Origin of the sequence: Nocardioides sp. TRM66260-LWL, from assembly GCF_020075545.1 — a bacterium.
GTDB lineage: Bacteria > Actinomycetota > Actinomycetes > Propionibacteriales > Nocardioidaceae > Nocardioides.
Genome location: NZ_JAIQZK010000003.1, coordinates 57,672 through 112,629, shown reverse-complemented (window position 1 = coordinate 112,629; position 54,958 = coordinate 57,672). Strand labels below are relative to the sequence as shown.

Here is a 54,958-nt window from a genome sequence, read left to right as displayed (position 1 = left end):
AGGCGTGCACCACGTGCACCGGTCCGGGCATCGTCGACGTCCCGCGCTGGCTCGCCCAGGGCGCCCAGCAGGCGGCCGACGCCCTCGGCGCCCTCGTGCCCGAGCCGCGCACCTCGACCACGCCGGTCGACGCCCCGCCCGCGCGTCCGAGCCGGCCGGCGTCGTCGACGCCCGCACGTCCGGAGTCCGGGTCCAGCACCGGCGGCGGCCTCAGCCTGCCGACCAGCGGGGCCGAGGCTCCGACGTCCCCCGGACTGCCGACGTCGGCGCCGACGCGCGACCCGATCCGCGAGGGCCTCGGCCAGCTGCTCGGAGTCAAGCCGTCCAGCACGACCGGCTCCACCCCGCGGCCCAGCGCCACCAGCAAGCCGCTGCAGGGCGTGGTCGACGGGGTCAACGAGCTGCTCGACCCCGACGCCGACGGCACCCTCGGCGGGCTCCCGACCCGACGCTGAGGTCGGGCGCGACGCTCAGCGGAAGACCGACTCGCGCTGCATCAGCAGCGAGTACAGGGTCTGCTGGATCGTCTCGCGCACCTGGTCGGTGACGTTGAAGACCAGCATGGGGTCGTCGGCGGCGCCGGCGTCGTACTCGTCGGTGCGGATCGGCTCGCCGAACTCCATCAGCCACTTCGACGGCAGCGGCACCAGGCCCAGCGGGCCGAGCAGCGGGAACGTCGGGGTGATCGGGATGTACGGGACGCCGAGCAGCCGCGCGAGCGAGGGGATGTTGCCGACCAGCGGGTAGATCTCCTCGGCGCCGACGACGCTCAGCGGGACGATCGGGACGCCGGTGCGCAGCGCCGCCGAGACGAAGCCGCCACGGCCGAAGCGCTGCAGCTTGTACCGCTGCGAGTAGGGCTTGCCGATGCCCTTGAAGCCCTCGGGCCACACGCCGACGAGCTCGCCGCCCGACAGCATGCGCTCGGCGTCCTCGGCGCACGCCAGCGTCGCGCCGCCCTTGCGGGCCAGGGCGCTGACGACGGGCATCCGGAAGACGAGGTCGGCGCCCAGGGGTCGCAGGAACCGCCCGGTGTGGTCGTGGATCGAGACCATCGTCATCAGGCCGTCGATCGGCACCGTGCCGGAGTGGTTCGAGACCACCAGCGCGCCGCCGGTGGTGGGGATGTTCTCGACGCCGCGCACGTCGATGCGGAACCAGCGCTGCGCGATCGGCCGCAGGGCGGTCATGAACAGCTGCTGGGTCATCTCGGCGTCGAAGCCGTACTCGTCGACGGCGTACTCGCCGGTGAGCCGGCGGCGCAGGAAGGCGAGGAACCGGGCGAGCTGGATCTCCCACTCCTCGCCGAAGAGCTCGCGGGCCGCGCCCTGGAGGGCGGCGAGCAGCTCGGCGGCCGGGATGTGGGCGTAGGGCCCGCGGTCGTGGGTGCGGACCGCCGGACGCTCGGCGGGCTCGGGCGCGGCCGGACCGGCGACCGGCGAGCCGACCGCTCCGAGCAGGGGTGCGGCAGGCTCGGGGGCCGCCGCCTCGGGGGCGGCGTCGTCCGGGGTCTCGGCCGCAGCGGCCTTGGGCTCGACGGGCTCCGGCTCGGCGGCGCGCGGCTTGCGGCGCGCGCCGGGCGCCAGGCTGCGGGCCGCCGACGACGGCTGGGTGCCGGCGCCGCGGCCGGGACGACCGCGCGTGCCGATCGGGATGATCTCGGCGTCACCCATGGCGTGCCTCCGCGAGGGACGGGGTCGAGGGATCGGGCAGGGCCTCGGCGACCCGCGCGAGCGCCCGCTCGGTGCGACCGCCGGTGACCGGCAGCAGGCGGGCGAAGTCGGCGAAGGCGGCCGCGGTGTCGAAGCGCGGCTCGTAGCCGAGCACCGTGCGCATGCGCGTGGTGTCGACGCCGCGTCCGTAGGTGAGGAAGGCGAGCTGCTCGGGGCTGAAGTCGGCCAGCCGCGCCGACTTCAGGACGCTGCCGAGGCGCCCGACGGCCGGGCCGGGCAGCGAGACGCTGGGCCGCTGGAGCCGGCGCAGGGCCTGGCTGAGCATGAGGACGCCGCCGCCGGCCACGTTGAAGGTGCCGGCCACGTCGTGCTGCACGGCGTGCTGGAGGACGCCGTGCAGGTCGTCCTCGTGCAGGAACTGCAGGCGCGCGTCGTAGCCGAGCACCGTCGGCACCACCGGCAGCCGGAAGTAGGAGGTGATCGGGCTGTCGACGTGCGGGCCGATCACGTTGGCGCAGCGCAGCATCGTGACCCGCACGTCGGGGCGGCGCCGGCCGAAGCCGCGCACGTAGCCCTCGATCTCGGCGACGTCCTTGGCGTACCCGGTGCGCGGGGCGCGGCGGGGCTCCATGTCCTCGGTGAACATGGCGGGGTCGCGGTTGCTCGCGCCGTAGACGGTGGTCGTCGACTTCACGACGAGGTGCCGCACGGACTCCGCGCGCTGGCAGGCCGCCAGCAGCTGCATCGTCCCGATGACGTTGAGCTCCTTCATCGCGTTGCGGTTGCTCCCGGGGCCGGGGGTCGCGATGACGCTCATGTGGACGACGGTGTCGACGTCCTCCTTGGCGATGATCTTCGCGATCACCGGGGTGCGGATGTCGGCCCGCACGAAGGAGACGTCGCCGACGTCGCCGCGCGGCGGGACGACGTCGACGCCGATGACCCGGCCGATGCCGGGGGCGCCGGCGAGCGAGCGCGCGACCGAGCGTCCGAGGTCACGGGAGACCCCGGTGACGAGGACGACCCTGCCCATGCGCGCTCCGCTCGGGGACGAAGGAGATGCCGCTGCGGCTTACTTGCCGAGCTTGCGACGCTGGACGCGCGTCTTCTTCAGCAGCTTGCGGTGCTTCTTCTTCGCCATGCGCTTGCGGCGCTTCTTGATGACAGAACCCACGAAATGTGCCTTTCACAGCGGTTGCCGCGCGACGAGGACCCGAATGGTCGGGTCGGCGGACCGAGACAGCCTATCCGGCGCGCCGGGGGGCGCAGAATCGGGCCGCGAACGGCGGACGCCCCCGTCGACCTGCGCGAGGTCGGCGGGGGCGTCCGGCGGGCGTGCGGCGGCTCAGCCCGCGTCGTAGAAGCTCTTGCGGATGTACTCGTCGACGTCCTTCTCGAGCACGCGGAACGAACGACCGACGCGCACCGCCGGGAGGTCTCCGTTGTGCACGAGGCGGTAGACGGTCATCTTCGAGACGCGGACACGGGCAGCGACCTCGGCGATGGTCAGGAACTGGCCGTCGCCGATGTCAGAGGGAGGGGTCACCATGGGGCACCGTCTTTCTTGTGCGGCACGTGCGCCGGCTTCCCCACCGGCGCGGCAGCGGCCACGTAGGCGTGAGAATAGGGCCTGGTGTGACTGGTGGGGAAGAGTTGAACAACTTCCCCACCCCCTGAGCGGCGTGTCGGCTTGCATCTGTCCAGACCACCCTCCCGCGACGGGTCGTCGGCGCAGGGCGTCCGCCCGCCCTCAGGAGCCGCCGGCGAGCTCCCGCGACCGGTCGCGCGCGGCCTCCATCGCCCCCAGGAACGCCGCCCGGACGCCGTGTGCCTCGAGCTCGCGCAGGGCGGCCGCGGTGGTGCCGGCCGGACTGGTCACCTGCTCGCGCAGGACGGTGGGGTGCGTGCCGGTTTCGCGCAGCATCTTCGCCGAGCCCACGAGCGTCTGGACGACCAGCTCGCTGGCCGTGGTGCGCGGCAGGCCCAGGTGCACGCCCGCCTCGATCATCGACTCCACCACGTAGAAGAGGTACGCCGGCCCCGAGCCGGACACCGCGGTGACCGCGTCCTGCTGACGCTCCGGCACGCGTACGACGCGGCCCACGCTGGAGAGCAGGCCCTCGGCCTCCGCGAGCTGCTCCTCGCTGACGTGCGAGCCGGGCGAGACCGCCGCCATGCCCTCGTCGACCAGGGCCGGCGTGTTCGGCATGACCCGCACGACCGCGACGCCCTCGGGCACCCGCTCCTCGATCCAGGCGGTGGTGATGCCGGCCGCGAGCGAGACCAGCAGCCGGCCCGGGCCGAGCGCGGGCGCGATCTCGGCGAGCAGCTCGGCCATGTCCTGCGGCTTGACGACCAGGGCGATCGTCGTGGCCCGCTCGGCGGCGGCGCGGTTGCCGAGCACCGCCACCCCGTAGCGCTCCTCGAGCTCGGCGGCGCGCTCGGCGCGCTTCTCGCCGACCAGCAGGCGGTCGACGCGACGGCCGGCGCGGACGAGACCCGACAGCAGGGTCTCGCCCATCACCCCGGCGCCGAGGATGGCGGTCTGGGCGTCAGCACTCACGGCGGGTCTCGCTCCCTGTCGGGGTTCCGGGGACGAGGCGAAGGATGTCAGGTCGCGGGCGTCCACCGCGAGGCGGAGCCCCACGGCACGTGCACCCGCACGCGCTCCCCCGCGGCGGCCAGCCGCTCCTGCTCGGCCTGGCCCACGCCGTGCCGCAGCTGCAGCTCGTAGGTGCCGGGGGCACGATCGGCGCGTCCGGCCAGCGAGCGCGCGATCGCGAGCAGCCGGTCGTCCCGGGTGGCGACGACGGGGTGGCCGGCTCCCTCGAGCAGCACCCGCAGGCAGCGCACGTAGGCGAGATCGACCTGGTGCCGGTCGGCGTGGACGCCGTCGCCGCCCGGTCGTCGCGCGCCCTTGCGCAGCCGCACCCGCGAGCCCTCGTAGGCGAGCTGGCGGCAGTCGTCCTCGGTGCGACGCAGCCGGGCGCGCAGGACGACGCCGAGGTCGGGGTGGTCGCGGCGCAGCGCACCCAGGAGCTCGAGCGCCCGGCCGGGATCGACCGCCTCGCCGGGGTCGAGCGTCACCGTCGCGCCGACCTGGCGCACGGCGGAGCAGAGCGCCGCGAGCTCCTCCGGCGCCAGCACGTCGACCCGCGCGGAGACGTCCACGCCGCGCGCGAGGCCCGCCGTCCCGAGGGCCGCGAGCAGCGCGGTCGACGCCGCGGGATCGCCCGGGTCCCGGTGCTCCAGGCTCGCCGCCAGGCCGCGCGCGTGCAGCTCGGCCACGACGTCGACGACCTCGGCCGCGTTCGCCACGACCGGCGGGCGACGGACGAGCGCGGCGGTGACGGCCATGCGTCCCAACCTAGCCCCGCAGACGCCTCCGGCCGCCGGGACGAGGCCGGGCGGCCGGAGGGGTGAGGTCGGAGGGGTGAGGTCGGGGCTCAGCCGAAGCGACCCGAGATGTAGGCCTCGGTGGCCTCGTTGTCGGGGCTGGTGAACATCTTCTTGGTGGGGTTGAACTCCACCAGGTGGCCCGGCTGCCCGGCCGCCTTGAGGTTGAAGAAGCCGGTGTCGTCGGAGACCCGGGCCGCCTGCTGCATGTTGTGGGTGACGATCACGATCGTGTACTCGGACTTCAGCTCGTGGATGAGGTCCTCGATCGCGGAGGTCGAGATCGGGTCGAGCGCCGAGCACGGCTCGTCCATCAGCAGCACCTGCGGCTGGACGGCGATGGCGCGGGCGATGCACAGCCGCTGCTGCTGGCCGCCGGAGAGCCCCATGCCGGGCTTGCCGAGCCGGTCCTTGACCTCGTTCCACAGGTTGGCGCCCTTGAGCGAGCGCTCGACGATGTCGTCGGCCTCGGACTTCTTGAGCTTCTTGGAGTTCAGCCGGTTGCCGGCCAGCACGTTCTCGTAGATCGACATCGTCGGGAACGGGTTGGGCCGCTGGAAGACCATGCCGATCTGGCGACGCACGGCCACCGGGTCGACCGAGGGGTCGTAGAGCGACTGGCCGTCGACGACGACCTTGCCCTCGACCCGGGCGCCCGGGATGACCTCGTGCATGCGGTTCAGCGAGCGCAGGAAGGTCGACTTGCCGCAGCCGGACGGGCCGATGAACGCGGTGACCGACTTGGCCCGGATGGTCATGGAGACGCCCTGGACCGCCAGGAAGTCGCCGTAGTAGATGTCGAGGTCGGAGACGTCGATGCTCTTGGCCATGGTGTGGGTGCTCTCTGGGCTGGGCGGTCAGCGACCGGTCTTCGGGGCGAAGACCCGGCCGATGATGCGGGCGACGATGTTGAGGATCATGACGATGGCGATCAGCACGAGCGCGCCGCCCCAGGCGTAGCTGAGGCCCTTGGGCGTGGCGAGCGAGAACTGCTGGTAGATGAACACCGGGAGGGTGGTCATCCGGCCCTCGAAGAGGTTGGTGTTGACGCTGTCGGTGGCGCCGGCGACGACCAGCAGCGGCGCGGTCTCGCCGATGATGCGGGAGACGGCGAGCACGACGCCGGTGACGATGCCGCCGAGCGCGGTCGGCAGGACGACCCGCAGGATCGTGCGCCACTTGGGCACGCCGAGGGCGTAGGACGCCTCGCGCAGGTCCGCGGGCACCAGGCGCAGCATCTCCTCGGTGGAGCGCACGACCGTCGGGATCATCAGCAGCGAGAGCGCCACCGAGCCGCCGAAGCCGAACCGGATGGACGGGCCGAAGATCAGCACGAACAGGGCGAGCGCGAAGAGGCCGGCGACGATCGAGGGGATGCCGGTCATCACGTCGACCAGGAACGTCAGGACCCGGGCCAGCCGGGTGCCGCGGCCGTACTCGACGAGGTAGATCGCGGCGAAGATGCCGATCGGCACCGAGATCAGCATGGCCATGCCGGTGACCAGCAGCGTGCCGATCAGCGCGTGGTAGAGGCCGCCCTGCTGGTCGCCGATGACGTTGCGCATCTGGTAGGTGAGGAACTGGACGTTGATCGTCGAGAGCCCCTCGCGGAGCACCGTGAACACCAGCCAGACCAGCGGGATCATCGCGACGGCGAAGGTGCTCCACACCAGGCTGGTGGCCAGGCGGTCGGCCGCGGCCCGGCGGCTCTCGACCGCCGCCGACCAGCCCGGCAGCGCGACGAGGAAGACGACGAGCGCCGCGAGGACGCCGACGGCCACCGACGCGCCGAGGATCCACAGCAGCGCGCCGACGCCGACGGCGGCGACGCCGACCAGCACCGGCGCCCACGACGGCAGCCGCGGCTCGGTGAGCGCGACGGCGGTGCGGCCGGGCGCGACCCCGGGGTCGAGGGTGGGGGTGCTCACTTGGCCATCCTCCGATCGCTGCGGCCGGCGACGTAGCGGGCCAGGAAGTTGACGCCGAAGGTGAAGGCGAAGAGCACCAGGCCCGTCGCGATCAGCAGGGCCTGCTGCTCGGGCGTCGACTCGGCGTAGTTGACCGCGATGTTCGAGGCGATCGTCGCGGGGTTCTCGGTGGAGATCAGGTTGAGCGTGACGATCGGCGAGGCCGAGAGGACCATCGCGACCGCCATCGTCTCGCCGAGCGCGCGACCCAGGCCGAGCATGACGCCGGAGATCATGCCGGAGCGGGCGTAGGGGAAGACCGCGTAGCGGACCATCTCCCAGCGCGTGGCGCCGAGCGCCAGCGCGGCCTCCTCGTTCAGGCGCGGGGTGCGGGCGAAGACCTCGCGGCAGATCGCCGTGGTGATCGGCAGCACCATGATCGCCAGCACGAGGCCGGCGGTGAGGATCGTGCGGCCGGACGCCGACGGCGGGCCGGCGAAGAACGGCAGCCAGCCGAACCAGTCGTGCAGCCACGACTGGAAGCCGGCGATGTTCTTCGCCAGCTCGCGTCCGCCCCAGAGGCCGTAGACGACCGACGGGACGGCCGCCAGCAGGTCGATCAGGTAGGCCACCGGCGCGGCGAGCCGCCGCGGCGCGTAGTGGCTGATGAACAGCGCGATGCCGATCGCGAACGGCACCGCCACGAGCAGCGCGATGAGCGCGGCGAGCACGGTGCCGAAGACGAGCGGGCCGACGTAGCCGAGGAAGCTCGTGGCCGGCTCGTAGGCGCCGGCGTCCAGCGAGACGGCGGGGAGGCCCTCGATCGCGAGGAAGACGAACACGCCGGCGAGGGCCAGCATGATCACCAGGCCGCTGGCGACGGCGATGCCGCGGAAGACGCGGTCGCCGCGGCCGTGGGGGCGTGAGGACGTGAGGCCGGTGTCGTCGGCCTTCGGCGGGGTCTGGGTGGCGCTCACGGGGCTCCTGCGGCTCCTGGTGCGGACGGGACGACGGCCCCGACCCGGGTCGCGGGTCGGGGCCGTCGGTGGCTCACTTGGTGGTGATGCCGGCGACGATCGCCTGGGCCTTCTCGGCGACCGTGGCGTCGAGCGGCGCGGAGCCGGCCTGGGCCTCGGCGGCCTTCTGGCCCTCGTCGGAGACGATGTACTCGAAGTAGGCCTTGACCAGCTTGCCGGTGTCGGCGTCGGCGTAGGACTGGCACGCCAGCAGGTACGACACCAGGATCAGCGGGTAGGCGTCGGCCTCGGTGGTGGTGCGATCGATGTCGTAGGCGAGGTCGGTCTTGGAGCCCTCGTTGGCGAGCTTGGAGACCGAGAGCGCCTTGGCCGCGCCCTCCTCGCTCGGGGCGACGAACGCGTCGCCGACCTTGATCGAGGCCTTGCCGAGGTCGGCCACCGCGGAGTTGTCGGCGTAGCCGACGTAGCCCTCGTTGTCGGTGATCAGGCCGACCACGCCGGAGGTGCCCTTGGCGGCCTCGCCGCCGGAGACGCTGGAGGGCCAGGTGTCGTCGGCCTCGGGCTTCCAGCCGCCGGCCTTGCTCAGGTAGTCGGTGAAGTTCTTGGTGGTGCCCGACTTGTCGGAGCGGTGCACCGGCACGATCTTGGTGTCGGGCAGCTGCACGCCGTCGTTCTCGGCGGCGATCTTCGGGTCGTTCCACTGGGTGATCGAGCCGTCGAAGATGCCGGTGATGACGTCAGCGCTCAGGTTGAGCGAGGTGATGCCGGGCAGGTTGAACGCCACGGCGATCGGGCTGACGTAGCCCGGCACCTGGACGACGTCGCTCGCGCAGTTCTTCGCGGCGGCCGAGAGCTCGCCCTCGTCGTCGTTGATGGCGGAGTCGGTGCCGGCGAACGCGAAGGCGCCGGAGATGAAGTTCTTGCGGCCGTCGCCGGAGCCGACGCCGTCGTAGTTGACCGTGACGCCGGAGTTGGCGCTCTGGAAGCCGGCGCGCCAGGCCTCCTGGGCCTTCTCCTGCGAGGTGGCGCCGCCGCCGTTGAGCTGGCCGGACAGGCCGCTGCCGCCGGACGCGCCGTCGCCGGCCGAGGACGTGTCGTTGCCGGCACCGCAGGCCGAGAGCGCGAGGGCGAGGGCGGCGACGCCGGGCACGAGGCCACGGCGGATGGAAGAGCGGATCACGTTCGTCTCTCCTGAGATCAGATCGGGGTCGACCCCATGGCGGAGTCTCTGGTCGGGTCGATCTCGCGCAACCTAGGCAGCGCAGGTGACCGGACCCGGCGCCCTCGGTGAACGGGAGGGAAACCAGACATGTCCGGACGCCGTACAAAGACGGGTCGGCAGGCGTACATCACGTGAACTCGGTGAAGAAACGTCGGAATCGCTTGACGATGCGCAGCTGGTCGGATCGGCCCGGCCGGACTGGCCCTGGACCGGCTCCGCACCGCCTCACGTGGGCTCGCGGGGACCGTGCCGCTCGACGTCGACCACCCGCCCGTGCCGACGGTGCACGACCAGCAGCTCTCCGGGGGCGAGCCCGGGGTCGTCCAGGCCGAGGCCGGCGAACACGTGCGGCAGGACGGGGCGGTGGCTGCACACCAGCAGCGTGCGGCGCGCCGCCTCGGCGGCGTCGACCTCCCGGGCGACGAGGGTCCGCACCTCGCGGGCCTCGCCCGCGCCCTCGGCGAGCAGGGGCTCGGCGCGCGGACGCAGGTCGGTGGCCGCGGTGAGCGGCGCGATCGTCTCGCGGCAACGGGTGCTGGGCGAGGTGAGCACCTCGTCCGGGGCGAAGGCAGCGAGCAGCGGGACCAGGCGTGCGGCGTCGACCCGGCCGGTCGCGAGCAGGGGCCGCAGCCGGTCGTCGCCCCGCCAGGTGCGGCGGGCGCGGGCCGTGGCGTGGCGCAGCACGACGACGGCGCTCGTCCGCTTGCGCACCTCGACGGCGCGCTGCAGCACGTCGCGGTCGCGGGCGTAGGTGAGCAGGTCGAGCGCCTTGTCGCGCTCGACCCAGGCCACCTGGTCGATCTCCTCGGTGGGCTCGAAGCCCGCGACGTCGTCGTCACCGACCGGCCGGGCGATCCAGTAGTCGACCGACTTGGCGCGTCCGGCGACGTCGTAGCGCTGCCGCAGCAGCGGCCGTCCGAGCCGCACCCGCAGGCCGGTCTCCTCCTCGACCTCGCGCACGGCGGCGGCGGCGCGGTGCTCGCCGCGATCGAGCTTGCCCTTGGGGAACGACCAGTCGTCGTAGCGGGGCCGGTGCACGAGCAGCACCTCGCGGGGCCGCAGCACGACAGCGCCCGCGGCGAGGATCTCCCCCCGTGCGACCATGGCGTCAGTCTCACATCCCCCGCGCCGCCCGCGGCAGCGGGCTCGAGGACAGGAGCACGCGCGTGGCGTGGAGGAGCCGCCGGGGCCTCGCCCTCATCGGCGCGGCGGTCGTGCTGGCGCTGGTCGCCGGGCTGCTCGTCACCCGTCAGCTCGGCTGGTGGGGCACCTCGCGCACCGCGCTGCAGGCGGCGGTGCGGATGGCGCCGGCCGACACCGTCCGGTTCTCCTGGACCGACTGGCGGGCGGTGCGCGCCGAGGTCGGCTCCGACGTCGGCAAGGACTCCAGCTCCGAGGAGGTGCAGGAGTTCCTCCGCAAGGCCTACCCGACCGACGCGACGTCGCGCTCGGCCCTCACCGACCTCGTGCCGATCCTCCAGGAGGGCTTCGGCTTCTCCCCCGCGACGCTGGCCTGGGAGCTGCTCGCGCAGGGGCCCCGCGGCGCCGTCGAGATCGACCGGCTCGACGACGACGTCAGCATCGACGACCTCGGCGACCGGCTCGCCGCCCTGGGCTACCAGCGTCCGGGCGCCGATCGGGTCTGGAAGGGCGGCCCGGACCTGCTCGGCCAGATCGGCCTGCGGCTCGGGCAGGACACCAGCCCGCTGCTGCAGCACGTCGCGTTCGACGAGAAGCGCCACCTGGTGCTCTTCAGCAACCGGCCCGACTACCTCGCCGAGACCGTGGCGGGACTCGACGACCACGACAGCCAGGTCGACGACGTGCTGGACGCGGTGGGCGACCCCGATCCGATGGCCGCCACGGTGTTCGCCGGCTCCTACGTCTGCGAGGAGCTGGCGATGGGCCAGGCCGACCCGGACGACAAGGCCCGCGGCGAGGAGCTCGTCCGCGCCGCCGGGCCGATCTCGCCGCTCGCGTCGTACGCGATGGTGCTGCGCCGCGACCGCAGCGTCGCCGTGGCGTTCGGCTTCGAGAACGACCAGCAGGCGAAGGAGAACGCGCCCACCCGGGCGCGGCTGGCCTCGGGCGAGGCGCCCGGCCAGGGCGGTGACTTCCCGGAGCGGTTCTCGCTCGGCACCGTCGAGGCCCGCGGGAAGGTCGTGACGATGGAGCTCAAGCCGAAGCCGGAGAACTACGTGCTCTCCGACCTCTCCGACGGCCCCGTGCTCTTCGCCACCTGCTGACGTCGGGCGTCAGCGGAAGCGGCGCAGCCGCAGGCTGTTGGTGACGACCAGCACCGACGAGGCGGCCATCGCGCCGCCGGCGATCATCGGGCTCACCAGCCCCGCCACCGCCAGCGGGATCGCGGCGACATTGTAGGCGAAGGCCCAGAAGAGGTTGGAGCGGATCACCGCGAGCGTGCGCCGCGCCAGCCGGACGGCGTCGACGACGAGCAGCAGGTCGCCGCGGACGACCGTCACGTCGGCGGCCTCCGCCGCGATCGCGGCGCCGCTGCCGAGCGCGATGCCGAGGTCGGCGCTCGCCAGCGCGGCGGCGTCGTTGACGCCGTCGCCGACCATCGCCACGGCGTGGCCCTGCCGCTGGAGCGCGCGCACCGCCTCGACCTTGCCCTCGGGCAGCACGCCCGCGACGACGTCCTCGGCCGGCACGCCGACCTCGGCGGCGACCCGCAGCGCGGCCCGCTCGTGATCGCCGGTGAGGACGACGGGGCGCAGGCCGAGGGCGCGCAGCCGCTCGACCGCCTCGCGGGAGGTGGGCCGCACGGCGTCGGCGACCTCGAGCACCCCGCGCGCCCGACCGTCCCAGCCGACCAGCACGGCCACCCGTCCGGCGGCCTCGGCGCGCTCGCGGGCGGCGTCGACCTCCGGCGGCACGGCGAGACCGCGCTCGCGGAGCAGGGCGGCCCGTCCGGCGACGACCTCGAGCCCGTCGAACCGCGCCCGCACGCCGAGGCCCGGCAGGGCGGCGAAGTCGTCGACCTCGGACGCGGTCTCGACGGCGCCGGCGATCGCGCGTCCGACCGGGTGCTCGGACCCCGCCTCGACGGCGGCGGCGCGGCGCAGCAGCTCGTCCCGCTCGACGCCCGGCGCGGGCACGACGTCGTGCAGCGTCATCACGCCGGTGGTGAGGGTGCCGGTCTTGTCGAGCACGACGACGTCGATGCGCTGGGCCTGCTCGAGCGCCGGCGCACCGCGCAGCAGGACGCCGAGCTGGGCGCCCCGGCCGGTGCCGACCAGGAGCGCGGTGGGGGTGGCCAGGCCGAGGGCGCACGGGCAGGCGACGACCAGCACGGCCACGGCCGCGCTGAGCGCGAGCGTCCAGGAGCCGCCGAGCAGCCCCCAGCCCAGGAGCGTGCCGAGGGCGACGACCAGCACGATCGGCACGAACACCCCGGCGATGCGGTCGACGAGCCGCTGCACCGCGGCCTTGCGGGTCTGCGCCTCCTCGACCAGGCGCACCATGCGGGCCAGGGCGGTGTCGGAGCCGACCCGCGTGGCGCGGACGAGCAGGCGTCCGCCCGCGTTGACGGTGCCGCCGACGACGACGTCGCCGGGCCCGACCTCGACCGGCACGGGCTCGCCGGTGAGCATGGAGGCGTCGACGGCCGACGTGCCGGTCTCGACGACGCCGTCGGTGGCGACCCGCTCGCCGGGGCGGACGACGAAGCGCTGGCCCACGCGCAGCCGGTCGGCGGGGAGCAGACCGGTGCTGGCGTCGTCGGCCACCACCTCGACCTCACGGACGCCCAGGGCGGCCAGCGACCGGAGCGCGGCGCCGGCGCGGCGCCGGGCGGTGCGCTCCAGGAAGCGGCCCGCCAGCAGGAACGTGGTGACGCCGGTGGCGGCCTCGAGGTAGATCTCGCCGAGGCCGTCGTCGCGCTGGAGGGTCAGGGAGAAGCCGTGGCGCATGCCGATCTCGCCGGCGTGGCCGAAGAGCAGCGCCACGAGGGACCAGCCGAAGGCGGCCAGGACGCCCATCGAGACGAGGGTGTCCATCGTCGCAGTGCGGTGGCGCAGGTGCCGGGCGGCCGCGGCGTGGAAGGGCCAGCCGCCCCAGGCCACCACCGGCGTCGCGAGCGCGAGGGAGAGCCACTGCCAGCCGTCGACCTGCCACGCCGGCACCATGGCGAGCGCGATCACCGGCGCCGAGAGCACGGCGCTGACGACCAGCCGGCGACGCAGGGCGTCGGTCGCGGCGTCGACGTCGTCCCCGCCGTCCGGCTGCGCGCCGGGAGGCGGCGTGACGACGGCCTGGTACCCGGCGGCCTCGACGGCCGCGACCAGCGCGTCCGCGTCGATCGCGGACGGGGCGGTGACCAGAGCGCGCTCGGTGGCGTAGTTGACCTCGGCGCTGACCCCGTCCAGCTTCCCCAGCTTGCGCTCGATGCGGTGCGCGCAGGAGGCGCAGGTCATGCCGGTGATCGCGAGCTCGACGTCGTGCGTGGTGCCCGTGGCCGTCGGCGCGGTGGTCGGCTCGGTCATGGCGCGCTCAGGCCAGGGCGTAGCCGGCCTCGGCCACGGCGGCCTCGACCTGGCCGCGCTCCAGCGGCTCGCTGGAGGTGACGACGACGGCGCCGGTCTCGAGGGTCACGTCGACCGCCTCGACACCCGGCAGCTCGGTGAGCTCCTCGGTGACGGAGGCGACGCAGTGGCCGCAGGTCATGCCGGTGACGGTCCAGGTGCTGGTCGTGGACATGCAGGTCTCCTCGATGCTGGGCGTGCGCGTCAGGAGCGCACGAGTCGGGTGATGGCGGCGACGGCCTCGGCGACCTTGACGGCGCCCTCGTCCTCGCCCGCGCGGGCGGCGTCGACGACGCAATGCGCGAGGTGGTCCTCCAGCAGGCCGAGCGAGACGGCCTGGAGCGCCTTCGTCAGGGCGCTGACCTGGGTGAGGATGTCGATGCAGTACGCCTCGTCCTCGACCATCCGCTGCAGCCCGCGGGTCTGGCCCTCGATGCGGCGCAGCCGCTTGAGGTAGTCGTCCTTGCGGCTGATGTAGCCGTGGTGGTGGGGGAGGTCGTCGCTCACACCTCGAACATACCCCTGGGGGGTAGGGGTCTCAAGGGAGCAGAGAGGGGGTCAGTCGTGCTCGGGGAGGAGGCCGAGGATCGCGTCGATCTCGGCCTCGGTGAGGTGCTCGTCGGACTCGCTGGCCGCGATGATCAGGTTCGTGGTCAGCTCGACCTCGCCGAGCAGGTCGGCATCCTCGAGCGTCACGTCGAACTGGTCGTGCACCGGGCCCTCCAAGGCTAAAGACGGGTGTTCGTTCACCCCCTCCAGACTGCCCGATGATCGGTGAGACCAAACGGTTGCGTCCCGAAGTGACCCGTTCGGGCCACCCTCGGGTGGCCCTGTCCGCACGCGGCCGCGTCCGGCGCCCCACCCGAACGGATGGGGGGTCAGCCCACGCGGTCGAGCAGCTCGCGGGCCAGCGCGAACGCCGACGTCGCCGCCGGCGAGGGCGCGTTGCGGACGAACACGACCGGCCCGAGCCGCGAGAGCACGAAGTCGTCGACCAGCGCGCCGTCGCGGCCGACCGCCTGCGCGCGCACGCCCGCGCTCCACACGCCGTCCTCGAGGTCGTCGACGGTGAGGCCCGGCACGTAGCGGGCGGCCTCGGCGACGAAGGCGCGGCGGTCGACGGCCATCCGCAGCTCGTGCACGCCGGTGCGCCAGAAGCGCCGCGCGACGTGCCAGGTGCCCGGCCAGGCCAGCGTCTCCGCGGCGTCGCGCGGTCGCCAGGAGCGGGGGTCGGTGAGCCGGTAGGCGTCGCGCGCCGGGACGAGCATCGCCGTCGGGCCGAGCAGCACCGCGCCGCGTCCGCCGTCGCCCGGGGACGCCAGGTGCCGGGTGACGTGGACGCCGAGGAACGGCAGGTCGGGGTCGGGCACCGGGTAGACCATGCCGCGCACGGGACGCGCCGCGACGGCCTCGGGGCGCAGCGCGAGGTAGGCCCCGCGGAAGGGGACGATGCGGGGATCGGCCGGCGCGCCCGCCGCCCGCGCCAGGCGGTCGGACCACAGGCCGGCGCAGACCACGACGCGGCGCGCCACGACGTCACCCGCGGAGGTGCGCACGACCGCGCCGGCCACGTGCGGCGCGAGACCCTCGACCCGGGTGGCGAGCCGGACGTCCGCCCCGAGCGTGAGCAGCTCGGCGTGCACCGCGCGGGCCACGGCGGCGTAGTCGACGATGCCCGTGTTCGGCGCGTGCAGCGCCGCGATGCCGGTGGCCGACGGCTCGATCTCGCGGATCGCCCCGAGCCCCTCGACCCGGCGCAGGCCCGGCACCCGGTTGGCGCGGCCGCGTCGCTCGAGCTCGTCGAGCCGGCCGCGCTCGTGCTCGCCGAGCGCGACGATCAGCTTGCCGCAGCGCTCGTGCGGGAGGCGGTGCTCCTCGCAGTAGGCGTAGAGGTCGCGGGCGCCCTCGACGCACAGCCGCGCCTTGAGCGAGCCCGGCTGGTAGTAGATGCCGCCGTGCACGACGCCGGAGTTGCGGCCGGTCTGGTGGGCGGCGACGGCGGCCTCCTGCTCGACCACCACCACCTGCGCGCCCGGGTGGCGCAGCAGGTGCTCGCGGGCGGTGGCCAGGCCGACGAGGCCCGCGCCGACGACGAGGAGATCGGCCGGCTTCACGGCCCCGAACCTAGCCGGTGCGGCGTCACTCGGCCGGGGCGGAGAGCTCCAGCGCGATGCCGTCGGGGTCGCGCAGCTCCAGGATCGCGATGCCGCCGGCGTCCTTGACGCCGCCGTGCTCGATGCCGAGCCCGTCGAGGTGCGCGGCTGCCTGCTCGAGGTCGTGACGGTCGGCGAGCGCGAAGGAGACGTGGTCGAGGCCGACGCGGTCCTCGGAGAACGCGTCGTCGGCGGGCGCGACGGGACGCAGCCCGAAGAGCCCGCCCGGGATCGCGTAGATGACCCCGCCGAAGAGGAACCACAGCTGCTCGCGCGTGGCCTCGTCGGCGTCCGGCGGCAGCTCGTAGGCGACGTCCCAGCCGAAGACCGCGTCGTAGAAGGCGCGGGAGGCGGCGAGGTCGCGGACGGTGAGGCGGACGTGGTGGACGCCGGTGATGGAGACGGTCATGTCGCGACGGTAGGCAGGCCCACCTGAGGGCGCCCCATCGAAGGGCGGGCCGGCGGTGGGCGCCGCGACCTGCTGGGGTCCCGCGGCGCCGCCGGTCGGCTTCCCGTCAGCGCACCGTGAAGGGGCCCGACATCGCGGGGCCTCGGCGCGGCGGGGAGGCGCTGCGGTTCGCGAGCGCCGACGCCGACGGACCGGTGCGCAGGGCGTCGTCGTAGGAGACCGTCTCGCCCCAGACGCCACCGCCCTTGCTCACCGGGAAGATGCCCAGGTCGTGGCGCCGACGCGGATCTGCGTCGGATCGCCGAGGCAGACCAGGGGCACCCGCAGGACGATGCCGGCGTCGACGCGGTAGGCGCGGCCGCCCTCGCAGGCGCTGCCGCGACTCCCCTTGCGGACGATCCGGAACTCGTCGCGGAAGGTGTCCGTGGTGAGCACGTCCCTGACGTAGTAGACCCGGCCGGCCGCCGTCGCGATGCGCACCGAGGCGTCGAAGTCCTCGAGCCCGTCGGTCCGGGTGGTGAGGTTGGCCTGGAGGGTCGTGCCGTCGGAGACGATCGTCAGACGGCTGAGGTCGTCGCCGGTGCCGTGGGTGGTGACCGCGCGGGTCCCGTCCTCGTAGTCGGTGACGCCGTAGGCGTCATGTCGGGCGTCGAGGTGGGTGTAGACCACCTGGCGGCCGGTGATCCTCGGGGACTGCGCGGCCTGCGCGGCCTGCGCGGTCGGGACGCCCAGCGACGGGACCGCGAGGGCGATCACCGCCGTCGCGGCGAGGGAGAGACGGCGGGCGCGGGGGGCCGAGAGCATGCCCGAGGCTCTCATGCGCGCGCGGCCGCCGCCACGGTCCGGGACGGGATCAGAGGTCGGCGCCGACGTCGATCCGGTTGCCGTCGGGGTCGGCCATGACGAACGTGCGCATGCCGTAGTCGGCGTCGCGGAGCTCGCCGACGATGGGGACGCCGTGCGCGACGAGGTGCTCGTGCAGGGCGTCGGGGCCCTCGACCATGAGGTGGGCGACGTTCTGCTCGCCCCCGCGGTGACCCGGCTCGAGGGCGAGGTGCAGCTCGGTGGCGCCGCGCTCGACGATGACGAAGGACGTCGGCTGGCCGTTGCGGAACGTCTCCTGCAGGCCGAGCACGCCGACGTAGAAGGCGAGCGCGCGGTCGACGTCGGACACGGAGATGGTCGGCGCGGCACGGCCGAGGGTGAAGGTCATTGGGTCTCCTGGGATCGGGGCGGCGGTGCCGCGGGACGATCATCTCGCCGGCCGGCGAGCTGCGGAAGTGTCGGCGGGGGCGTCGATCGCCCCGGGCATCGGCCAGTTGTCGTCCACAGGACTGATTTCAGCACCTATTTCCACCAGCTGTGGAAATAGCCTCGAGCGCATTCGCGGTGGATTTCCTGTTCCTTTCCTGACTCATTCCACGTAGAATCGAGCACGTGTTCGATCTCGGGATGCTTCAGCAGCTGCCGGCCACGGTGGCCGGGCGGTCGTTGCCGCCTGGTGCGGCGGGGCTGGTGGAGGAGATCGGGCTGCTGGAGGACGCGGTCAACGCCCTGCGGGCCCGGCAGGTGCGGCTTGCTGCGGCGCTGGTGCAGGTGCGGGAGGCCGAGCGCCCGCCGCGGCGGACGCTGTCGCGGGACGAGCAGCTGACCCGGCTGTCGCGGCTGCGGGCCTCGGTGGGTGCGGAGGTCGGGCTCGCGCGGCGGGTCTCCCCGCACCAGGGGCGGGCGTTCGTCTCTCTGGCGCTGGTGCTGCCTGTCGAGTTGCCCGCGACCTGGGCGGCCTGTCAGGCGGGGCGGCTGCCGCTGGAGCGGGCCCGGATGGTCGCCTCGGGCACCGCCATGCTGTCCCTGGAACAGCGGCAGACGATCGACGCCGCCGTGTGCGGCGACCCCGACCACGCCGCACGGCTGGGCGACCGGGAGCTCGGCTCCCTCGTCCGTGGCCACGCCGCGCGGCTCGATCCCGCCGGTGTGGTGGCGCAGATCCGGCACGCCGAAGGCGGACGCCGCGTCACCCTGCGGCCCGGACGCGACCACCTGGTCCACCTGCACGCCGCCCTCCCGATCCGCGACGGCGTCGCCTGCCTCGCCGCGCTCAAGGCCGCCGCCACGTCAGCGGTCGCGGCCGGGGAGACCGGCAGCGCGGACGCCGAGTCCACCGTGATGGCCGACCTCCTCGTCGCGCGGCTCACCGGGCGTGACGCCTCCACGAACGGACTGCCGGAGCCGGTGCAGCTGCGGCTCGTGGTGGCCGCCGACGACCTCTTCCGCGCTCCTGGCGATGAGGCTGATGGCACGGCGACGCTGGTCGACCCGTCCGGCACCATCCAGGCCGACGGCCTGCCCGCCGAGCTGGCCCGCCGCTGGATCCGCTCCGCCCTCGACGCCGGCCAGAAGGTCGCCGTGAAGCGACTCTTCGCCCACCCCGACACCGGGGCCCTGGTCGCGATGGACTCCCGCTCCCGGACCTTCCCACCCGGACTCGCCGAGCTCATCACCCTGCGCGACCGCTGGTGCCGCACCCCCTACTGCAACGCACCGATCCGACAGATCGACCATGTCCGCCGCCACGCCGACGGCGGCCCCACCTCCTACGCCAACGCCCAAGGCCTCTGCATCACCTGCAACCAGGTCAAGGAAGAACCCGGATGGCACCACGAACCACCCGAGCCACGGGCACCCGGCGCACCCCACGCCATCCGCATCACCACGCCCACCGGGAGCCAGCATCGAGCTCGCGCGAGGCCCCTGCTCACCGGGCTACGACCCGTACGGCTCCACGAGCACCCCACCGGCCTCGTCGATGGTGATCCACGCGACGTGGCCGCCGAGATCCGCGCAGTCGAGCATCGGCGGCAGCGCGCCGGCGGCCCACCGGCACCGCCACCGCTGCCGCAGATCGGCGCTCAGTGATCGCCGCTCGAGGGACGTCGTGGTCGTGACGATCCGATTCGGAACGTCCCCGCAGGTCCCGCTCACGCGTACCGGGTCCGTGCGGCCGGGCAGCTCGTCCGCCACCGTGGCGGCGACGTCCTGTGCCGTCGCCACAGCGGCGTCCGAGCACTCGTCGAGAGCCCAGACGGCCACGTGTCTCGCCAGCGAGGCGTGCACGGGGAACAACGCGACCGGCTCGGCGATCGCCAGGGCGACGACCGCCGCGACGACCACGCCCCTCGCACCTGCGCCCATGCCGCCACCCTCCCCGATCGAGGGCGCGGACGCCAACGCAGGCGGAGGGACGCGGGCCTCAGGCGAGCCCCGACGGCACCCGCCGCCGCAGGAAGTCGAGCTGGTCGCCGACGACGGTCTCGAAGTACGGGTCGAGGTAGGGCTCGAAGTGCTGGCACTCGTAGGTGCGGATCTCGCCGTCGGGCAGGCGCCGTCCCGCCTTGAGCGCGACCTCGACGGGCGTGACGGTGTCGCCGCTCGCGATCTGGACGAGCGTCGGGGCGAGCACCTTCGCGGCCCGCCGGCCCGGTGAGTAGAACGGCACCCGCAGCGCGATCCGCGCGGCGACGTCGTTCGCCGGCAGCAGCTGCTCGTAGAGGTCGCCGGCCAGGCGGATGGCCATCGGCGCCGCGTCGGGCGAGGTCATCATGGCGAGATCGCCGGGGTACCCGGCCGCGGGCACCCGGTACGGCGCCCGGCCCACGGCGGCGCGGGCCTGGTCACGGAGCCCCGCGGCGATCAGCCGGGCGACGAGCCGCGGGGGCTGGGAGAACACCGACGCCGGACCGCTGACGTGCGGCACCTGGGCGATCACGGCGGCGACGCCGCGATCCTCGGACGCGATCCGCAGCGCATGACCGCCGCCGAACGAGGTGCCCCAGAGGACCAGTCGGCCGGCATCGACCCCGGGCAGTCGGCGGGCGTAGGCGAGGGCCGCTCGCCAGTCGTCGTGCTGCGAGCGGATGTTCAGCACGCGCCGCGGCTCGCCCGCACGCGCGTCGGGCCGGCGCCAGAGCCCGGCGACGACGTCTCCTAGAGTGAGGATGCGGCAGCCGCCGCGAACGGGCCCTTAGCTCAGTTGGTAGAGCACCGGACTTTTAATCCGAGTGTCGTCGGTTCGAGCCCGACAGGGCCTACCGCTCCGACCGGCCCGCTCGACGGGCGTCCGCCGATCAGCCGCCGACCGAGCGCTGATCAGGCGCCGAAGACCGGCGGCCGCTTCTCGAGGAACGCGGTGACGCCCTCGCGGCCGTCCGCACTGCCGGCGCGCTCGCGGATGGCGAGGGTCTCGGCACGCAGGCGGGCCTCGGGGGCGTCCTCGACGGCGGTGCGCAGCAGCCGCTTGGTGGCGGCGAGGGAGCCGCGGGAGCCGGCGAGCAGGGTGGCGACGACCTCGTCGACCGCGGCGTCGAGCCCGTCGGCGGGGACGACGCGGGCGACGAGTCCGGCGTCCAGCGCCTCCTGCGCCGAGAGGACGTCGTTGAGCAGCGCGAGCCGGAGCATGCGGTGGAGCCCGAGGGTGTGGCTGAGCAGCGAGGTGCCGCCATCGACCGAGAGCCCGATCTTGGTGTAGCCGAGGGTGAAGCGGGCGGTGTCGGCGGCGACGACCAGGTCGGCCGCCGCGGCCAGCGGGAACCCGGCCCCCGCGGCCATCCCCTGCACCGCCGAGACGACGACGGCGTCGGAGCGCACCAGCTCGGAGACGACGCGGTGCAGCGCCTCGGCGAGGTCGTCGATGAAGCGCGCCATGTCGGGCGCGGAGCCGAACGCCCCGAGGTCGCCGCCGACGCTGAAGAACCGGCCGGTGCTGGCGAGCACGATCACCCGTGCGCCGTCGGCGTCGGCGCGACGGAGACCGTCGAGCAGCGCCTCCACCGAGGCGGGGTTGACGGGGTTGCCGCGGTCGGCGTCGTCGAGGGTGAGCCGCGCGCAGCCGTCGGCGAACGCGTAGGAGACGGGGGAGCTCGAGCCGGTCATGGCCGCCACAGTAGGCAGCGGACGCCGCGGCCGGGACGTCGTCCGATGCGTGGCGGCTGCGGCCCCGGTGGCACAGTGGCGAGGTGGCGATCGACGGCGAGGCACGGGCGGGCGCGGCCGTCGTCGGCACCTCGCTCCTCGCCCCGCGCTACCTGGTGACGACCCTCGGCGCGGTGAGCCTGGTCTTCCTCGCGGCCTTCGAGCAGCTGGCGGTGACGACCGTGATGGTCACCGTCACCACCGAGCTCGACGGCCGCTCCTGGTACTCCGTGGCGTTCTCGATCGCGCTCGCCTCCAGCGTCATCGGCACGGTGCTCGGCGGGCTCGCGGCCGACCGCCGCGGCCCCGGCGCACCGCTGCTGGCGGCCGTCGGCGTCTTCGGCCTGGGGCTCCTGCTGGCCGGGCTCGCGCCCGACATCGGGACGTTCGTGGCCGCGCGGCTGCTCCAGGGCATCGGCGGCGGCGCGCTGACCGTGACGCTCTACGTGCTCGTGGCCGAGGTGTTCGACCCGGTGGACCGTCCGCGCGTCTTCGGGGCGTTCGCGGCGGCCTGGGTGCTGCCCGCGCTGATCGGTCCGCTGCTGGCGGGCGCGGTGGCCGACACCGTCGGCTGGCGGTGGGTGTTCCTCGGCGTCATCGCCGTCGCGGCCGGCGCCACGGCGCTGCTGCTGCCGGCCCTGCGCACGCACGGGCGCCGGTCCGAGGTGGCCGAGCGCGAGCCCGACAGCGGACGCCGCCTGGCCCTGGCGGTCGTCGTCGCCGCGAGCGTCGTGGCCATCGACCTCGGCGGCCAGGCCGAGGACGTCCTCGGCGCGCTCGTCGCCGGACTCGGCGTCCTGGTGACCCTCCTGGCGCTGCGGCCGCTGCTGCCCGTCGGCACCCTGCGCGCGGCGCGGGGCCTGCCGGCGGTGATCGCGATGCGCGGCCTCATGGCGGCCGGCTTCTTCCTCGCCGAGATCTACGTGCCGTACCTCCTGCAGACCCGCTACGACGCGAAGCCGTGGCTGGCCGGGCTCGCCCTGACCGTCGGGACGATCGGGTGGGCGTCCGGCTCGCAGGTGCAGGGACGCCTGGGCGCGCGGCTGCCGGACACGACCGCCTTCCGCGTCGGCACCGCGCTCGTGCTCGTCGGCGTCGCCGGGCAGCTGGCGATCGCCGCGCTGCACGTCGGCCCGTGGGCGGTGCCGCTGCTCTGGGTCGCCGGCGGCGCGGGCATGGGCCTGGCCTACCCGCGGGTCTCGACCGCCGTGCTGGCCGCGTCGGCGGAGGACGAGCGCGGCCGCAACAGCGCCGCCGCGACGATGGGCGACACCGTCTCCTCGGCCACCTGGATCGCGCTCGGCGGCCTGGCCTTCACCGCGATCGGCGGGCTCGGCTCGGACGCCGCGTTCCCCGCCGCCTTCGGTCTGGCCACCCTGGCCGCGGCCGGCGCGACGCTCGTGGCCCGCCGCACCGCCTGACCTCAGGCCGCGACCGGGGCCGCGACGGCCGGTGCCGAACGGCGTCCGGGCGTGAGCAGCGGCGCGCTGACGGCGGCGAGCAGCATGACGCCGGCCAGCGCCCACCAGACCCGGTGGAAGGCGTCGAGCACCTCACCGGGGGCGGGAGTGCCGAGCAGCACGACGACGAGGGTGACGCCGAACGCCGTGCCGAGCTGACGCGTCATCGCCACCACCGCGCTGCCGGTGGCGGCGCGCGACGGCGGCAGGTCGGCGGTGGCCGAGGAGAGGATGTTCGGCAGCGCGAGCCCGACCCCGGCGCCGCCGATCAGCCAGCCCGGCATGAGCGTCGTCGCGTAGGCCGGCTCGGTGGTGACCGACGCGGCCGTGAGCAGCGTGCCGGCGGCGAAGAGCACGCAGCCCAGCGCCACGACCCAGCCGACCGGCACCCGCGCGGTGAGCCGGTGCGCGACGGCGGCGAACACCGGCACCATGAGCGGGCCGGGCGCGATCGCCAGGCCGGTGCGGATCGGCGAGTAGCCCCACACCAGCTGCAGCCAGAGCACCGAGACGAGCAGGGCGGCCGCGAACGGGGCGGCGAAGAGCAGCGAGGTGACGTTCGACCACCGGAAGGCCGGCACCCGCAGCAGCGCGGGGTCGATGACCGGCTCGGCGTGGCGCGCCGAGGAGGCGACGAACGCGACCAGCGCGAGCGCCGCGACGACGAAGGCGCCGACCACCCGGGCCGAGCCCCAGCCCCACGGGTCGCCCTCGACGAGCGCGAGCGTCAGCGCGCCGACGGAGATCGCGAGCGCGGCGGCGCCGAGCAGGTCGGGCAGACGGGTCGCGGCGTCGTCGCGACTGGGCTCGACGACCAGCGCGGCGACGACCAGCGCGGCGAGGCCGATCGGCACGTTCACCAGGAACACCCACTGCCAGGACGCCTCGACCAGCACCCCGCCGACGGCCGGGCCGAACGCGGCCGCGAGCGCGCCGGTGGCCGCCCAGGTGCGGATCCAGGCCGCGCGGCGCTCCGGCGGCGCGGCGGCGACGACCAGCCCCAGGCTGGCCGGGGTCAGCACGGCGGCGCCCAGCGCCTGGACGGCCCGGGCGGCCACGAGCGTCCAGACGTCGGGGGCGGCGGCGCAGGCGACGCTGGCGAGGGTGAACAGCGCCAGGCCGGCGAGGAAGGCGCCCTTGCGGCCGTACCGGTCGGCCAGGCGTCCGGCGGGGACGAGCAGCGCGGCGTAGAGGATCGCGTAGGCGTTGAGCACCCAGGAGAGGTCGGCGAGCGAGGCGTCGAGGTCGGCGCCGATCTGCTCGAAGGCCACGTTGACGATGAAGAGGTCGAGGCTCGCGACGAACGCGGCGGCCGAGAGGACCGCGAGGACGATGCCCCGTCCGCGCTGCTCCGGCACCTGGGTCTGATCTGACATAGCCAGCAAGGTAGTAGCCTGACTATGCTCAGCACAAGTGAGGAGGGACGATGTCCGCAACCGTCGGATCCGCCGGGCCCACCGAGCCCGCCGAGGCGGCACGACTCGAGGGCGAGCTCGCCGACCGCGACGCCTTCCGTCCCGGCGACCGCTGCCCCATCGCCCGCGCGCTCGGCGTCGTCGGCACCCGCTCGGCGATGCTGATCGTCCGCGAGGCCTTCTACGGCACCACCCGCTTCGACGACTTCGCCGCACGCGTCGAGATCACCCCGGCCGTCGCCGCGGCCCGCCTCAAGGAGCTCACCGAGGCCGGCATCCTGCGCCGCGAGCCCTACCGCGAGCCCGGCCAGCGCACCCGGCACGAGTACCGCCTGACGCCGATGGGCCTCGACCTCGCGCCCGTCGTCCTCGGCCTCTTCGAGTGGGGCGGCCGGCACCTGACGTCGTCCGGCCGGCCGCCGCTCGACCTCGTCCACGACGAGTGCGGCGCGGCCGTGCACGCCGAGGTGCGCTGCGAGTCGGGACACCCGGTGCCGCTCGCCGAGCTGCGCCTCCGGCGCGCCGGGTCGGCCTGACGCGGCGTCAGGTCAGACGCGCGAGCCCCTCGGCCAGGTAGGGCCCGACGGCCTGCCCGGCCCGGGCGGTGACGTCGTCGGGGTGGCCGCCGGCGGCGCGGTGGCGATGCTCGATGCCGGCCGCGATCACCGCGATCTTCAGGCAGGCCAGCGCCAGGTGGGCGTCCCAGTCGACCAGCCGCGCCCCGCCGGCCGCCTCGTACGCCTCGGCGAGGGCGTCGACGTCGGGCAGCAGGTCGGAGGTCCAGGCGGTGGGCTCGCCCATCACCAGGTCGAAGGCCGGCAGCCGGTAGACCGCCATCATCGCGACGTCGGCCACCGGGTCGCCCAGGGTCGAGAGCTCCCAGTCGACGACCGCCGCCACCTGCGTCGCGGGTGCCTCGACGGTGCCGAGGCGCAGCAGGGTGTTGTCGATGCGGTAGTCGCCGTGCACCAGACCCGACGCGGCCTGCCGCGGCAGCGCCTCGCCCAGCGCCGCGACCAGCCGAGCGGCGTCGGCGCGCACGGCGTCCGGCGCACCGGCGCCGACGAGGTCCCACTGGCCGCCCCACCGGCGCAGCTGACGCGCGGCGTACCCGTCGGGACGCCCGAGGTCGCCGAGCCCGACGGACGCCGGCTCGACGGCGTGCAGCGCGGCCAGCGTCGCCACCAGCGCCGCGACCGCGGCCTCGCGCACCGAAGCGTCCAGGGCCTCGAGGTCGGCCCGCGACTGCACCGTCACACCCTCGACGAACCCGCACACCGCGAACGGCAGCCCGATCAGCGACTCGTCCTCGCACACCGCCACCGCCGACGGCACCGGCACCGGACGGCCCGGGGCGCCGTCGAGGGCCGAGACGATCCGCCACTCCCGGGCGACGTCGTGCGCCGAGGGGGTGCGCCCCGCGCGCGGCGGCGTGCGCATCACCCACGCGGCGCCCGAGACCTCGTCGGCCAGCCGGTAGGTGAGGTTCGACCGGCCGCCCGCGATCAGCCGCGCCGAGAGGGGGCCGGACACCGGCGTCCCCGCCCCGCGCAGGACGCCCGCGACCGCCGCCAGCTCGGCGTCCGACAGCGGGGAGTCGACGAGCGTGCTCACGCGTCGCCGGCGATCGCGCGGACCGCCCGCTTGGCGATCGACCAGCGGTGCACCTCCGAGGGCCCGTCGTAGATGCGGAACGGACGCAGCTCCCGCGCGATCCGCGCCACCGGCAGCTCGGTCGAGACCCCGAGCCCGCCGCACATCTGCTGCGCGCGGTCGGCCACCCGGTCGAGCGCCTCGGCCGCGAACGTCTTGGCGATCGAGGTCTCCTTCGACGCCCGTCCGCCCGCGTCCAGCGCCCGGCACGCCTCGAGCAGCAGCGCCCGCGTCGCGGCCAGGTCGATCTCGTTGTCGGCGATCAGCTGCTGCATCAGGCCCAGGTCCGCCAGCCGCGACCCGAACGCCCGACGTCCCGCCACGTGCGCGACCGCCACCTCGTGCGCCCGCCGCGCCGCGCCCGTCCACCGCATCACGTGCGTCATCCGCGCCGGACCCAGCCGCACCTGCGCGTAGCGGAACCCCTCGTCGACGCCGCCGAGCACGTCGTCGTCCGGGACGAAGACGTCCGTCAGCGCCAGCTCGCAGTGCCCGCCCAGCATCGCGCGGTCGACCGTCCCGACGTGCCGCACCACCTCCAGGCCCGGTGTGCCGGCCGGCACCAGGAACATCGTCGCCCCGCCCGCACCGCCGGGCTCGCCGGAGGTCCGGGCCATGACGATGAAGAACGCCGCGCCGTCCGCGCCGGTGATGAACCACTTGCGGCCCGAGATCGTCCACCCGCCGTCGACCCGCGTGGCCCGCGTGGTCAGCATCGACGGGTCCGCGCCCGCGCCGGGCGCCGGCTCGGTCATCGCGAACGCCGAGCGCACCTCCGCCCGCGCCAGCGGCGCCAGGAACCGCTCCCGCTGCGCCGCGGTCGCCACGTGGTCGAGCAGGTGCACGTTGCCCTCGTCCGGCGCCGCGACGTGCGTGGCCAGCGGCCCGAACAGCCCGTACCCGGCCTCCTCGAACACCGCCGCCCGCTCCACCATCGACAGCCCCAGGCCGCCGAACTCCACCGGCGCGTGCGGCGCCAGCACCGCCGCCTCCCGCGCCGCCGCCTGCAGCCGCACCCGCAGCGTCTCGCCGCCGGCCGCCTCGACGTCGCCGTCGTGGGCGTCCTCCACCGGCAGGACGACCTCGCGGACGAACGTCCGCGTGCGGGCGACCAGCGCCTCGATCTCGGCGGCGCGGTCCTCGACGGGAGCGGCGGGCAGGACGGGGACGGTCACGGCGACTCCTGGGATCCACAGTACCGAGCGATCGCTCGGTCGGTGCCGACGAGACTAGCGGTCCGACGCCGGGAGCACCATGGCCCGCGCGAGCCCCAGCTGCCGGCGCACGACCTCGTCGGCCGCCTGCGGACCGTCCTCGCGGTACCAGCCGGCCACGCCGATGGCCAGCGTCGAGATCGCGCGCGCGACGTCGCCGGCGTGCGGGGTGGCGAAGCGTCCCGCCGCGACGCAGGTCTCGATCGCCTCGCGCACCATCGCCTGCTGCTCGTCGCGCAGCGCGACGATCCGCGCCCGCGCGTCCGGCTCGAGGCTGCGCAGCTCCGAGGACCCGACGAACGCCTGCGCGCGCCGCGCCATGTGGAAGCGCAGCAGCGACTCGACGACGAGGTCGAAGCGGGCCTCGGGGTCGTCCCCGGCCTCGGCGAGCGCCGCCCGGCTGCGGGCGAGCAGCTCGGCCATCGTGGCCTCCATCAGCTCGACCAGGATCGCCTGCTTCGACGGATGGTGGTGGTAGAGCCCCGGCACCGAGAGCCCGCTGGCGCGGGCCAGGTCGCGCACCGACGTGCCGTGGTAGCCGTGCTCGACGAATGCCGCCAGCGCCGCCTGCAGCACCCGGGGCAGCGCGGGCGCGTCGTACTCGCGCCACGCGACCGGCGCGACGGCTCCGGGCTCCGAGGACTGGCTCATGGACCGGAGCGTAGAGCCGGATCGCCCGCCGGGGTCACGGTTCAGACACGACCGGGTCGAGCCCGACCGCCGGGGGCCCGGACGCTGCTTGACTCGGGCCGTGCCGAGCCTGCGTCACCAGCTCCTCGCCGTCGCCGTGCCGCGGCTGCGTCACTCCACCGAGCTCGACTCCGTGGAGCAGGAGCGCGCGCGCTTCGAGCGCTGGCACGCCACCCGCGACCACGCCCTGCCGACCCGTCTCGTCCCGGGCCTGCGCCGTCGCTACGAGGTGACCATCGACCACGCCGACGGCTTCCCCGTGCACGTCCTGACGCCGCGGGGTACGCGGCCGCGTCGCACCGTGGTGTGGATGCACGGCGGCGGCTTCGTCGGCGGCATCGACGGCTTCCACGTGCGCTACGCCGAGCGGCTCGGACGCCACCTCGGGGCGCGGATCGTCCTGCCCGACTACCCGCTGGCGCCCGAGCACACCTGGCGCGACTCCCACGACGCCCTGGTGCGCCTCACCGCGCGCTGGAGCGAGCACGGCTCGACGCTGCTGGGCGGCGACTCCGCCGGCGGCAACCTCGCGCTCGCGGTGGCGCAGTCGCTGCGCGACGCCGGCGGCCCCCAGGCCGACCGCCTGCTGCTGCTCGCGCCCTGGGTCGACCTCACCACCTCGACCCCGTCGACGCCCTGGTTCGCCGCGCGCGACCCGTGGCTGCGGCTGAGCAAGCTGACGGTCTACGCCGAGTGGTGGGCCGGCGGGCCGGCCGATCTCGACCGGCCGGAGGTCTCCCCCGGCCTGGGCGACCTGCGCGACCTGCCGTCCACCCTGCTGCTGTGCGGCACCCGCGACGTGCTGCTGCCCGGGTGCCGCCTGCTGGCCGCGCGGGCGGCCGAGGCCGGCTGGGACCTCACCTACCGGGAGGAGCCGGGGCTGATCCACGTCTACCCGCTGCTGCCGGCCATCCCCGAGGCGGCGCACGCGTGGACCCAGACGGTCGACTTCCTCGCCGGCCGCGCGGTCGCGTAGCGCCCGTTCACCGCGACGTCCCGCGCCCGTCACCTGGGCCTGGTGACGTCGGGGGCATGACGACTCGGAGTCACCCGTCCCGGCGCGCCCGCACGCGCCTCGCCCCGCTGCTGGCGGCCCTCGCCGCCGCCACCGTCCTGCCGTCGCTGGCGACCGTCCCGGCCGACGCGCGGCCCGCCTCCGGCGCCGCGTCGCACGGGCACCACCGGACGACGCCGCTGGTGATCGGCCACCGCGGCGCGTCCGGCTACCGCCCCGAGCACACGCTGGCCTCCTACCGGCTGGCGATCGCCCAGGGCGCCGACTACATCGAGCCCGACCTGGTGTCGACCAGGGACGGCGTGCTCGTCGCGCGGCACGAGAACGAGATCGGCGGCACCACCGATGTCGCCGACCACCCCGAGTTCGCCGACCGCCGCACCACCAAGACCATCGACGGCCGGCAGGTGACCGGGTGGTTCACCGAGGACTTCACCTACGCCGAGCTCGAGACCCTGCGCGCCAAGGAGCGGCTGCCGCAGGTCCGTCCGGCCAACACCGCCTACGACGGCCGCTACCGCATCCCGACCCTCCAGCAGGTGATCGACCTGGCGCGGCGCGAGTCGCGGCGCCTGCACCGCACCATCGGCATCGCGCCCGAGACCAAGCACCCCACCTACTTCCGCTCGATCGGCCTGCCGCTGGAGGGTCGTCTGGTGCGCACGCTCGAGCGCAACCACCTCGACCGGCGCACCAGCCCGGTGATCATCCAGTCCTTCGAGGTCGGGAACCTGAAGCGGCTGCACCGGATGACCCCGGTGCCGCTGGTGCAGCTCGTCGACTCCAGCGGCGCGCCGTACGACGCCGTGGCGGCCGGACGGCCGACCACCTACGCCGACCTGATCACCCCGGCCGGGCTGCGCGGCGTCGCGCGGTACGCCACCTGGCTCGGCGCCGACAAGACCCTGCTGCTGCAGCGCGACGCCGAGGGCCGCACCGGCGCGCCGACGCCGGTGATCGCCGACGCCCACCGCGCCGGCCTGCGGGTCGTCGCGTACACGCTGCGCGCGGAGAACCAGTTCCTGCCGCCGAACCACCGCGTCGGCACCGACCCGAACGCCTACGGTGACCTCGCCGGTGAGGCCACCGACCTGTTCCGCGCCGGCCTCGACGCCGTCTTCGCCGACCAGCCGAACCTGGCCGTCGCGGCGCGCGACGCGTTCGTCGACGGACCGCGGGGGCGTCACCCGGAGCACGCGGGCTCGACGCGCTGAGCTTCGGCCCGGAACTGCGGGATCTGGTCAGGGGAAACTGGACGTTGTCAGGGGAAGTTCTCCCTGACAACGTCCGGTTTCCCCGGATATCCGGGGAAACCTGCCGGCGTCAGCCCGCAGCCCGGTAGCGCACCGCGCCGTCGACCGGCGCGCCCACCTCGGCCTGCCCGCGTGCCACGAGCAGGTCGAGGTGGGCCTTGGTCTCCATCGCGGCCATGCCCTGGGCGAAGGGGTCGAGCTCGGCGAAGGCCCGCTCGTGCCGCGTCCACCCCAGCTGCACCGCGACCTGCTGCGAGGTGAGCTCGGCGTCGCCGAGCGCGGCCAGGCTCTGCTCGAGGCGCCGCTCGTGGTGCGCCAGCAGCTCGTCGACGCGCGCGTGGGACGACGGCGCGACCGGGCCGTGGGCGGGCAGGATCCGCAGGTCGGGCAGCGCGCGCACGCGGGTCAGCGAGGCCATGAAGTCGCGCAGCGGCTGCTCGACCGGCGGCACCGTGAAGCCGATCGACGGCGTGATCGTCGGCAGCACGTGGTCGCCGGCGAAGAGCACCCCGCCGGCGGCGTCCGCGAAGACGTAGTGGCCGGGGGTGTGGCCGGGGGTGTGCACGGCGTCGAGCGTCCGGGCGCCCACCTCGAGGCGCTGGTCGCCCTCGAGCCACACGTCGGGGTAGGCCCACAGGGCGGGATCGGGGACCTCGCCGTCGTCGAACCCGGCCCACTGCTCGGCCAGATCGTGGGCGCCGGCGGTGACGAGCACCTGCAGGAACGGGCTCTGCTCGAGCTCGTCGACGTGGTTGAGCAGGTGCAGGCCGGGCTCGTCGCCGCGACCGAGCGAGACCGGGACGCCCAGCTCGGTGCCGAGCACGCGCGCCATCGTGTAGTGGTCGCGGTGGATGTGGGTGACCAGGAAGCGGCGGATGTCGCCGAACCCGGAGCCGACCGAGCGCAGGCACTCGTCGAGCAGCGCGCGGGCCTGCGGGATCGCCCAGCCGCCGTCGACCAGCGTCAGGCCGTCGTCGGCCGCGAGGGCGTAGACGTTGATCGCCTTGAGGCCGTCCATCGGCAGCGGCAGCGGGATGCGCCACAGCCCCGGCTCGACCTCCCAGGCGCCCTCGTCGCTCCAGTGCCGGCCGGAGTCGGGAGAGATCGCGGCGGCCGTGGGGGTGCCGGCGAAGGACGTGGGGGCGTCGTGGGTCACGTCCGCGACTCTAGGCGGGGCTGCCGGCCGGGGCGGGCGCGGCCTCGTCGGCCCGCGGCCGCAGGTCGGGCAGGCCGAGGTCGAGGTTCGGCTGCTGGATGCCGCCGTCGATCTCGAGGAGCTTGCCGGTGACGTACTGGCCCGCACGGCTGGCCAGGTAGAGGACGCCGGCCGCGATGTCCTCGGCCTCGCCGACGCGTCCGAGCGGGGTCTTGGTCTCCATCTGGTCCATCATCTCGGGCATCGCGGCGACGAACTCCAGCGCGGAGGTCATCACCGAGCCGACGAAGATGCCGTTCACCCGCACCTGCGGCGCGAGGTCGGTCGCGGCCAGCCGGGCCCAGTGCGCCAGCGCGGCCTTCGCCGTGCCGTAGGCGAGGTACCCGCGGCCAGCGGCGCGGCCCATCATCGAGGAGATCGCCACGATCGAGCGCTGTCGCGAGGCGTCGTCGCCGTCGCCGGAGCCGTCGGGCAGGGGCCGCAGCATCAGCGGGACGGCCGCGCGGCTGAGCGCGTGGGCGGTGGAGACGTTGAAGTGGAACGCCTCCTCCAGGTACGCCACGTCGGTGTCGAGGAAGGCGTTGGGGATCGTGCCGCCGACGTTGTTGACGACCGTGTCGAGGCGGCCGAACTCCTCGAAGGCGGCGTGCGCGAGCCCGGCGACGGCGTCGGTGTCGGCGAGGTCGGCCGGGACGACGAGCGCCCGGCGTCCGGCGGCGCGGACCGCCTCGGCGACGACGTCGAGCTGCGCGGCGGTGCGCGCGGAGATGACCACGTCGGCGCCCGCCTGGGCCAGCGCCACGGCCGTCGCGGCGCCGATGCCGCGACCCGCGCCGGTCACGACGGCGACGTGGTCGGTGAGGGCGAAGCGGTCGAGGATGCTCATCGGGCGTCCTTCCGGGTCGAGCCGGTCACGAGGCCGCGGCCGGTGACGAGCGGGAGGTCGAGGACGGTGATCAGGCCGGGACGGGCGGCGACGACGGCCGGGAGCGCGTTGATCAGCCGCTGCGCGGTGGTGATCATGCCGCTGACGTTGTGGTCGCCGTGCTCGCCGTGGTGCACGAGGTCGACCGTCATGACCGGCTCGCCGGTGATGCGCACCCGGTAGCAGCCGTCGGCGCCGGCCGGCGGACGCTCCCAGTCGGGGTGGGTGTCGGGGTCGGTGCGCGTGACGTGCTCGAGCACCACGCGCGGCACGCCGTCGACCGCGCCGATCAGCTGGAACCGCACCGCGCCCATCGTCCCCGCGGCGATGTCGCCGGAGACGCTGGCGGTGTCGCGCTCGGCCGGCCGACGGTCGACCTCCTCGATCAGCGGCTCGTCGAGGGTGACGCCGAGGCCGGCGGCGATCTGACGCACGACGCTGCCCCAGGCCATCGAGAGGATGCCGGGCTGCCACAGCCAGCCGGGCTGGTCCATCGGCTTGCCGAAGCCGAAGAGGTCGCTCATGACGACCGGCTGGTAGTAGGTGGAGTAGTCGCAGACCTCCATGACGCGCACCTCGTCGATGCGCTGGGAGAGGCTGGTCATCACCAGCGGAAGCACGTCGTTGGCGAAGCCGGGGTCGATGCCGTTGACGTGCAGCGAGGCGTCGCCCCTCCGGCCGGCGGCGTCGATCCGCTCGAGCATCTCCTCGGGCAGGATCCGCTCGGGCCACTGCAGCAGCACGGGTCCGGACGAGACGACGTTGACGCCGTTCTCGATCATCCAGATCAGGTCGTCGATGGCCTCGAACGGCCGGTCGTCGGTCATCGCGGTGTGGACGATCGCGTCGGGCCGCAGCGCGATCAGCGCGTCGCGATCGGTGGTGGCGACGACGCCGAGCTCACGGCCGAGCTCGGCGAGCTCGCCGGCGTCCTTGCCGTCCTTCGCCGGATTGGAGACCCACACGCCGACCAGCTCGAGGTCGGGGTGGGCGTCGACGCCCTTGATGGCGTGGCGACCGACCGTCCCGGTGGACCAGACGACGACGCGCAGGGGCTTCTCGGGCACGACCTGGGACATGCCGGACAACCTAGAACACGTTCTAGATTCGCGCCAGGGTCGGGCCGGCGATCACCGGGCAGTGGGTGCCGGCCTCGGAGTAGATCGTCGGCATGCACCGGTTGCAGTGCACGCAGACGCCGGCGTCCGCGCGGCCGGCGGCGAGCCGGTTGACCAGGTCGGGCTCGCGCAGCAGGGCCCGGCCCATGGCCACGAGGTCGAAGCCGGCCTCCATCGCCCGCTCCATGGTGTCGGTGCGGTCGATGCCGCCGAGCAGGATCAGCGGCAGGTCGACGGCCTCGCGGAAGCGCACGGCGCGGTCCCAGAAGTAGGCCTCCTGGAACGGGTAGCTCCTGAGGAACGAGCGGCCCACGGGCGTGCGCATGCCGGTGCGCACCAGCCACGGCATCGTCGCGGCGAACTCCTTGACCGGCGCCTCGCCGCGGAACAGGTACATCGGGTTCATCAGCGACGAGCCGCCCGAGAGCTCGAGCGCGTCGACGCTGCGGTCGGCCTCGAGCGCCTGCGCGAGCGCGAGGCCCTCGTCGGTCGTCACGCCGCCCTTGAAGCCGTCGCCGGTGGAGACCTTGGCGGTGATCGCGACCTCGTCGCCCACCTCCTCGCGCACGGCGCGCGCGACCTGGCGGGCCAGGCGCATGCGGTGCTCCAGCGGGCCGCCCCAGGCGTCCTTGCGCCGGTTCAGGCCGGGCGCGAGGAAGGAGGAGATCAGGTAGCTGTGGGCCATGTGCAGCTCGAGCACGTCGAACCCGGCCCGCACCAGCAGCCGGGCGCCGTCGACGTACGCGCGGGTGATGCGGGCGAGGTCGGCCTCCGACGCGCTGCGCACCATCTGCATCGACAGCGGGCTCGGCATGCGGGACGCCGCGAGCGCGTGGACGCCGTTCGAGCGGCCGTTGGCCACCGGCCCCGCGTGGCCGACCTGGCCGGCGATCCGGGCGCCGGTGGCCTTGACCGCATCGGCCAGGCGGGTCAGGCCGGGCAGCGCACGCTCCTCCAGGACGATGACGTCGCGGTGCGTGCGGCCCTCGGGCGCGACGGACAGGTAGGCCACCGTCGTCAGGCCCACGCCGCCGCGCGCGACCGCGAGGTGGAAGTCGATCAGCCGATCGGTCACCTCGCCGTCCGGCGTCGCGCCCTCGAAGGTGGCCGCCTTGACCGTGCGGTTGCGCAGGGCGATCGGGCCGAGGGTCGCGGGGGCGAAGACGTCGGGAGCGCTCACGGGCCCGACGATACGCGGCGAACGAGAACACGTTCTAGTGCTGCACCGGGATGGCGGCCGGGCAGACTGCGACCGTGGGCGAGGCGATCGTGGACGCGCTGCGCGCCGCGGGGTGCGTGTTCGCCGAGGAGGAGGCCGCCCTGCTGCGCGAGGCGTCGGCCGACGCCCACGACCTCGCGGCCCGGCTGGCGCGACGGGTCGCCGGCGAGCCGCTGGAGACCGTGGTCGGCTGGACCGACTTCGACGGCGTGCGCGTGCCCGCGGCGGCCGGCGTCTTCGTGCCGCGGCAGCGCTCGGCGCTGCTCGTCGAGGTGGCGGCCGCGCTCGTCCGCCCCGGGGACGTCGTGCTCGACCTGTGCTGCGGCGCGGGCGCCCTGGGCGCGGCGCTCGTCCGCCGGGTGCCCGGCGTCGACCTGTGGGCCGGCGACCTCGACCCGGCCGCCGTCGCGCTGGCCCGACGCCTCCTGCCGCCGGAGCGGGTGGCGTGCGGCGACCTGTGGGACGCCGTGCCGGCGGGCCTGCGCGGCCGGGTCGCCGTCGTGCTGTGCAACGCGCCGTACGTGCCCAGCGACGCCGTGGCCGGCCTGCCCCGCGAGGCGCGCGACCACGAGCCCGCCCGGGCGCTCGACGGCGGACCGGACGGGCTCGCGCTGCACCGACGGGTGCTCGACGGGCTCGCCGGGCCCGCCGGCTGGCTGCGTCCGGACGGCGTGCTGCTCACCGAGTGCGGCGAGGCGCAGGCGCCCGTCCTGCTGCGACTGGCCGCCGCCCGCGGACTGGTCGGACGCGTCCATCGCGACCCCGAACGCGGGGCCGTGGCGGTGGAGGTGCGCCGATCCGCCGCCGGCATCGGCCAGACTGACGCCCGATGAGCCCCAGCACCCCGCGCCGCGACCCCATCCGCGAGGCCCACCGGCAGTGGTCGGCCCACGGCTGGGGCGACGCCGCCGACGGCATGGCGATGGTGACCTCGCTCGTGCGCACCACCCAGCTCGCCATGGAGCGGATCGACGCCGTCCTGCGTCCGCTGGAGCTGTCCTTCGCCCGCTACGAGGTGCTGCAGCTGCTCTCGTTCTCCTCGCGCGGGCAGATGCCGATGATGAAGCTCGGCTCGCTGCTGCAGGTGCACCCCACGTCGGTCACGAGCGCCGTCGACCGACTCGAGCGGCAGGGCTTCGTCGAGCGGCTGCGCGGCGAGACCGACCGGCGCATCGTCCTCGCCTCGATCACCGACGCCGGCCGCGAGGTCGCCGCCCGCGCCACCGACGGCCTCAACCGCGACGTCTTCGCCGCCCCCGGGCTCGACCACGACCGACTCGTCGCCCTCACCGGGCTGCTGCGCGAGCTGCGGGCCTCGGGCGGGGACGTCGTCGACTGAGGCGGGCGCCGAGGCAGGTTTCCCCGGATATCCGGGGAAACCGGACGTTGTCAGGGGAAGTTTCGCCTGACAACGTCCAGCTTCCCCTGACATGTCGGTGACGAGACGCGCTTCACACCGATGCTTGGACGTCCTACGATTGCGTCAGTCCTGATAGTTGGACATCCAACCATCTTCCCGGCCAGCGAGGACCTCCCGTGACCGACACCGTCGACACCCCCGCGACCCCCGCCCTGCACGTCCCGACGCACCCCGTGCGGCTCGTCACGGCGTCCAGCCTGTTCGACGGTCACGACGCGTCGATCAACATCATGCGGCGGATCTTCCAGAGCCAGGGCTGCGAGGTCATCCACCTCGGCCACAACCGCTCGGTGCAGGAGGTCGTCGACGCGGCGCTGGAGGAGGACGTCCAGGGCGTCGCCGTCTCCAGCTACCAGGGCGGCCACGTCGAGTACTTCGAGTACCTCGTCCAGCGGCTGCGCGAGGCCGGCGCCGGGCACGTCCGCGTGGTGGGCGGCGGCGGCGGCGTGATCGTCCCGGCCGAGATCGAGCGGCTCCGGGCCAGCGGCGTCACGATCTTCTCCCCCGAGGACGGGCAGCGCCTCGGGCTGGCCGGCATGGTCAACACCGTCGTCCGCGACTGCGACTTCGACCTGTGGGAGCAGGGCCCGGTCACCGCCGAGCAGGTGCTGGCCGGCGACCGCCTGGCCGTGTCCCGCGCGATCACCGGCGCCGAGCTCGGCACGCTCCCACCCGAGCTGCTGGACGCCCTGCGCGCCGCCCGCTCGCACCGTCCGGTGCTGGGCATCACCGGCACCGGCGGGTCGGGCAAGTCCTCGCTCACCGACGAGCTCGTCCGGCGCCTGCGCGTCGACCAGCAGGACAAGCTGCGGGTCGCGGTCATCGCCGTCGATCCCACCCGGCGCAAGGGCGGCGGGGCGCTGCTCGGCGACCGCATCCGGATGAACAGCCTCGACGGCGACCGCGTCCTCTTCCGCTCGCTCGCCACCCGCGGCGCCCACGAGCTGCCCGACCACCTCGACGACGTGCTCACCGTCGTCCGGGCGGCGGGGTTCGACCTGGTGATCGTCGAGACCCCCGGCATCGGCCAGGGCGACGCCGCGATCGTCCCGTTCGTCGACGCCTCCCTCTACGTCATGACGCCGGAGTTCGGCGCCGCCTCGCAGCTGGAGAAGATCGACATGCTCGACTTCGCCGACGTCGTGGCGATCAACAAGTTCGAGCGCCGCGGCGCCGAGGACGCCCTGCGCGACGTCGGGCGCCAGCTGGTGCGCAACCGCGAGGCGTTCGGCCAGCAGCCTTCCGACATGCCGGTCTTCGGCACCTCGGCGGCCACCTTCGACGACGACGGCGTCACCGCGCTCTACCAGCACCTGCGCGACCTCCTGGTCGAGAAGGGCCTGCCGGCCGCCGAGGGCACGCTCGCGCCGGTCGGGCAGAAGACGTCCACCCGCATCCGGCAGCTCGTGCCGGCCAGCAGGGTGCGGTACCTCGCCGAGATCTCCGAGACCGTCCGCGGCTACCACGCGCGCACCGCCGAGCTCGCCGCGGCGGCCCGACGCGTCCAGCGCCTCGCGTCGGTGGCCGAGGAGCTCACCGAGCGGAGCGAGATCGACGCCCTGCTGGCCGACGCCCGCGCCGACCTCCCCCGCGAGATCCGCGACCAGATCGACGGCTGGCCGGCGCTCGTCGCCGAGTACGCCGCGGCCCCGCGCCGCACGTCGCTCTCGGGCAACGCGATCCCGAAGGTGGCGCTGCCGCGCTACGAGGACCACGGCGAGCTCGTCCGGTTCTGGCGCGCCGAGAACGTGCCCGGCCGGTTCCCGTTCACCGCCGGCGTGTTCCCGTTCAAGCGCGAGGGCGAGGACCCCGCCCGCATGTTCGCCGGCGAGGGCGACCCCGCCCGCACCAACCGCCGGTTCAAGGTGCTCTCCGAGGGTCAGCCCGCCACCCGCCTCTCCACCGCCTTCGACTCCGTCACCCTCTACGGCCGCGACCCCGACGAGCGTCCGGACGTCTACGGCAAGGTCGGCACCTCGGGCGTCTCGGTGGCGACGCTGCAGGACATGAAGGAGCTGTACGCCGGCTTCGACCTGCTCGCGCCCACCACGAGCGTCTCGATGACGATCAACGGCCCCGCACCGACCGTCCTGGCGTTCTTCCTCAACACCGTGCTCGACCAGGCCCGCGAGCGGGGCGTCGACCCGGCCGAGGCGCTGCGCACCGTCCGCGGCACCGTCCAGGCCGACATCCTCAAGGAGGACCAGGGGCAGAACACCTGCCTGTTCTCCACCGAGTTCTCGCTGCGGTGCATGGCCGACATCCAGCAGTGGTTCATCGAGCACGACGTCCGCAACTTCTACTCGGTGTCGATCTCGGGCTACCACATCGCCGAGGCCGGGGCGAACCCCATCAGCCAGCTCGCGTTCACCCTCGCCAACGGCTTCACCTACGTCGAGTCCTACCTCGCGCGGGGCATGGCGATCGACGACTTCGCGCCCAACCTGTCGTTCTTCTTCTCCAACGGCATGGACCCCGAGTACTCGGTGATCGGACGCGTCGCGCGGCGCATCTGGGCCGTGGCGATGAAGGAGCGCTACGGCGCCGGCGAGCGCAGCCAGAAGCTGAAGTACCACGTGCAGACGTCCGGCCGCTCCCTGCACGCGCAGGAGATGGACTTCAACGACATCCGCACCACGCTGCAGGCGCTGATCGCGATCTACGACAACGCCAACAGCCTGCACACCAACGCCTACGACGAGGCCGTCACCACCCCCACCGAGGAGTCGGTGCGCCGGGCGCTGGCGATCCAGCTGATCATCAACCGCGAGTGGGGCCTGGCGATGAACGAGAACCCGCTGCAGGGCTCGTTCGTCATCGACGAGCTCACCGACCTCGTCGAGGAGGCCGTGCTGCTGGAGTTCGACCGCATCAACGAGCGCGGCGGCGTGCTCGGCGCGATGGAGACCGGCTACCAGCGCGGCCGCATCCAGGACGAGTCGATGCTCTACGAGCACCGCAAGCACGACGGCAGCCTGCCGATCATCGGCGTCAACACCTTCCGCAACCCGCACGCCGACTCGGCCGAGCCGCAGGAGATCGAGCTGGCCCGAGCCACCGAGGCCGAGAAGACCTCCCAGCTGCAGCGGGTGCGGGCCTTCCAGGCCGAGCACGCCACCGAGGCGCAGCAGGCGCTCGCGCGACTCAAGGCGGCGGCGACGTCGGGCGAGAACGTCTTCGCGGTGCTCATGGACGCCGCGCGCGTCTGCTCGCTCGGCCAGGTCACCGAGGCGTTCTTCGAGGTCGGGGGTGCCTACCGGCGCAACGTCTGACTAGGGTCGGACGTCGTGACGCGCATCCAGCACCCGACCTACGAGCAGCTCGCCGCTCTGCCCGCCTACACCGAGCAGCCGGTGCCGGTGGCGTTCGAGGACAGCAACGGCCACCTCAACGTCCGCCACTACCTCGGCATCGGCAGCGAGGGGCTCGACGAGTCGCTGGTCGACCTCGGCATCCCGCAGAACTGGCCGCTCGTGGCCGGCCACGCCTGCTTCTCCGCCGAGCACCACGTCTGGTACCTCGACGAGCTGCGCACCGGCGACCGCATGTCGGTGCGGGTGCGGCTGCTGGGCCGCTCGGAGCGGGCCGCGCACGTGCTCGTGTACATCCTCGACGACACCCGCGAGCGCGTCTCGTGCGCCTTCGAGGAGATCTTCCTCCACATCGACCTCGCCGACCGTCGCACCGCCCCCTGGCCCGACGACGTCGCCGCCGCGCTCGACGCCCGCATCGCCGAGCACGCCGCACTGCCGTTCCCGGCCGCCACGTCCGGCGCGCTCGCGCTGCACTGAGGCCCGATTGTCGGTTTCCCCGGTCGACCGGGGAAACCGACGCTCCGTGACGCGCACGGCACCTCATGGAGCCGTCGACGGAGCCCTACGCGTCACGGAAGCCGCAGGAGCCTCGACCTGGCTGACTAGCCTGGCCGCATGCGCGTCGTGAGCCTCGTCCCGTCGATCACCGAGGCGCTGGCGACGCTGCCCGAGGTCGCCCTGGTCGGCGCCACCGACTGGTGCACGCATCCCGCCGACCTCGACGCCCGCGGCGTCGCGCGCGTGCGCGGCACCAAGAACCCCGACGTCGCCGCGATCGTCGCGCTCGGCCCCGATCTGGTGGTGGCGAACAAGGAGGAGAACCGCGAGCTCGACGTGCGGCGGCTGCGGGAGCAGGGCGTCCGGGTCGAGGTCACCGACATCGCGACCGTGCCCGACGCCGTCGCCGCCTACCGCCACCTGCTCGGTCTGCTCGACGCCCACGAGCCCGCGTGGCTGGCGGAGGCCGAGCGGCTCTGGTGCGGGCCGCTCCCGCCGGTGACGACGCGGGTGGCCGTGCCGATCTGGCGCGACCCGTGGATGGTCGTCGGCGGTGACACCTTCACGTCCGACCTGTGCCGGCGGCTGGGCTGGGAGAACGTCTTCGCCGACGCCGATCGCTATCCGCGGGTCGAGATCGCGGAGATCGAGAAGCGGCGCCCGGACGTCGTGCTGCTCCCCGACGAGCCCTACGTCTTCACCGCCGACGACGGCCCCGAGGCGTTCGGCGTCCCGACGGCCCTGGTGAGCGGACGGCTGCTCACCTGGTACGGCCCGTCGCTGGTCGACGCGGCCTCGATGGCCGAACTGGTCAGGGAGAACTGGACGTTGTCAGGCGAAACTTCCCCTGACAACGTCCAGTTTCCCCGGATATCCGGGGAAACCGGCCCGCGCACCTAGGCCCGCACCCACACCTCGGTCGAGCGGGAGCGGCCACGCAGGACGACGGCGTCGTCCCCTGTGCGCCAGCCCTGCCAGCAGGCGCGCTCGTCGTCCGAGGCGGCGTCGAGGGTCTCGGCCGCGGCCGCGATGCCGCCGGGCGCCTGCTTGGCCAGCTCGACCAGGCGCGCGGCGGCGTTCACGGCGTCGCCGATGACGGTGTACTCCAGGCGTCGCGCGGTGCCGACGTTGCCGGCCACCGTGGCGCCGGTGAAGACGCCGATGCCGGCGCTCAGCTGGGGCTGCTCGACGGGCAGCCGATCGGCCATGGCGCGGGCGGCCGACAGCGCACGGGTGGCGTGGTCGGGCAGGTCGACGGGGGCGCCGAAGACGGCGAGCACCGCGTCGCCGAGGAACTTGTTGACGATGCCGCCGCGCCGATCGATCTCCTCGACCACCACGGCGAAGAAGCCGTTGAGCAGGTCGACGACCTCGGCCGGGTCGCGGTCGGCGGCCAGCGTCGTCGAGCCGACGAGGTCGACGAAGAGGACGCTGACCTCCCGGGTCTCGCCGCCGAGGCGCACCTCGCCGGCGGCGGCGGCCTGTGCGACCTCGCGTCCGACGTGCCGGCCGAAGAGGTCGCGCAGGCGCTCGCGCTCGCGCAGGCCCGCGGCCATCCGGTTGAAGCCGGCCTGCAGCAGACCCAGCTCGGTGGCGTCGTACACCGCGAGGTCGGTGTCGAGGTCGCCGCGCTCGACGCGCTCGAGGGCCGAGCGCACCGACTCGACCGGCGAGACCACGGCCCGCGCGTTGAGCAGGGTGACCAGGAAGCCGAAGACCAGCACGATGCCGCCGAGCACCAGCACCTCGAGGGCGAGCCGCCGTCCGGTGACGGGCTCGCCGCCGAGCACGAGGATCGAGGTGATCACCAGACCGACGATCGGCGCCCCGGTGCCGAGCAGCCAGAACATCACCATCCGGCCGCCGACGCCCAGGCCGCGCGGACGCCGCCGGACGTCGGCGTCCCGCAGCGCGAGGGCGCTGACCGGACGCAGGGTGAACTCCGTGAGCAGGTAGGCCACCGCGCAGACGACCATCGCGGCGAGGCCGACGGTGGCCGCGGAGGTGATCATCCGGTCGGGCTGGAGGATCGCGGCCAGCCCGGTGAACAGCACCACTGCGCCGAACCACAGCCCGCCCTGGAGGGTGGTGAGCCGCAGCGGGACCTCGAGCGCCTGACGTCGCTCCGCCTCGTCGGGCACCCGGCCGCGCTGCACCCAGCGCAGGGTCCGCAGCGACTCGCGGGTGCCGATCAGCACGCCGAGCAGCACGGCGACGCCCACGTACACCGGCACCGCGATGAACAGCGCCAGCCGGATGCCGTCGCCGGTCGGCCGCGAGGGCAGCACCCACGCGGTGAGCGCGACGACGATCAGCGCGCCGATCAGGTGCGTGCTCACCAGGATGATCGTCAGCAGCGTCTGGACGCGGATCCGCAGCAGGCGCGGCGACTGGTCCGTCGAGCCGAGCAGGAACGAGCCGAAGGGCTGCTCGCGCACGCTGCCTCCCGTCCGGCCGTGCCGGGTGGTGTGTGGGGTGGGTGGGGTGTGGGGTGTGTGGGCTGCGGTGGTGATGGTGACAGGGGGGGTTTGCCGTCGCGTGGACGACCTGTGGCCGCAGTGTGTCATCCGGCGCCGCGGTCTCGCTGCGGGGACGCGAGGATCGACGTACCGTGGCTGACCATGGGGAACGAGGAGGGCGGGCCCCGGGAGGAGGGCTCCGACACGGAGCTCGTCGACCGCTGGCTCGAGCATCGCGCGCGCACCGTCGAGGACGTCGCCGCCCGTCCGCGCACCTTCGGGGTGCCGCGGCTGGGCGCGCCCGAGCGCCGCTCGGAGGTCGAGCCCCGCCCCGAGATCGAGACCCGCCCGCCGGTCGAGCCCCGCCCGGTGGTCGAGCCCCGCCCGGTGGTCGAGCCTGTCGAGACCCCCGCCACCGAGTGGGAGCCGGTGCTGATGCTCTCGGCGCGCAAGCGGGCCGAGCAGGAGCAGTCCGGTCGCGGACGACGCCGTGGACGACGCCGCGAGGCCGAGTCGGTCGAGATCCCGGACGTGCTGGAGCTGCTCGAGCCCACCGACGTCACCCCGGAGGCCCCCGAGGCCCCGGCGGCCCCGCCGGTCCCCGAGCCCATGCCGGAGGTGGACGCGGCCGCGACCCTCGACCGGTTCTTCGCCGCACCCGTCGCCGCGCCCGTCGCGACCACGCCCGTCGTCGAGCCAGAGGTCGAGCCCGAGCGGCCCGTGGCCGAGCCGACCGCGGCGGAGCCGACGCCGGAGCCCGACTCCGTGCCGGAGATCGACGCCGCAGCGACGCTCGATCGCTTCTTCGCCGCGCCCGCCCCGCCCGCCCCGCCCGTACCGGACGCCGAGCTCCCGGCGCCGGCGCAGACGCCGGCCGCCCCGGAGGCCGACGCCGACCCGGAGCCGCCGACGGCCGAGCAGATCGAGCCGGCACCTGCACCTGCGCCCGCGGCCCGCCACCCCCGAGCCCGACGCGTCCGCCGCGCGCCCGCGACTCCCGAGTCGCACGCCCCCGAGCCCGAGCTCACGCCCGACGTCACCCCTGAACTCACGTCCGAGGTCACGCCCGAGCCCGAGCCGGAAAGCACGCCCATCCCGAGCCCGGAGCCGCCGCCGGTCCGCGAGACCGCGGCCCGCCGCACGCCGCCGGCGCCCCGCCCGGCGCCCGCCCGCGCGAGCACGGTCGACTGGCGGCACGCGACCCCGCCGGTGGCGTCCGACCCGCCGCCGTCGATCGACTTCACGCCCCGCACCACGGGCCGGCGCATCGCGACCATCGCCCTGCTGACGTCCCTGGCGGCCACCCTGGCCGCCGGCACGCTGGCCTACCTCGACGGCACCGACCTCAGCGCCGCCGTCACCCTCGGCCTGGCCGTGCTCACCGGCATCGTGTGGGCCGTCCGCGCCGCGTCGCCGGTCGCCCGGCTCAGCCTGCACGGCGGCCGCCTCGAGGTGCGCAGCGCGGCCGGGCGGCACGAGTTCGACGTCGCCAGCACCTACACGCAGATCGAGTCCGTCGGCGACCCGTCGAGCCGACGCTGGCGGCTGCTGTTCCACCGTCGCGGGATCGCGCCGTTCGAGATCACCCGCTCGATGGTCGACCCCGAGGAGCTGCTCGCCGCGCTGCGGTACCACCGTCCGGAGCTCTGAGGGCCGAGTCGCCGCGCAGAACGAGAACACGTTCTAGAGTGCCCGGGTGCCGCGCTACGTCCCCGAGGACCTCTCCCCCGCCGAGATCGACGAGCACCGGGCGACGTTCGGCCCCTTCGCCGACGCCGTGCGCGACCTCGTCGACGCGACCATCCGCACCACCGTCGACCTCGACGAGGTGCGTGCCGCGCAGGCCGAGATCGAGGCGATCACGGCCCGCCTGCGCCGCCGCCAGCTCGACGGCCCGTTCGGCGTGCGGATGAGCGAGGCCGGACGCGGCCGCGCGTGGGGCAACAGCGTGATCGGCCTGCGCAACCCGCTCGCGCCGCCGCTGGTGGTCGTCGAGGACCCCAGCGGACGGGCCGTCTCGGACTTCCACCTCGGTGCCGCGTACGAGGGCCCGCCGGGCCTGGTGCACGGCGGCGTGTCGGCGCTGATCCTCGACCAGCTGCTCGGCCAGGCCGCCGGCGCGGGCGGACGTCCGGGCATGACCGGCACGCTGCGCCTGCGCTACCGACAGGCGACGCCGCTGGGCGACCTGCGCGGCGAAGCCTGGATCGAGCGGAGCGAGAGCATCAAGACCTGGGCCCGCGGCCACCTGATCGGCCCGGAGGGCGTCACGGTGGAGGCCGAGGGCCTGTTCATCCTCCCGGCATGGGCGCGCCCCGGCGCGTCCTGAGCGGACGCGGCCGGGGCGCGACGACGGTGCGAGCGGCCGGTGCGAGGCGTCAGGCGCGGACCTTCACGCCGCGCTCGTTCGCGTCCGTGAGCCGGGCCTCCTCGGCGGCCACGGCCTCGAGCTCCTCGCGGCGCTGACCCTCCTCGCGGGAGGAGTCGTACTCGCCCGGAGGCGAGACGAGGTCGGAGGCGCCGCCCTCGAGCCGCGCGAGCGCGTTGCGGCCGAAGATCTGCTGCTCGGTGGCGGTGCGCTCGGAGCGCCCGGTGCCGAGGAACGAGACGGCCCAGTGCAGCAACGCCGTGACGCGGTTCTTGAAGCCGGTGATGTAGACCAGGTGGACGCCCAGCCACATCAGCCAGGCGACGGTGCCGGTGAGCCGCACCTTGCCGACCATGGCGACGGCGCGGAAGCGGCTGATGATCGCCATCGAGCCCTTGTCGAAGTACTTGAAGGGAGCCTGCGCCGGCTTGCCCTTGAGCCGACCGTCGATCTCCTTGGCGGCGTACTTGGCGCCCTGGATCGCGACCTGCGCCACGCCGGGCAGGTGGTCGAGGGAGATCATGTCGCCGACGACGAAGACCTCGGGGTGCCCGGGCAGGGTCAGGTCGGGGTTGACGCCGATGCGGCCGGCGCGGTCGAGCGGGGCGCCGGTCTGGTCGGCGAGCAGCTTGCCCAGCGGGCTGGCCTGCACGCCGGCGGCCCAGATCTTGGTGACGGCCTCGAGCCGCTCGGTGCGACCGTCCTTGTGCTTCATGTCGAGGCCGCGCTCGTCGAGCGAGGTGACCATGGCGTTGAGGACGACCTCGACGCCGAGCTTCTCGAGCTCCTTCTTCGCCTTCGCGCCGAGCTGCGCGCCGAAGGGCGGCAGCACCTGCGGGGCGGCGTCGACGAGGACGACGCGGGCGCTCTGGGTGTTGATCGCGCGGAAGTCGCGGCGCAGCGTGCGGTGCGCGAGCTCGGCGATCTGCCCGGCCATCTCGACGCCGGTGGGGCCGGCGCCGACGACGACGAAGGTGAGCAGGTGGTCGACGTCCTCGCCGCGGCTGGCGCCGATCTCGGCGAGCTCGAAGGCGCCGAAGATGCGACCGCGCAGCTCGAGCGCGTCGTCGATGTTCTTCATGCCCGGGGCGTGCTCGGCGAAGTGGTCGTTGCCGAAGTACGACTGGCCGGCGCCGGCGGCGACGATCAGGGAGTCGTACTCGGTGACGGTCTCGCGGCCCAGCACGTGGGAGGTGACCTTCTGCGCCTCGAGGTCGATGTCGGTGACCTCGCCGAGCAGCACCTTCGCGTTGCGCTGACGGCTCAGGACCTCGCGCGTCGGGGGCGCGATCTCGCCCTCGGAGAGGATGCCCGTGGCCACCTGGTAGAGCAGCGGCTGGAACAGGTGGTGGGTGGTCTTCGCGATCATCGTGATCTCGACGTCGGAGCGACGCAGGGCCTTGGTGCCGAACAGGCCGCCGAAGCCGGAGCCGATCACGACCACGCGGTGCTTCTGAGTGGTCATCGAGTACCGAACCTTCCCATCGGGACGTCCTGAGGCCGGGGGCGTCCTCGCGCGGATCCCTGCCGGCGGCAGGAGGTCTGGCGGCCTCTCCGCCATTGTCGTGCGTGGCCTCCAGTGTGTCCTAACGCCCCCTCCTCCCGGATGCATGCCCGTGGGCTGGATCACATTCCCGCCCCCTCCCTTCGGAACGGAGCCCCACGGGCAGTGCCGAACCGAGCCCGACCCTCGCCCTAGAGGGCGGGCCGGTGTGCGGACTCCTCAACCGGGGGACGAGACGGCCGACTCCGTTCCACGCCACCCCAAGCAAAATGTTCAATCACCTGGTTTTAGGTGCCAGTGGCGCGGGCATGTCACGACGGTCGCGCCATCTGCGCTCGGGCATCCTGAACCAGGCGACCACCGCACCACCCGTCCCATCCGCCCACTCGCCACCTCTGTCTCGGCCCCGATCGATGGAGTCACGCCCGTGCCGCTGAACCGGCCAGCCCTGCTGCTGGACGCCAGCCCGCGGGGCGTCCAGGACGCCCGCCGCTGGGTCGTCGACACCTGCCGGGCCATCGGACGCGACGACCTCGTGGAGTGCGCCGAGCTCGGCGTCTCCGAGCTCGTCACCAACGCGCTGCTGCACGGCCGGCCGCCGATCCAGGTGCGGGTGCGCGGCACCGCGGAGCACCCGCGGGTCGAGATCCGCGACGCCTCCCAGGAGCCGCCGGAGCTGCCGCGTCCCTCCGAGCCCGACGACGACGTGCTGCTGACCTTCGGCCGCGGCCTGGCGATCGTGGCCCGCTGCTCCGACGCGTGGGGCGCTGACGTCGACGCCGCCGGCAAGATCGTGTGGTTCGTGCCCGCGGCGGAGATCCAGGCCGGCGACGGCGCCGAGGGCATCATCACCGGCGTCGAGCGGCGCGCGCCCGAGCCGCCGATCGATCCCGTCACGATCCGGCTCGAGGGCGTGCCCGTCCCGATGTTCCTGGGCCTGGCCCACCACTTCGACGAGCTGCGCCGCGAGGTGCGGCTGCTCTCGCTCGCCGCCCGCTCGGTCTACCCCGTGGCCGAGGACCTCGTCAGCGTCTTCAGCAGCGTCGACGACGGCGTGCGCTCCAGCGCGATGCGTCGCCAGATCGAGGACGCGCTCGCCAGCGACGCCCCGGTCGTCGACATCGACCTCGACATCCCGCGCGCGCTGGTCGGGCCGATCGCGCGGCTGATCGACCTGCTCGACCTCGCCGACGAGTTCTGCCACCAGCAGCGGCTGCTCTCGTTGGCCCGCACGGCCGAGCAGCGGCGCTTCCAGCAGTGGTACCTCGGCGAGGTCGTGCGTCAGGCCCAGGGCGAGGAGCCGCGCCGCTTCAGCGCCTCCGGAGCGCACTCGACCAGCCAGCGCAGCGCCGCCAGCTGAGGCCCACCGGGGTGCGGACGCAGCTCGGCGTCGTCGCCGCCGGCGGCGCGCTCGGCGCCGTCGCGCGCTGGGCGCTGCTGCAGTCGGCGCCCGACGTCGGCACCGGCTTCCCGTGGACGACGTTCGTCATCAACGTCTCCGGCAGCCTGCTGCTGGCGCTGCTGCCGGCGGTCGTGGCCGCCGCGGCCCGGCGCCGGGGTCACGACCGTCCGCTGCTGACGCCGTTCCTCGGCGCGGGGGTGCTCGGCGGCTGGACCACCTTCTCGGCCACCTCCGAGCAGGCCCGGGCCCTGCTCGACGCCGGTGCTGCGGCCACCGCGGCCGCGTACGTGGTCGGCTCGCTCGGCGCGGCGCTGCTGGCGGTCGTCGTCGGCACGGCGCTCGGCTCCCTCCTCGAGGACCGCGACGGGGGGCCCGCATGAGCGCCCTGGTGGACGGCGCCCTGGTCGCGGTCGGTGCGGGCGTCGGCGCCCCGCTGCGGTTCCTCGCCGCCGGGCGGCTCGACGCGTCCGGCGGACTGCCGGCCGGAACCCTGCTGGTGAACCTGGTCGGCTCGTTCCTGCTCGGCCTGCTCGCCGGGCTCGCGCTCGACGGCGCGGCGCTGGCGCTGCTCGGCACCGGCCTGTGCGGCGGCCTGACGACCTACTCCGGCCTCGCCGTGCAGACGCACGGTCTGCTGCGCACCCGTCCGCTGCTCGGCCTCGCCTACGCCGGCGGGACGCTGGCCCTCGGGCTGGCGCTGTGCGCGCTGGGGTTCGTGCTCGCCGCCTGACCGCCCGATCCCGCCGCGGCCTCAGCCCCAGCCGAGGTCGTGCAGCCGGTCGTCGTCGATGCCGAAGTGGTGGGCCACCTCGTGCACGACGGTGATGCGGACCTCCTCGACCAGCTCGTCCTCGGACTCGCACATCTCCAGCAGCGGCCGCCGGAAGATCAGGATGCGGTCGGGCAGACCGGGCACCACGCTGGAGTCGCGCTCGGTGAGGGCGACGCCGTCGTAGAGGCCGAGCAGGTCCTGCGGCTCCTCGGCCGGCGGGAGCTCCTCGACGAGCACGACGACGTTGCGCACCAGCCGCGCGAGCTCGTCGGGGATCGCGTCGAGCGCGTCGTCGACGAGGGCGTCGAAGCGCGCGTCGTCCATCTCCAGCGGCATGCGACCAGCGTGCCAGGGCCGGACGCGGGCCCGGGAACGACATCAGCCCCGGACCGTGACGGTCCGGGGCTGATCGCTGGCGACCCCGACGGGACTCGAACCCGCGGCCTCCGCCGTGACAGGGCGGCGCGCTAACCAACTGCGCTACGGGGCCTCGCTGCGCGGGAACCATATCCCAGGTGCGCGTCCGCGCCCAATTCGAGCCTCGGCGGGCACGGAACCCGCCGCGGACGAGGTGGTCGCGCCGCCTCACGCCAAGCCGCGCGGACGTCGTCCACCAGCACCCCCAACCGGATTCGAACCGGCGCTACCGCCGTGAAAGGGCGGGGTCCTGGGCCGCTAGACGATGGGGGCCAGCGCCTCACGGCGCGGCGCCAGCATAGTGGCGCGCGGCCCAGCGCCCACGGGCGGCGGACGATTGGGACGCCGTCTCGCCGCTGTTGTACGGTATGCCCGCTCGGGCAGGTAGCTCAGTTGGTACGAGCGTCCGCCTGAAAAGTGGAAGGTCGGCGGTTCGACCCCGCCCCTGCCCACGAGCACGCAGGGCTTCCACCTGCAGCTTGAGGCGGCCCCCGCGGTTCTCCGCGGGGGCCGTCGCTGCGTCCAGGGCGGGCTGGACCGGCCATGCGGCCGCCGACCGCGCGGGCCCAGCGTCCGAGAGCCCGGATGTCCGGCTGGTCGATCGAGGGGGCGCCCATGCGACGTGGCCTGCCGTTGCTCGCCGCGCTCGGCACGCTGCTCGTGCTGCGCGACCTCGTCGAGCAGGCGCCGGCCGACACGAGCCGGCAGGCCGGCGTCCGGTACTGCGACGAGCACGCGGCGTCGGTGCCGATGTGCCTGCGCTCGTGGGCCGGCGCGCGCCGCCACCACCGTCGGCCGTTCCGCGACCTGCGGGTCACCGGCACCCGGCGCACGCCGGCCGGGGTGCTGGTGACCTATCGGCAGGCGGTTGCGCCGTTCTCGTCGTTCGTCGAGGTGGTCGCGCAGGACGGTCAGGTGCGTGCGGTCGACCCGGTCCTCTGGGTGCCGCGCCGCTTCGCGACGGCGACCGCGGATCGGGCGGTCACGTCGCCCTGACGAGGACGCGCGGGGACGCCAAGGCCCGGGGCCGGCGGTGGGTCGCGACGCAGACCAGGCCGGAGGCGACCGTCAGCCCCACGCCACCCCAGAAGCGCTGCCGGGTGGCGTCGAGGCAGTCCGCGCCGAGGCGTCGCGCCTGGGCGGTGGGCTCCGCGTCGACGAGCGCCCGCGACCCCTCCGGCCCGAGCACCTCGGCGGTGGGGTCGAACAGGCAGGTGACGCGGCCGTCGTCGACGTAGACCGGCCACAGGTTGAGCCAGCCCACGGTCACGAACGCGACCAGTCCGACGGCGAGGCCGGCCCAGGCGCTGCGGGCAACGGGCGGACGGCAGAGGTCGACGATCCCGACGACGACCGGGATGCCCGCGAGGCCGATGATCCCGAACGCGACGGCGAACCAGAGCACGACGACCTCCCGTCCCGGAGCGCGTGCCGCCCCGCCCCGGACGCTAACGGCGTGGCGGGCTCGGCGTCAGCCCGGACCAGACCGGCAGATCCGACCGCGGCCGGGCACTGCCACGCCTCACCCGTGGGGCTCCTCACGCGTGCCGAGGGCCCGGACGGGGCATCAGCCCCGGGTCCGCTCCCGACGACCCAGGAGGAACCCGTGTCGACGACCGCCTCGCCCCGCGTCCTCGGGGATCGCTACGAGGTGGGCGACCTGATCGCCCGCGGCGGCATGTCGGAGGTGCGGCGCGGTCACGATCGACGGCTCGGCCGCGACGTCGCGATCAAGCTGCTCGACCCGCACGCCCCGGACGAGGCGGCGCGCACCCGCTTCCTCGCCGAGGCGCAGGTGCTGGCGCGGCTCTCGCACCCCCACCTCGTCACGGTCCTCGACACCGGCATCACCGACGACCGGCCGTGGCTGGTGATGGAGCTGGTGCCGGGCCCCACGCTCGCCGCCGCGCTCGGCGACGGGCCGCTCGATCCGGAGCGTGCGCGCAGCGTCGGGGGCGCGCTCGCCCGGGCGCTGGCGGCCGTGCATGCCGGTGGCGTGGTGCACCGCGACGTCAAGCCGGCCAACGTCCTGCTCGGGCTCGACGGCGAGCAGGTGCGGCTCACCGACTTCGGCGTCGCCCGGCTGCTCGACGGCACCGCCGACGTCACCCGCGCCGACCAGACCGTCGGCACCGCGCCCTACCTCGCGCCGGAGCAGCTCCGCGGCGAGCGGGTCGACGGCGCCGCCGACGTGTTCGCCCTCGGGCTCGTCCTGCTCGAGTGCCTCACCGGACGACGGGCCTACCCCGGCTCGGGCGTCGAGGCGATGCTCGGGCGGCTGCACCACGCGCCCGACGTGCCGGCCCACCTGCCCGCCCCGCTCGTCGCGCTGCTGCGCGAGATGACCGACCTCGAGCCGTCCCGCCGCCCGACCGCCGCCGCGGTGGCGGAGCGGCTGGCCGCGGCCCCCCTGCCCGACCGGCCGGCGGCGTCGACCGCGTCCGACGGCTCGACGCGGCTGCTCACCGCCGTGGCCCCGGTGGCCGCTCCCCCGTCGGCCTCGACCCCGGCGTCGGAGCGCTGGGCCACGATCCGCGACCGGGTGCGAGCGGTGCCCGAGGCCACCCGCGCGCTGATCGCCGTGGGGCTCGCGCTCGCCGTCGTCCTCGTGGTCGCCGCCCTCGCGCGCGGCGGGTCCGAGGCGTCGACCCCCGCGCCCCGCATCCCGTCGGACGCCTCGACCAGCACCCCCGGCAGCGGCATCCCGTACGGCGTCCCGAGCCGCTACCGGGACCCGCTGACCCGTCTGCACGAGGAGGTGGACCGATGAGGAGGCGCGCCCTCCCGGCCGCCGGGCTCCTGCTCGCCGTCCTGCTCAGCGGCTGCGGGGCCGGCGGGTCCGACGCGCAGACCCCCGGGACGACCGCCGCCGGCACCGCCCCGGGCCTCGCGTCCGCCCTCGACCGCGTCGACGCCGCGGTGGTCTCGGACGACCCCGACCGGATCGCCGCCGCCGTGCAGGCGCTCCGGCGCGTCACCGCGTCCGCGGTCGCCGACGGCACGCTGAGCGCGTCCCGGGCGGACCGGATCGACGCGGCGGCCCTGGCCCTGCTCGACACCGTGCCCACCCCGACCCCGACGCCGACGCCGACGACCGCGCCCGACGAGTCCGAGGAGGCCGAGGAGTCCGGCGAGGCCGAGGACCAGGAGGACCCCGGGAAGCCCGGAAAGCCCGCCAAGGGCGGCGATCGCGGGAAGGTCAAAGACGAACGGAAGGGCCCGGGCGCGCCGAAGCGGTGACCCGCGTCGGCGGTCCGGGGTGCGCCCGGCTCAGGGCGCCCGCACCTCCGTGCTCGACGACGCCACGTTGCCGGCGGCGTCGTAGAGGCTCAGGTCGACCTGCAGCCGGGTGCCCTTCCGCAGCGGCACGAAGTCGTAGGTGATCGACTCGAGGTCGGCGTAGAGGCCGACGTCGGAGGTCGACACCCAGGTCTCGGTGCCCTCGGCGTCGTAGTTCGGCTGCTTCGGCGCGATGATGCCCTCGGGGTCGAGCTCGCCCTCGCCGTACGCGGAGGTCTCGGGGTCGTAGACGTAGTAGGTCTCGCTGACGATCTCGCCGGCGTCGGGGTCGACGACGAGCTTGAGCAGCACGTCGGTCGGGTCGGCGTCGTCCTCGGCGTCCGGGGCGTAGTAGTCCAGCGGCACCTGGAAGGTGGCGTAGCCGTCGTCCTGCACCGTGAGGTCGGTGTAGGCGTCGACGGCGTCCTCGCCGTCGGACATCCGCAGCGTGGTGAAGTCGTAGGTGCCGACGGCGGTCGGCTCGTCGGCGGTGCCGTAGTCGGCGCTCTCCTCGCCGAGGTAGGTGATCGTGCCGTCGCGCTCGACCCGCGCGTAGCTGATCGTGGCGCGGGTGAGGGCGTCCTGCCCGGCGGGGTCGTAGTCGGCGGTGAGCGTGAGGCCGTCGGCGTCGATCGTCGCGTCCGGCTCGTCCTGGACGAAGGTCGGCAGGACGTCCTGCGCGGCCTGCTCGGCCAGGCCGTAGAAGGAGCGCAGGAAGCCGATCCACGGCGTCGAGACGGCCTTCGCGTAGTCGGCGGAGAAGTAGTCGACCGACGGCGGCAGGTAGATCGACAGGCCGGTGGCGCCGGCCCGCGCCTCGCCGGCGAACTCCTCGACCACCACGTCGTCCAGCGCCTGCTGGACGCGGTCGGCCGCGGCGGACGCGTCGTCGGACTCCTTCCCGACCGCCGCGACCAGCTCGCCGAGATCGCTGAGGTGGGCGTCCTGCTCGGGGTCGGGGTTGCGGCCGAAGCCGATCACCTGCGCCTGGGCGCGGCCGACCGCGGGGACGACGCGGGGGTCGTCGGAGAGGGTGTCGCCGAACGCGCTGACCGCCTCGGTGAGCGGCTGGAGGCGGGTGAGGTCGAGGAGCGCGAGGGTGACGCCGGAGACCGTCTCCTGGGCGGTCGCCTGCTCGCGGAAGCCGTCGATGATCGCCCGGCCGAGCTCGTCGGGCGTCGCGCCGTCGGCCGCGACCTCGAAGGCCGAGTAGTCCCAGCCGTGGCCGGGCTCGAGCTCCTGGGAGGCCACCATCCGGTCGGCGAAGGGGGCCATGGCGGCCGCCACCTCGTAGCCGGCCATCAGGCAGGCGTCGAAGCCGAGCAGGTCGAGCCGCTCGACGCCGGCCTGCTCGAGCCCGTCGCCGATGCCCTCGACCAGGTCGGGCAGGGTGAGCAGCCCGCCGCCGGAGGTCTCGTCGAGGCCGATGCCGCTCCACTGGCCGCCGTGGTCGGAGATCACCAGCGCGTAGTGGTCGGCCGGGTGGGCCTCCAGCCCGTCGGCGAGGAACGAGGCGAGCGTCGCGGGGTCGGAGGAGTCGACGTCGCCGAGGTCGTCGACCAGTGTCGAGGTGCCCGGCTCGCCGAGGTCGAGCACCCGGGCCCCGTCGAAGTCGCCCTGGTCGAGCACCTCGGCGTCGGTGTAGCCCGGGGAGCGGTCGAGGAACTCGCGCACCGTCAAGCTGCCCCGGGAGCCGACCGAGCCGAGCTCGTCGACGTCCTGGACCATCGGCTCCTCGAGGTCGTTGTCGGCCACTGAGTAGTGCAGGACGGTCCACGACCCGGCCTCGGGCGCGTCCTGCTCGGAGGTCGAGCAGGCGGCCAGCGCGGAGCCGGACAGCGCGGTCAGCAGGGTCACGACGGCGCACCGGACGACGGTCCGACGCGCGCGGGGGGTCGCACGCATGGCCGCACGCTAGGGCGCGCCGGGCTTCGCCCACCCGGGTGATCGAGGGGTGGGCGTCGGCGTCGGCGGGAAACCGCGCGCACGAGGAGGTCCCCATGCCACGACGAGGACGCGGCGGCTCCGGCCGCCAGGATGGGCCCGGCCCGTCGGTGAAGGACGACGCCACCTACGAGGCGCTGCGCCGCGAGGGCGCGAGCAAGGAGAAGGCGGCGCGGATCGCGAACGCCTCCGCTCGCGACGGCCGCTCCAGCGTCGGACGCCGCGGCGGCCACTCCCCCGCCTACGAGGAGTGGACGGTCGCCGACCTGCGGCGCCGCGCCGCCGAGATCGGCGTCGAGGGCCGCTCGACGATGCGCAAGGCCGAGCTCGTCGAGGCGCTCCGCACCCACTGAGTCGGCGGGCCCGGCGTCAGCCGACCTGGGGCAGGCCGGCGTCGACGGCCGCGGGCGTCTCCTCGACCTCCGCCCGCGGAGCCAGACCGAGCGCCTCGAGCACGCCCTCGCCGGTGTGGTCGTCGCCCGGCCCGAGGCCCAGCAGCGTGACGCCCCAGGGGATCCAGCCCTCGGGCGAGCCCGGGCACGGAGGCTCGGGGATCCACCGCAGCTCCCGCAGCAGCTGCGGGACGCTCGGCCCCGCGGGGGTCTCCCGCGCCGGGTCGACGAGCCGGCTCAGCACCTGCAGCCCGATCGGCCGCCCGCCCGGCATGATCCACCGGATCGTCAGCACCGCCTGCCCGGCGGCGTCCGCCGTCCAGACCTCGCGCCGGCCCAGCCGGCACACCAGGCACCGGTCGCCCTGCCACCGGTGCGCGCGCGGACGCGGCTCGGCGGGCGTCCGACGGCGGCGTCCCTGCTCGCGGCGCTCGCGGATGCCCTCTCCCGCCAGGGGCCGCGGTTCGCGCCGCTCCCAGCGCGGGGTCATCCGAACCGGCCCCCGATGTAGTCGGCCGTGCGCGGATCGACCGGCGCCCCGAAGATCTGCGTCGTCGGACCCGCCTCGACGATGCCGCCGGGCGTCGTGGAGGACGCCAGGAAGAACGCCGTGCGGTCGGAGACCCGGCTGGCCTGCTGCATGTTGTGGGTGACGATGACGATCGTGATCTGGCCGCGCAGCTCGTGGATCGTCTCCTCGACGCGGTGGGTCGAGGTGGGGTCGAGCGCCGAGCACGGCTCGTCCATCAGCAGCACCTCGGGCCCGACCGCCAGCGCGCGGGCGATGCACAGCCGCTGCTGCTGACCGCCCGAGAGGCCGGC

General features: G+C 74.6%; 58 protein-coding genes and 4 tRNA genes (2 of these 62 only partly in view). 23 read left to right on the top strand and 39 right to left on the bottom strand.

The genetic code is table 11. The annotated features are described in order from the left end of the window. Window positions 1-455 carry the final stretch of a DUF5667 domain-containing protein gene (locus K8Z61_RS09810; protein ID WP_224128981.1) on the top strand. 742 nt of this gene lie to the left of the window's left edge, so the window shows 455 of its 1,197 coding nt (coding positions 743-1,197); its start codon lies off the left edge, out of view; its stop codon occupies window positions 453-455. A gap of 15 nt (window positions 456-470) precedes the next feature. Here K8Z61_RS09810 and K8Z61_RS09805 read toward each other — a convergent pair whose 3' ends face one another. The 11 genes from K8Z61_RS09805 to K8Z61_RS09755 form a co-directional block, all read right to left on the bottom strand. Continuing rightward, window positions 471-1,673 carry a lysophospholipid acyltransferase family protein gene (locus tag K8Z61_RS09805; protein WP_224128979.1) on the bottom strand — a complete coding sequence of 401 codons (1,203 nt, stop codon included), beginning with the start codon at window positions 1,671-1,673 and terminating at the stop codon, window positions 471-473. Then, window positions 1,666-2,706, bottom strand: a complete 1,041-nt coding sequence (locus tag K8Z61_RS09800) for an NAD-dependent epimerase/dehydratase family protein (RefSeq protein WP_224128977.1) — start codon at window positions 2,704-2,706, stop codon at window positions 1,666-1,668. The genes K8Z61_RS09805 and K8Z61_RS09800 overlap by 8 nt, the downstream gene beginning before the upstream one ends. Before the next feature lie 39 nt (window positions 2,707-2,745). Continuing rightward, on the bottom strand, window positions 2,746-2,847 hold the full coding sequence (locus K8Z61_RS09795) for a 30S ribosomal protein bS22 (protein ID WP_008356322.1): 102 nt from the start codon (window positions 2,845-2,847) through the stop codon (window positions 2,746-2,748). 171 nt (window positions 2,848-3,018) lie between these two features. Next, window positions 3,019-3,222, bottom strand: a complete 204-nt coding sequence (locus K8Z61_RS09790; RefSeq protein ID WP_224128975.1) for a helix-turn-helix domain-containing protein — start codon at window positions 3,220-3,222, stop codon at window positions 3,019-3,021. Between the two features lie 201 nt (window positions 3,223-3,423). Next, the gene (gene proC / locus K8Z61_RS09785) at window positions 3,424-4,236 is read right to left on the bottom strand and encodes a pyrroline-5-carboxylate reductase (protein ID WP_224128973.1); all 813 of its coding nucleotides are present in this window, start codon (window positions 4,234-4,236) and stop codon (window positions 3,424-3,426) included. A 47-nt stretch (window positions 4,237-4,283) separates the two neighbouring features. Beyond that, on the bottom strand, window positions 4,284-5,030 hold the full coding sequence (locus tag K8Z61_RS09780; protein WP_224128971.1) for a proline dehydrogenase family protein: 747 nt from the start codon (window positions 5,028-5,030) through the stop codon (window positions 4,284-4,286). Window positions 5,031-5,119: 89 nt separating this feature from the next. Further along, window positions 5,120-5,899 (bottom strand): phosphate ABC transporter ATP-binding protein PstB, encoded by a 780-nt coding sequence (gene pstB, locus K8Z61_RS09775; protein WP_224128969.1) that lies wholly within the window; start codon window positions 5,897-5,899, stop codon window positions 5,120-5,122. A 27-nt stretch (window positions 5,900-5,926) separates the two neighbouring features. Continuing rightward, window positions 5,927-6,997, bottom strand: coding sequence for a phosphate ABC transporter permease PstA (gene pstA / locus K8Z61_RS09770; RefSeq protein ID WP_224128968.1), 1,071 nt, complete (start codon window positions 6,995-6,997; stop codon window positions 5,927-5,929). Then, window positions 6,994-7,953 (bottom strand): phosphate ABC transporter permease subunit PstC, encoded by a 960-nt coding sequence (gene pstC, locus K8Z61_RS09765; RefSeq protein ID WP_224128966.1) that lies wholly within the window; start codon window positions 7,951-7,953, stop codon window positions 6,994-6,996. Before pstC ends, pstA begins: the two co-directional genes overlap by 4 nt. 73 nt (window positions 7,954-8,026) lie before the next feature. Beyond that, complete coding sequence (gene pstS, locus K8Z61_RS09760) at window positions 8,027-9,133, bottom strand: phosphate ABC transporter substrate-binding protein PstS (RefSeq protein WP_224128963.1); 1,107 nt, start codon at window positions 9,131-9,133, stop codon at window positions 8,027-8,029. Window positions 9,134-9,400: 267 nt separating this feature from the next. Continuing rightward, on the bottom strand, window positions 9,401-10,279 hold the full coding sequence (locus tag K8Z61_RS09755) for an NUDIX hydrolase (RefSeq protein ID WP_224128961.1): 879 nt from the start codon (window positions 10,277-10,279) through the stop codon (window positions 9,401-9,403). 62 nt (window positions 10,280-10,341) lie between these two features. On the opposite strand from K8Z61_RS09755, the gene K8Z61_RS09750 reads away from it, so the two are divergent. After that, window positions 10,342-11,421 carry a hypothetical protein gene (locus K8Z61_RS09750; RefSeq protein WP_224128959.1) on the top strand — a complete coding sequence of 360 codons (1,080 nt, stop codon included), beginning with the start codon at window positions 10,342-10,344 and terminating at the stop codon, window positions 11,419-11,421. A 9-nt stretch (window positions 11,422-11,430) separates the two neighbouring features. Here the strand turns inward: K8Z61_RS09750 and K8Z61_RS09745 are convergent, their stop codons facing one another. The 9 genes from K8Z61_RS09745 to K8Z61_RS09705 all read right to left on the bottom strand — a co-directional run bounded on the left by K8Z61_RS09745 (window position 11,431) and on the right by K8Z61_RS09705 (window position 17,494). Further along, window positions 11,431-13,680 (bottom strand): cation-translocating P-type ATPase, encoded by a 2,250-nt coding sequence (locus tag K8Z61_RS09745; protein ID WP_224128957.1) that lies wholly within the window; start codon window positions 13,678-13,680, stop codon window positions 11,431-11,433. Window positions 13,681-13,687: 7 nt separating this feature from the next. Beyond that, window positions 13,688-13,894 (bottom strand): heavy-metal-associated domain-containing protein, encoded by a 207-nt coding sequence (locus tag K8Z61_RS09740; RefSeq protein ID WP_224128955.1) that lies wholly within the window; start codon window positions 13,892-13,894, stop codon window positions 13,688-13,690. Window positions 13,895-13,923: 29 nt separating this feature from the next. Continuing rightward, window positions 13,924-14,226, bottom strand: a complete 303-nt coding sequence (locus K8Z61_RS09735) for a metal-sensitive transcriptional regulator (protein ID WP_224128953.1) — start codon at window positions 14,224-14,226, stop codon at window positions 13,924-13,926. Window positions 14,227-14,277: 51 nt separating this feature from the next. Continuing rightward, complete coding sequence (locus K8Z61_RS09730) at window positions 14,278-14,433, bottom strand: hypothetical protein (RefSeq protein ID WP_224128951.1); 156 nt, start codon at window positions 14,431-14,433, stop codon at window positions 14,278-14,280. 164 nt (window positions 14,434-14,597) lie between these two features. After that, the gene (lhgO, locus tag K8Z61_RS09725; RefSeq protein ID WP_224128949.1) at window positions 14,598-15,833 is read right to left on the bottom strand and encodes an L-2-hydroxyglutarate oxidase; all 1,236 of its coding nucleotides are present in this window, start codon (window positions 15,831-15,833) and stop codon (window positions 14,598-14,600) included. Window positions 15,834-15,858: 25 nt separating this feature from the next. Further along, window positions 15,859-16,281 (bottom strand): VOC family protein, encoded by a 423-nt coding sequence (locus tag K8Z61_RS09720; RefSeq protein ID WP_224128947.1) that lies wholly within the window; start codon window positions 16,279-16,281, stop codon window positions 15,859-15,861. 106 nt (window positions 16,282-16,387) lie between these two features. After that, window positions 16,388-16,534 (bottom strand): hypothetical protein, encoded by a 147-nt coding sequence (locus K8Z61_RS09715; protein WP_224128945.1) that lies wholly within the window; start codon window positions 16,532-16,534, stop codon window positions 16,388-16,390. Continuing rightward, complete coding sequence (locus K8Z61_RS09710; RefSeq protein ID WP_224128943.1) at window positions 16,531-17,085, bottom strand: hypothetical protein; 555 nt, start codon at window positions 17,083-17,085, stop codon at window positions 16,531-16,533. Before K8Z61_RS09710 ends, K8Z61_RS09715 begins: the two co-directional genes overlap by 4 nt. Before the next feature lie 49 nt (window positions 17,086-17,134). Continuing rightward, window positions 17,135-17,494 (bottom strand): VOC family protein, encoded by a 360-nt coding sequence (locus K8Z61_RS09705; protein ID WP_224128941.1) that lies wholly within the window; start codon window positions 17,492-17,494, stop codon window positions 17,135-17,137. Between the two features lie 224 nt (window positions 17,495-17,718). Here K8Z61_RS09705 and K8Z61_RS09700 point away from each other — a divergent pair, with 224 nt between their 5' ends. Then, window positions 17,719-19,197, top strand: a complete 1,479-nt coding sequence (locus K8Z61_RS09700; protein WP_224128939.1) for an HNH endonuclease — start codon at window positions 17,719-17,721, stop codon at window positions 19,195-19,197. A gap of 334 nt (window positions 19,198-19,531) precedes the next feature. Here the strand turns inward: K8Z61_RS09700 and K8Z61_RS09695 are convergent, their stop codons facing one another. Beyond that, window positions 19,532-20,206, bottom strand: coding sequence for an alpha/beta hydrolase (locus K8Z61_RS09695; RefSeq protein WP_224128937.1), 675 nt, complete (start codon window positions 20,204-20,206; stop codon window positions 19,532-19,534). A 90-nt stretch (window positions 20,207-20,296) separates the two neighbouring features. Here K8Z61_RS09695 and K8Z61_RS09690 point away from each other — a divergent pair. Further along, window positions 20,297-20,369, top strand: a tRNA-Lys gene (locus K8Z61_RS09690). 58 nt (window positions 20,370-20,427) lie between these two features. Here the strand turns inward: K8Z61_RS09690 and K8Z61_RS09685 are convergent. After that, on the bottom strand, window positions 20,428-21,210 hold the full coding sequence (locus K8Z61_RS09685; RefSeq protein WP_224128935.1) for an enoyl-CoA hydratase/isomerase family protein: 783 nt from the start codon (window positions 21,208-21,210) through the stop codon (window positions 20,428-20,430). A gap of 83 nt (window positions 21,211-21,293) precedes the next feature. Between K8Z61_RS09685 and K8Z61_RS09680 the strand changes: the two genes are divergently transcribed. Next, on the top strand, window positions 21,294-22,670 hold the full coding sequence (locus tag K8Z61_RS09680) for an MFS transporter (RefSeq protein WP_224128933.1): 1,377 nt from the start codon (window positions 21,294-21,296) through the stop codon (window positions 22,668-22,670). Window positions 22,671-22,672: 2 nt separating this feature from the next. Here the strand turns inward: K8Z61_RS09680 and K8Z61_RS09675 are convergent, their stop codons facing one another. Next, complete coding sequence (locus tag K8Z61_RS09675; protein WP_224128931.1) at window positions 22,673-24,085, bottom strand: MFS transporter; 1,413 nt, start codon at window positions 24,083-24,085, stop codon at window positions 22,673-22,675. Window positions 24,086-24,135: 50 nt separating this feature from the next. Between K8Z61_RS09675 and K8Z61_RS09670 the strand changes: the two genes are divergently transcribed. Further along, a complete protein-coding gene (locus K8Z61_RS09670) occupies window positions 24,136-24,660 on the top strand; it encodes a helix-turn-helix domain-containing protein (RefSeq protein ID WP_224128929.1) in 525 nt (174 codons plus the stop codon). A 7-nt stretch (window positions 24,661-24,667) separates the two neighbouring features. On the opposite strand, the gene K8Z61_RS09665 is transcribed toward K8Z61_RS09670, so the two are convergent. From K8Z61_RS09665 to K8Z61_RS09655, 3 genes are read right to left on the bottom strand one after another with little or no spacing between them, the layout of a single operon-like run. Beyond that, complete coding sequence (locus tag K8Z61_RS09665) at window positions 24,668-25,738, bottom strand: phosphotransferase family protein (protein ID WP_224128927.1); 1,071 nt, start codon at window positions 25,736-25,738, stop codon at window positions 24,668-24,670. Continuing rightward, a complete protein-coding gene (locus K8Z61_RS09660; RefSeq protein ID WP_224128924.1) occupies window positions 25,735-26,952 on the bottom strand; it encodes an acyl-CoA dehydrogenase family protein in 1,218 nt (405 codons plus the stop codon). The genes K8Z61_RS09665 and K8Z61_RS09660 overlap by 4 nt, the downstream gene beginning before the upstream one ends. A 54-nt stretch (window positions 26,953-27,006) precedes the next feature. Further along, entirely contained in the window at window positions 27,007-27,642 is a 636-nt protein-coding gene (locus K8Z61_RS09655; RefSeq protein ID WP_224128922.1) for a TetR/AcrR family transcriptional regulator, read from the bottom strand. 100 nt (window positions 27,643-27,742) lie between these two features. Between K8Z61_RS09655 and K8Z61_RS09650 the strand changes: the two genes are divergently transcribed. After that, a complete protein-coding gene (locus K8Z61_RS09650) occupies window positions 27,743-28,657 on the top strand; it encodes an alpha/beta hydrolase fold domain-containing protein (protein WP_224128920.1) in 915 nt (304 codons plus the stop codon). A gap of 56 nt (window positions 28,658-28,713) precedes the next feature. After that, window positions 28,714-29,910: a glycerophosphodiester phosphodiesterase gene (locus tag K8Z61_RS09645; protein ID WP_224128919.1), complete on the top strand. Its 1,197-nt coding sequence runs from the start codon at window positions 28,714-28,716 to the stop codon at window positions 29,908-29,910. 109 nt (window positions 29,911-30,019) lie between these two features. Here K8Z61_RS09645 and K8Z61_RS09640 read toward each other — a convergent pair whose 3' ends face one another. The 4 genes from K8Z61_RS09640 to K8Z61_RS19285 are packed head-to-tail and all read right to left on the bottom strand — an operon-like array spanning window position 30,020 to window position 34,328. Next, on the bottom strand, window positions 30,020-31,105 hold the full coding sequence (locus K8Z61_RS09640) for an MBL fold metallo-hydrolase (RefSeq protein ID WP_224128918.1): 1,086 nt from the start codon (window positions 31,103-31,105) through the stop codon (window positions 30,020-30,022). Between the two features lie 10 nt (window positions 31,106-31,115). Then, on the bottom strand, window positions 31,116-31,991 hold the full coding sequence (locus K8Z61_RS09635) for an SDR family oxidoreductase (protein WP_224128917.1): 876 nt from the start codon (window positions 31,989-31,991) through the stop codon (window positions 31,116-31,118). Next, entirely contained in the window at window positions 31,988-33,109 is a 1,122-nt protein-coding gene (locus K8Z61_RS09630) for a diacylglycerol kinase (RefSeq protein WP_224128916.1), read from the bottom strand. The genes K8Z61_RS09635 and K8Z61_RS09630 overlap by 4 nt, the downstream gene beginning before the upstream one ends. Window positions 33,110-33,131: 22 nt before the next feature. Next, a complete protein-coding gene (locus tag K8Z61_RS19285) occupies window positions 33,132-34,328 on the bottom strand; it encodes an NADH:flavin oxidoreductase (RefSeq protein ID WP_224128915.1) in 1,197 nt (398 codons plus the stop codon). A 74-nt stretch (window positions 34,329-34,402) separates the two neighbouring features. Here K8Z61_RS19285 and K8Z61_RS09620 point away from each other — a divergent pair, with 74 nt between their 5' ends. The 5 genes from K8Z61_RS09620 to K8Z61_RS09600 all read left to right on the top strand — a co-directional run bounded on the left by K8Z61_RS09620 (window position 34,403) and on the right by K8Z61_RS09600 (window position 40,499). Beyond that, window positions 34,403-35,200 carry a putative protein N(5)-glutamine methyltransferase gene (locus tag K8Z61_RS09620; protein WP_224128914.1) on the top strand — a complete coding sequence of 266 codons (798 nt, stop codon included), beginning with the start codon at window positions 34,403-34,405 and terminating at the stop codon, window positions 35,198-35,200. Next, window positions 35,197-35,706, top strand: coding sequence for a MarR family winged helix-turn-helix transcriptional regulator (locus K8Z61_RS09615; protein WP_224128913.1), 510 nt, complete (start codon window positions 35,197-35,199; stop codon window positions 35,704-35,706). The genes K8Z61_RS09620 and K8Z61_RS09615 overlap by 4 nt, the downstream gene beginning before the upstream one ends. Window positions 35,707-35,903: 197 nt before the next feature. Beyond that, window positions 35,904-39,059, top strand: coding sequence for a fused isobutyryl-CoA mutase/GTPase IcmF (gene icmF / locus K8Z61_RS09610; protein WP_224128911.1), 3,156 nt, complete (start codon window positions 35,904-35,906; stop codon window positions 39,057-39,059). 15 nt (window positions 39,060-39,074) lie between these two features. Further along, window positions 39,075-39,578 carry a thioesterase family protein gene (locus tag K8Z61_RS09605; RefSeq protein WP_224128909.1) on the top strand — a complete coding sequence of 168 codons (504 nt, stop codon included), beginning with the start codon at window positions 39,075-39,077 and terminating at the stop codon, window positions 39,576-39,578. Window positions 39,579-39,716: 138 nt separating this feature from the next. Continuing rightward, entirely contained in the window at window positions 39,717-40,499 is a 783-nt protein-coding gene (locus K8Z61_RS09600; RefSeq protein ID WP_224128907.1) for a helical backbone metal receptor, read from the top strand. Here the strand turns inward: K8Z61_RS09600 and K8Z61_RS09595 are convergent. Continuing rightward, window positions 40,496-42,037 (bottom strand): adenylate/guanylate cyclase domain-containing protein, encoded by a 1,542-nt coding sequence (locus K8Z61_RS09595; protein ID WP_224128906.1) that lies wholly within the window; start codon window positions 42,035-42,037, stop codon window positions 40,496-40,498. The two genes, K8Z61_RS09600 and K8Z61_RS09595, sit on opposite strands and share 4 nt — an antisense overlap. A gap of 183 nt (window positions 42,038-42,220) precedes the next feature. Between K8Z61_RS09595 and K8Z61_RS09590 the strand changes: the two genes are divergently transcribed. Next, on the top strand, window positions 42,221-43,708 hold the full coding sequence (locus K8Z61_RS09590) for a hypothetical protein (protein ID WP_224128904.1): 1,488 nt from the start codon (window positions 42,221-42,223) through the stop codon (window positions 43,706-43,708). A gap of 46 nt (window positions 43,709-43,754) precedes the next feature. Then, window positions 43,755-44,387 carry a PaaI family thioesterase gene (locus tag K8Z61_RS09585; RefSeq protein WP_224128901.1) on the top strand — a complete coding sequence of 211 codons (633 nt, stop codon included), beginning with the start codon at window positions 43,755-43,757 and terminating at the stop codon, window positions 44,385-44,387. Between the two features lie 49 nt (window positions 44,388-44,436). On the opposite strand, the gene K8Z61_RS09580 is transcribed toward K8Z61_RS09585, so the two are convergent. Beyond that, window positions 44,437-45,891 carry an NAD(P)/FAD-dependent oxidoreductase gene (locus K8Z61_RS09580; protein WP_224128899.1) on the bottom strand — a complete coding sequence of 485 codons (1,455 nt, stop codon included), beginning with the start codon at window positions 45,889-45,891 and terminating at the stop codon, window positions 44,437-44,439. 466 nt (window positions 45,892-46,357) lie between these two features. On the opposite strand from K8Z61_RS09580, the gene K8Z61_RS09575 reads away from it, so the two are divergent. Genes K8Z61_RS09575 through K8Z61_RS09565 form a run of 3 tightly spaced genes read left to right on the top strand, consistent with a single transcriptional unit; the run spans window position 46,358 to window position 48,062 of the window. Continuing rightward, entirely contained in the window at window positions 46,358-47,290 is a 933-nt protein-coding gene (locus K8Z61_RS09575) for an ATP-binding protein (RefSeq protein ID WP_224128897.1), read from the top strand. Between the two features lie 11 nt (window positions 47,291-47,301). After that, the gene (locus K8Z61_RS09570) at window positions 47,302-47,712 is read left to right on the top strand and encodes a CrcB family protein (RefSeq protein ID WP_224128895.1); all 411 of its coding nucleotides are present in this window, start codon (window positions 47,302-47,304) and stop codon (window positions 47,710-47,712) included. Next, complete coding sequence (locus K8Z61_RS09565; protein ID WP_224128893.1) at window positions 47,709-48,062, top strand: CrcB family protein; 354 nt, start codon at window positions 47,709-47,711, stop codon at window positions 48,060-48,062. The genes K8Z61_RS09570 and K8Z61_RS09565 overlap by 4 nt, the downstream gene beginning before the upstream one ends. Before the next feature lie 21 nt (window positions 48,063-48,083). On the opposite strand, the gene K8Z61_RS09560 is transcribed toward K8Z61_RS09565, so the two are convergent. The 3 genes from K8Z61_RS09560 to K8Z61_RS09550 form a co-directional block, all read right to left on the bottom strand. Further along, complete coding sequence (locus K8Z61_RS09560) at window positions 48,084-48,440, bottom strand: metallopeptidase family protein (protein ID WP_224128891.1); 357 nt, start codon at window positions 48,438-48,440, stop codon at window positions 48,084-48,086. Between the two features lie 77 nt (window positions 48,441-48,517). Continuing rightward, window positions 48,518-48,594: transfer RNA gene (locus K8Z61_RS09555), tRNA-Asp, on the bottom strand. Window positions 48,595-48,721: 127 nt separating this feature from the next. Next, a tRNA-Glu gene (locus K8Z61_RS09550) sits at window positions 48,722-48,794 on the bottom strand. 105 nt (window positions 48,795-48,899) lie between these two features. Between K8Z61_RS09550 and K8Z61_RS09545 the strand changes: the two genes are divergently transcribed. Beyond that, window positions 48,900-48,973, top strand: a tRNA-Phe gene (locus tag K8Z61_RS09545). Between the two features lie 163 nt (window positions 48,974-49,136). Then, a complete protein-coding gene (locus K8Z61_RS09540; protein WP_224128889.1) occupies window positions 49,137-49,517 on the top strand; it encodes a hypothetical protein in 381 nt (126 codons plus the stop codon). Here the strand turns inward: K8Z61_RS09540 and K8Z61_RS19280 are convergent. After that, window positions 49,504-49,926 (bottom strand): hypothetical protein, encoded by a 423-nt coding sequence (locus K8Z61_RS19280; protein ID WP_224128887.1) that lies wholly within the window; start codon window positions 49,924-49,926, stop codon window positions 49,504-49,506. The two genes, K8Z61_RS09540 and K8Z61_RS19280, sit on opposite strands and share 14 nt — an antisense overlap. A gap of 201 nt (window positions 49,927-50,127) precedes the next feature. Here K8Z61_RS19280 and K8Z61_RS09530 point away from each other — a divergent pair, with 201 nt between their 5' ends. Beyond that, window positions 50,128-51,291, top strand: coding sequence for a serine/threonine-protein kinase (locus tag K8Z61_RS09530; protein ID WP_224128884.1), 1,164 nt, complete (start codon window positions 50,128-50,130; stop codon window positions 51,289-51,291). Continuing rightward, entirely contained in the window at window positions 51,288-51,761 is a 474-nt protein-coding gene (locus tag K8Z61_RS09525) for a hypothetical protein (protein ID WP_224128882.1), read from the top strand. Before K8Z61_RS09530 ends, K8Z61_RS09525 begins: the two co-directional genes overlap by 4 nt. A 30-nt stretch (window positions 51,762-51,791) precedes the next feature. Here the strand turns inward: K8Z61_RS09525 and K8Z61_RS09520 are convergent, their stop codons facing one another. Then, the gene (locus K8Z61_RS09520) at window positions 51,792-53,705 is read right to left on the bottom strand and encodes a clostripain-related cysteine peptidase (RefSeq protein ID WP_224128880.1); all 1,914 of its coding nucleotides are present in this window, start codon (window positions 53,703-53,705) and stop codon (window positions 51,792-51,794) included. A gap of 95 nt (window positions 53,706-53,800) precedes the next feature. Here K8Z61_RS09520 and K8Z61_RS09515 point away from each other — a divergent pair, with 95 nt between their 5' ends. Beyond that, window positions 53,801-54,097 carry a Rho termination factor N-terminal domain-containing protein gene (locus tag K8Z61_RS09515; RefSeq protein WP_224128878.1) on the top strand — a complete coding sequence of 99 codons (297 nt, stop codon included), beginning with the start codon at window positions 53,801-53,803 and terminating at the stop codon, window positions 54,095-54,097. Between the two features lie 16 nt (window positions 54,098-54,113). Here K8Z61_RS09515 and K8Z61_RS09510 read toward each other — a convergent pair whose 3' ends face one another. Continuing rightward, window positions 54,114-54,626, bottom strand: a complete 513-nt coding sequence (locus K8Z61_RS09510) for a hypothetical protein (protein WP_224128876.1) — start codon at window positions 54,624-54,626, stop codon at window positions 54,114-54,116. Then, window positions 54,623-54,958, bottom strand: partial view of a phosphate ABC transporter ATP-binding protein PstB gene (pstB, locus tag K8Z61_RS09505; RefSeq protein ID WP_224129415.1) — the end only. The gene runs 441 nt beyond the window's last position; 336 of the gene's 777 nt are visible here — the last part of the coding sequence; its start codon lies off the right edge, out of view; it ends in the stop codon at window positions 54,623-54,625. The genes K8Z61_RS09510 and pstB (K8Z61_RS09505) overlap by 4 nt, the downstream gene beginning before the upstream one ends.

Bases quoted from the DNA above. Each gene is read 5' to 3' on its own strand.
- K8Z61_RS09805 (WP_224128979.1), bottom strand. From the start codon at position 1,673: ATGGGTGACGCCGAGATCATCCCGATCGGCACGCGCGGTCGTCCCGGC.
- K8Z61_RS09800 (WP_224128977.1), bottom strand. From the start codon at position 2,706: ATGGGCAGGGTCGTCCTCGTCACCGGGGTCTCCCGTGACCTCGGACGC.
- K8Z61_RS09790 (WP_224128975.1), bottom strand. From the start codon at position 3,222: ATGGTGACCCCTCCCTCTGACATCGGCGACGGCCAGTTCCTGACCATC.
- K8Z61_RS09780 (WP_224128971.1), bottom strand. From the start codon at position 5,030: ATGGCCGTCACCGCCGCGCTCGTCCGTCGCCCGCCGGTCGTGGCGAAC.
- pstB (WP_224128969.1), bottom strand. From the start codon at position 5,899: ATGGCCAAGAGCATCGACGTCTCCGACCTCGACATCTACTACGGCGAC.
- K8Z61_RS09755 (WP_224128961.1), bottom strand. From the start codon at position 10,279: ATGGTCGCACGGGGGGAGATCCTCGCCGCGGGCGCTGTCGTGCTGCGG.
- K8Z61_RS09745 (WP_224128957.1), bottom strand. From the start codon at position 13,680: ATGACCGAGCCGACCACCGCGCCGACGGCCACGGGCACCACGCACGAC.
- K8Z61_RS09740 (WP_224128955.1), bottom strand. From the start codon at position 13,894: ATGTCCACGACCAGCACCTGGACCGTCACCGGCATGACCTGCGGCCAC.
- K8Z61_RS09720 (WP_224128947.1), bottom strand. From the start codon at position 16,281: ATGACCGTCTCCATCACCGGCGTCCACCACGTCCGCCTCACCGTCCGC.
- K8Z61_RS09710 (WP_224128943.1), bottom strand. From the start codon at position 17,085: ATGCTCTCGGCCCCCCGCGCCCGCCGTCTCTCCCTCGCCGCGACGGCG.
- K8Z61_RS09705 (WP_224128941.1), bottom strand. From the start codon at position 17,494: ATGACCTTCACCCTCGGCCGTGCCGCGCCGACCATCTCCGTGTCCGAC.
- K8Z61_RS09685 (WP_224128935.1), bottom strand. From the start codon at position 21,210: ATGACCGGCTCGAGCTCCCCCGTCTCCTACGCGTTCGCCGACGGCTGC.
- K8Z61_RS09675 (WP_224128931.1), bottom strand. From the start codon at position 24,085: ATGTCAGATCAGACCCAGGTGCCGGAGCAGCGCGGACGGGGCATCGTC.
- K8Z61_RS09670 (WP_224128929.1), top strand. From the start codon at position 24,136: ATGTCCGCAACCGTCGGATCCGCCGGGCCCACCGAGCCCGCCGAGGCG.
- K8Z61_RS09655 (WP_224128922.1), bottom strand. From the start codon at position 27,642: ATGAGCCAGTCCTCGGAGCCCGGAGCCGTCGCGCCGGTCGCGTGGCGC.
- K8Z61_RS09645 (WP_224128919.1), top strand. From the start codon at position 28,714: ATGACGACTCGGAGTCACCCGTCCCGGCGCGCCCGCACGCGCCTCGCC.
- K8Z61_RS09635 (WP_224128917.1), bottom strand. From the start codon at position 31,991: ATGAGCATCCTCGACCGCTTCGCCCTCACCGACCACGTCGCCGTCGTG.
- K8Z61_RS09630 (WP_224128916.1), bottom strand. From the start codon at position 33,109: ATGTCCCAGGTCGTGCCCGAGAAGCCCCTGCGCGTCGTCGTCTGGTCC.
- K8Z61_RS09615 (WP_224128913.1), top strand. From the start codon at position 35,197: ATGAGCCCCAGCACCCCGCGCCGCGACCCCATCCGCGAGGCCCACCGG.
- K8Z61_RS09600 (WP_224128907.1), top strand. From the start codon at position 39,717: ATGCGCGTCGTGAGCCTCGTCCCGTCGATCACCGAGGCGCTGGCGACG.
- K8Z61_RS09590 (WP_224128904.1), top strand. From the start codon at position 42,221: ATGGGGAACGAGGAGGGCGGGCCCCGGGAGGAGGGCTCCGACACGGAG.
- K8Z61_RS09580 (WP_224128899.1), bottom strand. From the start codon at position 45,891: ATGACCACTCAGAAGCACCGCGTGGTCGTGATCGGCTCCGGCTTCGGC.
- K8Z61_RS09565 (WP_224128893.1), top strand. From the start codon at position 47,709: ATGAGCGCCCTGGTGGACGGCGCCCTGGTCGCGGTCGGTGCGGGCGTC.
- K8Z61_RS09560 (WP_224128891.1), bottom strand. From the start codon at position 48,440: ATGCCGCTGGAGATGGACGACGCGCGCTTCGACGCCCTCGTCGACGAC.
- K8Z61_RS09540 (WP_224128889.1), top strand. From the start codon at position 49,137: ATGCGACGTGGCCTGCCGTTGCTCGCCGCGCTCGGCACGCTGCTCGTG.
- K8Z61_RS09525 (WP_224128882.1), top strand. From the start codon at position 51,288: ATGAGGAGGCGCGCCCTCCCGGCCGCCGGGCTCCTGCTCGCCGTCCTG.
- K8Z61_RS09520 (WP_224128880.1), bottom strand. From the start codon at position 53,705: ATGCGTGCGACCCCCCGCGCGCGTCGGACCGTCGTCCGGTGCGCCGTC.
- K8Z61_RS09515 (WP_224128878.1), top strand. From the start codon at position 53,801: ATGCCACGACGAGGACGCGGCGGCTCCGGCCGCCAGGATGGGCCCGGC.
- K8Z61_RS09510 (WP_224128876.1), bottom strand. From the start codon at position 54,626: ATGACCCCGCGCTGGGAGCGGCGCGAACCGCGGCCCCTGGCGGGAGAG.